53 protein-coding genes and 9 pseudogenes (2 of these 62 running past the window's edge) are annotated in these 56,544 nt (G+C 61.1%); 31 read left to right on the top strand and 31 right to left on the bottom strand.

Going from position 1 to position 56,544, the window contains the following annotated elements:
* The 3 genes from FJ979_RS14420 to FJ979_RS14415 all read left to right on the top strand — a co-directional run.
* Positions 1-500, top strand: the 3' portion of a protein-coding gene (locus tag FJ979_RS14420; RefSeq protein WP_140581749.1) for an autotransporter outer membrane beta-barrel domain-containing protein. The gene continues 145 nt to the left of window position 1, outside the view; the window shows 500 of its 645 coding nt (coding positions 146-645); its start codon lies off the left edge, out of view; its stop codon occupies positions 498-500.
* On the top strand, positions 497-640 hold the full coding sequence (locus tag FJ979_RS32540; RefSeq protein ID WP_181171884.1) for a hypothetical protein: 144 nt from the start codon (positions 497-499) through the stop codon (positions 638-640). The genes FJ979_RS14420 and FJ979_RS32540 overlap by 4 nt, the downstream gene beginning before the upstream one ends.
* A gap of 414 nt (positions 641-1,054) precedes the next feature.
* Positions 1,055-1,270 (top strand): hypothetical protein, encoded by a 216-nt coding sequence (locus FJ979_RS14415; RefSeq protein ID WP_140581746.1) that lies wholly within the window; start codon positions 1,055-1,057, stop codon positions 1,268-1,270.
* 891 nt (positions 1,271-2,161) lie between these two features.
* Here the strand turns inward: FJ979_RS14415 and FJ979_RS14410 are convergent.
* Genes FJ979_RS14410 through FJ979_RS14400 form a run of 3 tightly spaced genes read right to left on the bottom strand, consistent with a single transcriptional unit; the run spans position 2,162 to position 3,542 of the window.
* On the bottom strand, positions 2,162-2,605 hold the full coding sequence (locus FJ979_RS14410; RefSeq protein WP_140581744.1) for a VOC family protein: 444 nt from the start codon (positions 2,603-2,605) through the stop codon (positions 2,162-2,164).
* A 52-nt stretch (positions 2,606-2,657) separates the two neighbouring features.
* Positions 2,658-3,083 (bottom strand): BA14K family protein, encoded by a 426-nt coding sequence (locus tag FJ979_RS14405; RefSeq protein ID WP_140581741.1) that lies wholly within the window; start codon positions 3,081-3,083, stop codon positions 2,658-2,660.
* Positions 3,084-3,119: 36 nt separating this feature from the next.
* The gene (locus tag FJ979_RS14400) at positions 3,120-3,542 is read right to left on the bottom strand and encodes an EF-hand domain-containing protein (RefSeq protein ID WP_140581738.1); all 423 of its coding nucleotides are present in this window, start codon (positions 3,540-3,542) and stop codon (positions 3,120-3,122) included.
* Between the two features lie 252 nt (positions 3,543-3,794).
* Between FJ979_RS14400 and FJ979_RS14395 the strand changes: the two genes are divergently transcribed.
* From FJ979_RS14395 to FJ979_RS14365, 7 genes are all read left to right on the top strand, one after another.
* Complete coding sequence (locus tag FJ979_RS14395) at positions 3,795-4,229, top strand: EF-hand domain-containing protein (protein ID WP_140581735.1); 435 nt, start codon at positions 3,795-3,797, stop codon at positions 4,227-4,229.
* A gap of 46 nt (positions 4,230-4,275) precedes the next feature.
* Positions 4,276-4,656 carry a hypothetical protein gene (locus tag FJ979_RS14390; protein WP_224704888.1) on the top strand — a complete coding sequence of 127 codons (381 nt, stop codon included), beginning with the start codon at positions 4,276-4,278 and terminating at the stop codon, positions 4,654-4,656.
* A 96-nt stretch (positions 4,657-4,752) separates the two neighbouring features.
* Positions 4,753-5,349, top strand: coding sequence for a sigma-70 family RNA polymerase sigma factor (locus FJ979_RS14385; RefSeq protein WP_140560074.1), 597 nt, complete (start codon positions 4,753-4,755; stop codon positions 5,347-5,349).
* Positions 5,346-5,780, top strand: coding sequence for a hypothetical protein (locus FJ979_RS14380; protein ID WP_140560075.1), 435 nt, complete (start codon positions 5,346-5,348; stop codon positions 5,778-5,780). Before FJ979_RS14385 ends, FJ979_RS14380 begins: the two co-directional genes overlap by 4 nt.
* Positions 5,777-6,178: a periplasmic heavy metal sensor gene (locus FJ979_RS14375; protein WP_140581733.1), complete on the top strand. Its 402-nt coding sequence runs from the start codon at positions 5,777-5,779 to the stop codon at positions 6,176-6,178. Before FJ979_RS14380 ends, FJ979_RS14375 begins: the two co-directional genes overlap by 4 nt.
* A gap of 81 nt (positions 6,179-6,259) precedes the next feature.
* Positions 6,260-7,420, top strand: coding sequence for a hypothetical protein (locus FJ979_RS14370; RefSeq protein WP_140581730.1), 1,161 nt, complete (start codon positions 6,260-6,262; stop codon positions 7,418-7,420).
* Positions 7,413-8,177 carry an ABC transporter ATP-binding protein gene (locus FJ979_RS14365; RefSeq protein ID WP_140581727.1) on the top strand — a complete coding sequence of 255 codons (765 nt, stop codon included), beginning with the start codon at positions 7,413-7,415 and terminating at the stop codon, positions 8,175-8,177. Before FJ979_RS14370 ends, FJ979_RS14365 begins: the two co-directional genes overlap by 8 nt.
* Positions 8,178-9,094: 917 nt before the next feature.
* On the opposite strand, the pseudogene FJ979_RS33470 reads toward FJ979_RS14365, so the two are convergent.
* Both FJ979_RS33470 and FJ979_RS14360 read right to left on the bottom strand, forming a co-directional pair.
* Positions 9,095-9,219 (bottom strand): annotated as a pseudogene (locus FJ979_RS33470) (type IV secretory system conjugative DNA transfer family protein); the annotation flags it as partial.
* Between the two features lie 110 nt (positions 9,220-9,329).
* Positions 9,330-9,813, bottom strand: a pseudogene (locus FJ979_RS14360) (transposase); the annotation flags it as partial.
* A gap of 3 nt (positions 9,814-9,816) precedes the next feature.
* Between FJ979_RS14360 and FJ979_RS33050 the strand changes: the two are divergent.
* Positions 9,817-10,314, top strand: a pseudogene (locus FJ979_RS33050) (Tn3 family transposase); the annotation flags it as partial.
* Between the two features lie 150 nt (positions 10,315-10,464).
* On the opposite strand, the gene FJ979_RS14345 reads toward FJ979_RS33050, so the two are convergent.
* From FJ979_RS14345 to FJ979_RS14300, 10 genes are all read right to left on the bottom strand, one after another.
* Positions 10,465-11,559: an IS1595 family transposase gene (locus FJ979_RS14345; protein ID WP_140581722.1), complete on the bottom strand. Its 1,095-nt coding sequence runs from the start codon at positions 11,557-11,559 to the stop codon at positions 10,465-10,467.
* 448 nt (positions 11,560-12,007) lie between these two features.
* On the bottom strand, positions 12,008-13,093 hold the full coding sequence (locus FJ979_RS14340) for a tartrate dehydrogenase (protein ID WP_140581719.1): 1,086 nt from the start codon (positions 13,091-13,093) through the stop codon (positions 12,008-12,010).
* Positions 13,080-14,171: an isocitrate/isopropylmalate family dehydrogenase gene (locus FJ979_RS14335; RefSeq protein WP_140560081.1), complete on the bottom strand. Its 1,092-nt coding sequence runs from the start codon at positions 14,169-14,171 to the stop codon at positions 13,080-13,082. Before FJ979_RS14335 ends, FJ979_RS14340 begins: the two co-directional genes overlap by 14 nt.
* A 59-nt stretch (positions 14,172-14,230) precedes the next feature.
* On the bottom strand, positions 14,231-15,640 hold the full coding sequence (locus FJ979_RS14330) for an MmgE/PrpD family protein (protein WP_140581716.1): 1,410 nt from the start codon (positions 15,638-15,640) through the stop codon (positions 14,231-14,233).
* Between the two features lie 248 nt (positions 15,641-15,888).
* Positions 15,889-16,596 carry an FCD domain-containing protein gene (locus FJ979_RS14325; protein WP_181171885.1) on the bottom strand — a complete coding sequence of 236 codons (708 nt, stop codon included), beginning with the start codon at positions 16,594-16,596 and terminating at the stop codon, positions 15,889-15,891.
* A 208-nt stretch (positions 16,597-16,804) separates the two neighbouring features.
* Entirely contained in the window at positions 16,805-18,535 is a 1,731-nt protein-coding gene (locus FJ979_RS14320) for an iron ABC transporter permease (RefSeq protein WP_224704889.1), read from the bottom strand.
* 135 nt (positions 18,536-18,670) lie between these two features.
* Positions 18,671-19,717: an extracellular solute-binding protein gene (locus FJ979_RS14315; protein WP_140560084.1), complete on the bottom strand. Its 1,047-nt coding sequence runs from the start codon at positions 19,715-19,717 to the stop codon at positions 18,671-18,673.
* A gap of 11 nt (positions 19,718-19,728) precedes the next feature.
* A complete protein-coding gene (locus FJ979_RS14310; RefSeq protein ID WP_224704928.1) occupies positions 19,729-20,787 on the bottom strand; it encodes an ABC transporter ATP-binding protein in 1,059 nt (352 codons plus the stop codon).
* A gap of 165 nt (positions 20,788-20,952) precedes the next feature.
* Positions 20,953-21,492: a chromate transporter gene (locus FJ979_RS14305; protein ID WP_140560086.1), complete on the bottom strand. Its 540-nt coding sequence runs from the start codon at positions 21,490-21,492 to the stop codon at positions 20,953-20,955.
* The gene (locus FJ979_RS14300; RefSeq protein WP_140581708.1) at positions 21,479-22,063 is read right to left on the bottom strand and encodes a chromate transporter; all 585 of its coding nucleotides are present in this window, start codon (positions 22,061-22,063) and stop codon (positions 21,479-21,481) included. Before FJ979_RS14300 ends, FJ979_RS14305 begins: the two co-directional genes overlap by 14 nt.
* A 104-nt stretch (positions 22,064-22,167) precedes the next feature.
* On the opposite strand from FJ979_RS14300, the gene FJ979_RS14295 reads away from it, so the two are divergent.
* The 3 genes from FJ979_RS14295 (at position 22,168) to FJ979_RS14285 (ending at position 25,034) form a co-directional block, all read left to right on the top strand.
* Positions 22,168-22,878 (top strand): FCD domain-containing protein, encoded by a 711-nt coding sequence (locus tag FJ979_RS14295; protein WP_140560088.1) that lies wholly within the window; start codon positions 22,168-22,170, stop codon positions 22,876-22,878.
* Positions 22,875-23,624: a 3-oxoacyl-ACP reductase FabG gene (fabG, locus tag FJ979_RS14290; RefSeq protein WP_140581705.1), complete on the top strand. Its 750-nt coding sequence runs from the start codon at positions 22,875-22,877 to the stop codon at positions 23,622-23,624. The genes FJ979_RS14295 and fabG overlap by 4 nt, the downstream gene beginning before the upstream one ends.
* 66 nt (positions 23,625-23,690) lie before the next feature.
* Positions 23,691-25,034 (top strand): MmgE/PrpD family protein, encoded by a 1,344-nt coding sequence (locus FJ979_RS14285; RefSeq protein ID WP_140581703.1) that lies wholly within the window; start codon positions 23,691-23,693, stop codon positions 25,032-25,034.
* Positions 25,035-25,113: 79 nt separating this feature from the next.
* Here the strand turns inward: FJ979_RS14285 and FJ979_RS14280 are convergent, their stop codons facing one another.
* Positions 25,114-26,187, bottom strand: coding sequence for a tartrate dehydrogenase (locus FJ979_RS14280; protein ID WP_140560091.1), 1,074 nt, complete (start codon positions 26,185-26,187; stop codon positions 25,114-25,116).
* 31 nt (positions 26,188-26,218) lie between these two features.
* Positions 26,219-27,277 (bottom strand): 4-hydroxythreonine-4-phosphate dehydrogenase PdxA, encoded by a 1,059-nt coding sequence (locus tag FJ979_RS14275; protein WP_140581700.1) that lies wholly within the window; start codon positions 27,275-27,277, stop codon positions 26,219-26,221.
* Positions 27,278-27,450: 173 nt separating this feature from the next.
* Between FJ979_RS14275 and FJ979_RS14270 the strand changes: the two genes are divergently transcribed.
* Positions 27,451-28,413 (top strand): alpha/beta hydrolase, encoded by a 963-nt coding sequence (locus tag FJ979_RS14270; RefSeq protein ID WP_224704890.1) that lies wholly within the window; start codon positions 27,451-27,453, stop codon positions 28,411-28,413.
* A gap of 119 nt (positions 28,414-28,532) precedes the next feature.
* Here the strand turns inward: FJ979_RS14270 and FJ979_RS33045 are convergent.
* Both FJ979_RS33045 and FJ979_RS33040 read right to left on the bottom strand, forming a co-directional pair.
* Positions 28,533-28,711 (bottom strand): annotated as a pseudogene (locus FJ979_RS33045) (sigma factor); the annotation flags it as partial.
* Between the two features lie 223 nt (positions 28,712-28,934).
* Entirely contained in the window at positions 28,935-29,216 is a 282-nt protein-coding gene (locus FJ979_RS33040) for a hypothetical protein (protein ID WP_224704891.1), read from the bottom strand.
* 262 nt (positions 29,217-29,478) lie between these two features.
* Between FJ979_RS33040 and FJ979_RS14255 the strand changes: the two genes are divergently transcribed.
* The gene (locus FJ979_RS14255; RefSeq protein ID WP_140581697.1) at positions 29,479-29,718 is read left to right on the top strand and encodes a hypothetical protein; all 240 of its coding nucleotides are present in this window, start codon (positions 29,479-29,481) and stop codon (positions 29,716-29,718) included.
* On the opposite strand, the gene FJ979_RS14250 is transcribed toward FJ979_RS14255, so the two are convergent.
* From FJ979_RS14250 to FJ979_RS14235, 4 genes are all read right to left on the bottom strand, one after another.
* Positions 29,685-30,839, bottom strand: a complete 1,155-nt coding sequence (locus FJ979_RS14250; protein WP_140581695.1) for a hypothetical protein — start codon at positions 30,837-30,839, stop codon at positions 29,685-29,687. The genes FJ979_RS14255 and FJ979_RS14250 overlap by 34 nt on opposite strands.
* Positions 30,840-30,990: 151 nt before the next feature.
* Positions 30,991-31,470: a hypothetical protein gene (locus FJ979_RS14245; protein ID WP_140581692.1), complete on the bottom strand. Its 480-nt coding sequence runs from the start codon at positions 31,468-31,470 to the stop codon at positions 30,991-30,993.
* 764 nt (positions 31,471-32,234) lie between these two features.
* Positions 32,235-32,996, bottom strand: coding sequence for an SDR family oxidoreductase (locus tag FJ979_RS14240; protein ID WP_140581690.1), 762 nt, complete (start codon positions 32,994-32,996; stop codon positions 32,235-32,237).
* Positions 32,997-33,005: 9 nt separating this feature from the next.
* Positions 33,006-34,205, bottom strand: coding sequence for a mandelate racemase/muconate lactonizing enzyme family protein (locus FJ979_RS14235; RefSeq protein WP_140581687.1), 1,200 nt, complete (start codon positions 34,203-34,205; stop codon positions 33,006-33,008).
* A 167-nt stretch (positions 34,206-34,372) separates the two neighbouring features.
* Between FJ979_RS14235 and FJ979_RS14230 the strand changes: the two genes are divergently transcribed.
* From FJ979_RS14230 to FJ979_RS14200, 6 genes are all read left to right on the top strand, one after another.
* Positions 34,373-35,131 carry a GntR family transcriptional regulator gene (locus FJ979_RS14230; protein WP_140581901.1) on the top strand — a complete coding sequence of 253 codons (759 nt, stop codon included), beginning with the start codon at positions 34,373-34,375 and terminating at the stop codon, positions 35,129-35,131.
* A 79-nt stretch (positions 35,132-35,210) separates the two neighbouring features.
* Positions 35,211-36,194, top strand: a complete 984-nt coding sequence (locus FJ979_RS14225) for a TRAP transporter substrate-binding protein (RefSeq protein WP_140581684.1) — start codon at positions 35,211-35,213, stop codon at positions 36,192-36,194.
* Positions 36,195-36,259: 65 nt separating this feature from the next.
* Complete coding sequence (locus FJ979_RS14220) at positions 36,260-38,125, top strand: TRAP transporter large permease subunit (RefSeq protein ID WP_140581682.1); 1,866 nt, start codon at positions 36,260-36,262, stop codon at positions 38,123-38,125.
* A 284-nt stretch (positions 38,126-38,409) separates the two neighbouring features.
* Complete coding sequence (locus FJ979_RS14215; RefSeq protein WP_140581679.1) at positions 38,410-39,318, top strand: tyrosine-type recombinase/integrase; 909 nt, start codon at positions 38,410-38,412, stop codon at positions 39,316-39,318.
* A 2-nt stretch (positions 39,319-39,320) separates the two neighbouring features.
* Entirely contained in the window at positions 39,321-40,514 is a 1,194-nt protein-coding gene (locus tag FJ979_RS14210; protein ID WP_140581677.1) for an IS91 family transposase, read from the top strand.
* 505 nt (positions 40,515-41,019) lie between these two features.
* Positions 41,020-41,856: a hypothetical protein gene (locus FJ979_RS14200; RefSeq protein ID WP_140581674.1), complete on the top strand. Its 837-nt coding sequence runs from the start codon at positions 41,020-41,022 to the stop codon at positions 41,854-41,856.
* 132 nt (positions 41,857-41,988) lie between these two features.
* Here the strand turns inward: FJ979_RS14200 and FJ979_RS14195 are convergent, their stop codons facing one another.
* The 5 genes and pseudogenes from FJ979_RS14195 to FJ979_RS14180 form a co-directional block, all read right to left on the bottom strand.
* Positions 41,989-42,456, bottom strand: a complete 468-nt coding sequence (locus FJ979_RS14195; RefSeq protein ID WP_140581672.1) for a PIN domain-containing protein — start codon at positions 42,454-42,456, stop codon at positions 41,989-41,991.
* On the bottom strand, positions 42,456-43,595 hold the full coding sequence (locus FJ979_RS14190) for an XRE family transcriptional regulator (RefSeq protein WP_140581669.1): 1,140 nt from the start codon (positions 43,593-43,595) through the stop codon (positions 42,456-42,458). Before FJ979_RS14190 ends, FJ979_RS14195 begins: the two co-directional genes overlap by 1 nt.
* A 112-nt stretch (positions 43,596-43,707) precedes the next feature.
* A pseudogene (locus FJ979_RS33035) lies at positions 43,708-43,851 on the bottom strand (integrase); the annotation flags it as partial.
* Positions 43,852-44,045: 194 nt separating this feature from the next.
* Complete coding sequence (locus tag FJ979_RS14185) at positions 44,046-47,516, bottom strand: AAA family ATPase (protein WP_140581666.1); 3,471 nt, start codon at positions 47,514-47,516, stop codon at positions 44,046-44,048.
* Positions 47,513-48,772, bottom strand: coding sequence for a DNA repair exonuclease (locus tag FJ979_RS14180; protein WP_140581664.1), 1,260 nt, complete (start codon positions 48,770-48,772; stop codon positions 47,513-47,515). The genes FJ979_RS14185 and FJ979_RS14180 overlap by 4 nt, the downstream gene beginning before the upstream one ends.
* Before the next feature lie 407 nt (positions 48,773-49,179).
* Between FJ979_RS14180 and FJ979_RS14175 the strand changes: the two genes are divergently transcribed.
* On the top strand, positions 49,180-50,103 hold the full coding sequence (locus FJ979_RS14175) for a nucleotidyltransferase and HEPN domain-containing protein (protein WP_140581899.1): 924 nt from the start codon (positions 49,180-49,182) through the stop codon (positions 50,101-50,103).
* On the opposite strand, the gene FJ979_RS14170 is transcribed toward FJ979_RS14175, so the two are convergent.
* Positions 50,100-50,675, bottom strand: coding sequence for a hypothetical protein (locus FJ979_RS14170; RefSeq protein ID WP_224704892.1), 576 nt, complete (start codon positions 50,673-50,675; stop codon positions 50,100-50,102). The two genes, FJ979_RS14175 and FJ979_RS14170, sit on opposite strands and share 4 nt — an antisense overlap.
* A 142-nt stretch (positions 50,676-50,817) precedes the next feature.
* The gene (locus tag FJ979_RS14165; protein WP_140581661.1) at positions 50,818-51,519 is read right to left on the bottom strand and encodes a hypothetical protein; all 702 of its coding nucleotides are present in this window, start codon (positions 51,517-51,519) and stop codon (positions 50,818-50,820) included.
* Between the two features lie 435 nt (positions 51,520-51,954).
* Here FJ979_RS14165 and FJ979_RS33030 point away from each other — a divergent pair.
* The 3 genes and pseudogenes from FJ979_RS33030 to FJ979_RS14155 all read left to right on the top strand — a co-directional run.
* A pseudogene (locus FJ979_RS33030) lies at positions 51,955-52,135 on the top strand (IS3 family transposase); the annotation flags it as partial.
* A gap of 1 nt (position 52,136) precedes the next feature.
* Positions 52,137-52,289 (top strand): annotated as a pseudogene (locus FJ979_RS14160) (IS3 family transposase); the annotation flags it as partial.
* A gap of 151 nt (positions 52,290-52,440) precedes the next feature.
* Positions 52,441-53,274 carry a hypothetical protein gene (locus FJ979_RS14155; RefSeq protein ID WP_140581659.1) on the top strand — a complete coding sequence of 278 codons (834 nt, stop codon included), beginning with the start codon at positions 52,441-52,443 and terminating at the stop codon, positions 53,272-53,274.
* Between the two features lie 310 nt (positions 53,275-53,584).
* On the opposite strand, the pseudogene FJ979_RS32535 reads toward FJ979_RS14155, so the two are convergent.
* Positions 53,585-53,917, bottom strand: a pseudogene (locus FJ979_RS32535) (hypothetical protein); the annotation flags it as partial.
* 26 nt (positions 53,918-53,943) lie between these two features.
* Here FJ979_RS32535 and FJ979_RS14145 point away from each other — a divergent pair.
* The 5 genes and pseudogenes from FJ979_RS14145 to FJ979_RS14125 all read left to right on the top strand — a co-directional run.
* Positions 53,944-54,291: pseudogene (locus tag FJ979_RS14145) on the top strand (FAD-dependent oxidoreductase); the annotation flags it as partial.
* A 303-nt stretch (positions 54,292-54,594) separates the two neighbouring features.
* Positions 54,595-55,164, top strand: coding sequence for a hypothetical protein (locus tag FJ979_RS14140; protein WP_318012530.1), 570 nt, complete (start codon positions 54,595-54,597; stop codon positions 55,162-55,164).
* Positions 55,165-55,187: 23 nt separating this feature from the next.
* The gene (locus FJ979_RS14135; RefSeq protein ID WP_318012531.1) at positions 55,188-55,862 is read left to right on the top strand and encodes a hypothetical protein; all 675 of its coding nucleotides are present in this window, start codon (positions 55,188-55,190) and stop codon (positions 55,860-55,862) included.
* Position 55,863: 1 nt separating this feature from the next.
* Positions 55,864-56,136, top strand: coding sequence for a hypothetical protein (locus FJ979_RS14130; RefSeq protein WP_140581654.1), 273 nt, complete (start codon positions 55,864-55,866; stop codon positions 56,134-56,136).
* 58 nt (positions 56,137-56,194) lie between these two features.
* Positions 56,195-56,544, top strand: partial view of an IS481 family transposase gene (locus FJ979_RS14125; protein WP_140581651.1) — the beginning only. Its footprint extends 652 nt past the window's final position; only the first 350 of its 1,002 coding nucleotides appear in the window; it begins with the start codon at positions 56,195-56,197; its stop codon lies beyond the right edge, outside the window.

The raw sequence follows: 56,544 nt of genomic DNA, 5'->3' as shown, positions 1-56,544 counted from the left end.
GCGTCAGCCTGAACTTCGGGACCTATTCGGCGGACGTCAGCTCGCCGTCGGCCGACGGTTCGGTGGAGGGCAAGGGCTATGGCGTGGGCGGCACGCTGACTTGGTATGCAACCAACGGGTTCTATGTCGACCGACAGGCGCAGGTCACCTGGTTTGACAGCGATCTCGACTCCAATCTGGCCGGAAGAATGGCTGACAATAACAAGGGCGTGGGTTACGCGCTGAGCATCGAGGCCGGCAAGCGCATCGCCTTGACCCAGGAATGGCTCACCACGCCGCAGGCGCAGTTGATCTGCTCGGCGGTCAACTTTGACGACTTCACCGACGTGCTCGGCGCACCGGTGTCGCTAGGCTCGGTCGACAACCTGACGCCCGGCTCGGCATCACGCTCGATTGGCAGACCGAGTGGGACAACGGCGCCGGCAAGACGAACCGGTCCCATATCTACGGCATCGCCAGCCTCTATTACGGCGGCTCGAACGTGGGTGTCGGCGGCGTGAATTTCGAGAGCAAGAGCGACAATCTGTGGGACGGCATCGGTATCGGCGGCTCGATCAACTTCGACAACGACAAATACTCGATCTATGCGAAGCGCTGGCGAAAACCGCCCTTGAGAACTTCGGCGACAGCCGCTCCGTGACGGCACCGTGGGCTCCCGCATGCAGTGCTAGTCCAAGCGCTACTGGAGCATCGCCCCGTCAGACTGGCTGGCGGGTTTTTGCGTGCAGACCGGCTAGTGGTGGACGGCCTGGGCAGGCTGGCGCCCTGCCCGCGACCCGACCATGATCTTCCTTCCGCTGATTCGTAACTTTGAGGCGCAGAGCGCGGGTCGACGTCGTCCAGATCCGATCTTCGAAAATGTGCACTTGAAGGGTTGCCGATCGGGGATGCTGAGGCATATTGAAACGCGGGTTTGCGGCACAAGCCTCGCCGGGCGCGAGCCATTGAATGCGAATGCAGGATAGAACATTGCTTGACTTCGAACAGCGCCCGATCAACTCCCCTAGCAGCAGCGGTCTCCGAGACTTTTCTTAGAGCATTCGGAGCACCGAGAATGCGCGGTCGAAGCTGGATTCGGCAACTGCGGCTTGCTGATGCTCAACAGCTCAGGCAGGAAATCGCCCAGTTGGAAGGTGAGCTGGTTTCCGAGAGAGCGGCCTTGAGGCCACGAAGGCTCACCGAGCTCGGCTATCACATCCATTCCCGCAAGTGGCGACTGCACCGGCTGGAACACTGCATCTCCGCCCTGCAAGCGCCCGATCAGCAGTAGGAGAGATCGTCGGCAGCAGCAAGGGCGGAAGCCATTGCGCCAGCCTCGCGTGCAGGATCGGATTGGCGCCGCATCGCCCAGTCCCGCTGGTCCCTGAACACGTGCCTGCCCCAACGGTTGATGTCCGGAATACGACCGCTTTCCGGACATCGCCCTAAGTTGCGCCCGGATAGCGATCCGAAGAATGGTTTGTGTGCGGAAACCATGTGCGGAATTCTATTGTGCGGATAACGCTCCACCAGCCAAACCGAAAGCGCATGTAATTCGGGTTGGGACGCGACCCAGTAAGTTCGAAAAGCTTCCAGGAAGCCCAGGCAAACTGGACGCCGCGGCGGATCATGAGGTTCACGGATATCCCGGCGAACATCCGCATTGGAGCGGTCAATATCGTCGGCAGAAGAGCATCCGAGAAGGGCTGTCGGCGGCTCCGTCGTGGGAACGAAAAAAGAAGAGAAGCAGAACTTTCGTGTGCGAATTTTGCACACAAAAGCTCGTAACTAGCTGATTTTATTTACGTATCTGCCCCATCCATCATCGCCACGGGTCGCGATTTTCGACCGCACGGCATCGAACGCAACTTGCTCACGCTGCATGCCGGCGATAGCAAAAGAACGCGCCCTCAATAGTGGGTCTTGCGATGTAGCGGTCTACCGACTCGAACCCCAGATGAGCATCGCGATCAAGTTTGCACCGCGGCTAGTTCAGCCGCCCCAACGTCCTTCATAAGCCCGCGAAATTCGGGCCGATACGCAACCCAGAAAGTTCGAAAAGCTTCCACGAATCCCAGTCGATGGCCAATTGTAGACCGTCTGACGTCCGCAATGGGGCCGAAAGCAGACCGGCAGCGCAACGGCTTCGCAATCCAAACGGTGTCGCTGCAGCAGGTTGGTTTCAGCTCTCCACATCAGGACCCTTTGAGCTTTGCACCGCAATGCCACTCCAGTCCTCGGGCACTACATCAGCTATCGACTGCGAAAAGGTCCAATTGTGGCCGGCGAGGTCACGGCAGGAATATTGACGCTCGCCATAGGGATGGCTCGTTGGGCCGCTGAGAATAACTGCGCCATGCCGCGCGGCTCGGCTGTGGTGCGCGTCGACATCCTCGACGCGTACCATCACTGCGAATGGCCCACCTGTCCGCGTCAGTCCGCCAGACTTCAATTCTGTGACAACGATGGCGCCGTCTCCGAAGCCGAGCTGGGCACGGTGATTGCCGATCATCAGCCGTATTTCGAACCCGTAGGCCCCGCAAAGCCAATGGCTGGCCGTCTCGACATCGGGATACGAAAGCACCGGTATGACCGTGCTCGTGGGCATCGAGCGGTTGTCGATCATGGTCATCTCCTATGCTGCCTTGAAAGGGTTGAAGGCTCTCAGCGAAGAGCCTTCAACTATAGGGCGACCAACATTGTTGGCGAGGCCCGTTATAGGGCTGGTAGCTGTTGTCCCAGGCGCGGTAGGAGACGTAGCGCTCGTAACACCAGCGTATATGCGCTGCTTCCAGACGGACGGCGGGACGCGGCGGCAAGGGTGCGACGGACGCGGCCGCGACACCGGCGGCAAAGGCGGCGGCGGGGAACCAGTAGCCGTTGTAATAGCGATAGCCTGGTCGCACGCGCACATAGCCGCGATAGCCATTGTAGTAGTATCCGCCGCCGACGACGTAGAAGCCGCGCCGAAACCAGACCGGCGTCGGCGCTGTGGTGACCGATGCCGGGGCAGAGGTCGGCACGACCGGCAGGGCCTGGGCCGGCGAGGCCAGCACCGTAGCTCCGATCATCAAACCGCAAAACGCTGTGATTGTCCGTTTCATCTTTTCACTCCTGTGGATGGGGTCGAAGGGTTGGGATTACTGACGTCGGAGCGCCCGCAGTTCGGAGATCGAAAGCGAGCCATCGCCGTTCGTGTCCGCCTGCAGCAATCGGTCGGGAATGAAGGCGGCAAACTCGGCGCGCGAAATCTTGCCGTCGCCATTGCGGTCGATGCGGTCGGCCTGCGCCTGGAAGCCGCCGAATTGGGCGGCCTGGAAGTCACGCTTCGACTTCACCTGTTCCACCGCCGCGCGCACTTCGCCCGCGTCGAGCAAACCATTGTGGTTGGCATCCATCCGGTCGAATATGTGCGCCCGCGCGGCCTGGATTTCTCTGAATTCGAGCTTGCGGTCGCCGTTGGTGTCTATGCGCCGGAAGAGTTCCTTGGCACTGCCGTCCGCCGCACAGGCGCTTCCCGCGCCAAGCAGCAGGCCGGCAAAGGCCATGACGATCTTATTCATGCTGGTCTCCGCATTGGATCGGATGGTCCGCCGCGGACCGTCCTTGCAGAGCCTTCTACGCGGCGCCTTCCGTGCCCCTACGCGGCGCGAGGTGATTTTTTTCAAGAATGGTGCCGGCGTAACGGCCTATCCCGCCGCGACAGAGATTGGCAGGTCGGCAAAGAATCCTCCGCGTCGAGCGTAGGAGCCAGGCCGGCGCTGCGTATCGGTCAGCAGTCGCTCCCCGCGACTGGACACGAAAGGACCACCATCATGAAACGCTCTGCACTCATTGCGGGTCTGCTCATCGGGCTTACACCGCTCTTTGCGGCGCAGGCACAGGACATGCCCGGCCAGCGCATTCTGCAACGGATCGACACCAATGGCGACGGCGCCATTTCCAAGGATGAGATGACGGCCGCCCGCGAGCGCTTGTTCAGGAAGCTCGACCGCAATGGCGATGGCGTAATCGACGAGAAGGAGATGGAGAGCGCCCGCCAGGCGATCAAGGATCGCGCCGAGGTGGCACAGGCGCGGCTCGGCAGCCGCTGGCGGCGCATGGACGCCAATGGCGACGGCAAGGTCTCCGAGCAGGAATTCGTCAGCAGCATGCCTTTGTTCGACCTTGCGGACCGAGATGGTGACGGCAAGCTCTCCGCCGATGAGATCGCCTCCGTCCGCAAGCTGGTTGCCGAGCACGCCAACTGATGATCGGCAGCTATCATTCCCTTTACAAAACAAGGAGTACTACATTTTGTCTTCGGTAAAGATTCCGATGTTCTGTCTCGGTGCGATGCTTGTCTGGTCAGCAGCTTCGCCGGCTTCGGCCGAGGAGTGGCAGCGCCCGACCGCGCATGGCGGCGAGATCAGTCGCAGCGTTGGCAAGGACGGCAACGTCTACACCGGCTCGACCACCCGCACCGGTCCGAATGGCGGCACCTACACGTCGAGTTCCAAATGCGTGGGAGGCGTTGTTGACCGCTGCGCCAGAAGCTATTCTGGCACCGGGCCGAACGGGCAGACCTTTTCGGGAAAACGAGTGTCGGCGCGCGGGCCGTTCCGGGGCCGCTCGGCCGGCAGTTTCACCGGCCCGAACGGCAACACGGTCCACGGCTTCCGCCGCTGGCGGCGCTGACATCTGGTGTGATGGATTTGAATCCGAAATTCGTTTCTGTGCTCCGCCTGATCGATGCGAATTTCGGATTCGCCGAACCAGCAGTCTCGTCCGTGGATGCCCGCCGCCGTGCGACATGATGAGCCCCGTGGCGACGATGAGCTTCTGGCGCGCATCGCCGCGGGCAGCCAAAGCGCGCTGTCCGAGCTTATCGCCCGCCATGGCCGTGGGCTGCGGATATTTGCCGCGCGCTATCTCGGCAGTGCTGGCGACGCCGAGGATGTGGTGCAGGAGGTGTTCGTGACCGTCTGGAAACAGGCCGCGCGGTTCGATCCGGTCAGAGGGCGGGCTTCGACTTGGCTCTACCGGATCACTGCCAACCGGTGCATCGACCAGCGTCGACGCAGGGCGCTACGCAGTTTCATCGGGCTGGACGACATAAGGGACGAGTTAGCGTCGCCGGAGGCGGATGCCGAAGCGACGACCGCGGCGCGGCAGGAATTGACGATCGTGCGTGACCGGCTCTCGCGCCTGCCGGAACGGCAGCGCATGGCGGTGCTCCTGAGGGCCGTCGGCGACCTCGACATCGCGGCGATCGCCGAGGTGATGGGCAGCAGCGTCGGCTCGGCCGAGCAATTGCTTGTCCGCGGACGGCGCGCGCTCAGGGATCATTTGGCAATGGCGGCCGTGGGCCGCGAAAGGAAGTCCTCATGACACGGGACGAATTTGAACGATGCAGGCGCCGCTTCGGCGATACCGTCGAAGCATGGCCGGCGCCTTTCCGCCAGCAGGCGCTGGCCTTGATGGCAGCGGAGCGGAATGACGATCCCGATGCCGCGCTCGACCGACTCGTGCTCGAGGCGGCGCTGACCGGTGGCGACGACCAGGAACTGGCACGCAATGTGCTGGCTCGCATCGAAGCCGGCTCGGCTGGCCCGTCCTTCCTGCCGCGCCTGCTCTTGAGTCCGACCGGGCTCGCGGCCTGCGCCGCTGCTGTGGTCGTGGCGGTGACGCTGGCCGGCTACCAGGTGGCGCGGCTGCAGGACGATCCGTCGGATACGGAGCTTCTGGCGTTGGCGTCGGGTTCGTCATTGGCCGATGGCGGTGTTGTCGCGGATGATCCGGCAGAGGAGGGCTCGCTTTGAAGCGTTCCTGGACACGGACGGCGACGCTGGTGCTGCTTGCGCTGTCGCTCGCCGTCAACTTCTTCCTGGTCGGTTATGCCATGCGCGGCCAGCGCCAGGGCGCGGCGGCGCGCGTTCTGTTGTCGGAGATTGCCAGCAGCTATCCGCCCGAGGTGAGAAAGGAGTTCCGTGGCGTGCTGCGCGACAACCGCGCGCGCACCTTCCAGGCACTGCGCGAACTGCGTGCCGCGCGCGCCAATCTGGCAGCGGCACAATCAGCCAAACCCTTTGACGAAGCGGCGGTGAAGGACGCGATGGCGGCGGTGCGCAGCGCAACGACCAACCTGCAGGCGACCATGCAGGACTATCTCCTGGCCGCGATAAAGAATGTCAACGCCAAGCCCGCCGTGGGAGGTTGAGGCGCGACGGCCCTACTGGCGGCACAATCGTCGCCGACCTATGTCGATATCCAACCGGTCTGCGATCGCGATGATGGAACAATGCGGCACGACAGGCTTGTCCTGACCTTGCTCCGGCGCGAGCTCTTGGCTGGCCTGCGCTCGATGCGCCGCCGCGACCTTGCCTGGATTGGGCTCGGCGGCGGGGTTCTGCTTGCCTATGCCATCACTGATATCGCTGTCGCTTTGCAGACGGCGGCAGCCACGCTGCGGCAGCCGCAGTCGCTGTGGACTTTTGGCTTGCCGGCGGCACTTCTCGGCCTTGGTGGTTTCGCTGGCAACGCGATCGCGAGACTTTGCCTGTCGCACGCCTTCGCGCCCTTCCTGAAGGCATTGCCGCTCTCGCTCGTGCAGCGCCGGCGCATGGCGGCGGTGGCGGCGTGTGTGCTGGGCGTTCCCATTGCCTCCGTCGTCGGGGCGACGGTGGGCCTTGGCTGTTTCGTAATTGCAAAACCACTCGCACCGGTCTGGGGGCTCGGCGCCGCGATGCTGTTTGGCGCTGGCTTCGGCGTCTCAGCCGTGCTGCGCCTGCGGAGCGCTCGCGACCTGGTCCACACCGACACCGCCGATCTGGCGGGCGATCCGGGCGGGCGTCGGCCTTGGCTCGGCGCGTTCGATCGTTTGGCGCCGGCCTGGCTCTCCAGCTGGGCCTGGGGCCAGCCGGCTAGCCATGTGCGCCCGTCCTGGCGACTGGTGGGCGCTGCCGTCTTCTTTGGTGTCGTCGCGGCCCTTTCCGCAGCCATCAGCCTCGTTCATCACGATGCCGTGCCGGCGGCCATGACCGGCCTGACCGGCGGCCTTCTCGTCTTCATGCTGAGCGCGCGCTTCCATCCGCTCGGCTCGCCGGTGCTGCGCACGGCTCCGCTCGGCTTTACCAGGGCCTGGCTGCGCCTGGCGCGGCTGCCCCTGCAATTGTCGGTAGCCTTCTTTCTCCTGCCGGCAGGCGCTGCCGTGGCGGCGGAGCCATCGGCCTGGGCGATGCCGCTCGCCAGCGGCTTCTGGCTGCTGGCGCTGAACGGCGCCTATGCGGTGTTCAGCGCCTATTTCATGACGGCGCCGTTCGTCGCCGCGCTGAGCTTCCTCAGCGCCATCGCCTACACCAGCTACGAATCGCTCGAATATGGGCGCACGGTGCTGATCGGCTTTGCCGCCCTTGTCCTGTTCCTGTGGCATCGGGCGCAACGGAGATATCGCCATGGATAGTAGCATCGATCCTGCCGAGATCCTCGCGGTTCGCGGGCTCAGCGCCGGCTATGGTGGCCGCGTAGTCGTGAGCGGGATTGATCTATCGCTCGGCCGGGGTGACATCCTTGGCCTGCTCGGCGCCAATGGTTCGGGCAAGTCCACTTTGCTCAGGGCGATCACCGGCCAGATCCGGCCGCTCGCGGGAAGCGTGGCGATCGACGGCGTCGATCTTGCCGCTGCGCCGGAGCGCGCCAAGTCCGGCTTCGGCCTCGCCATCGAGCCGCCCGACCTGCCGGGGGCGCTGACCGGCCGGCAATATCTCCAGCTCGTCGCCTCGATCCGCGGCTGTGCCGAAGATGACTGGCCCGGCGTCAATGTCGCCGAACGGCTCGGGCTCAAGCGCTGGATCGACCGGCCAATCGCCGAATATTCACTCGGTACGCGGGCCAAGATCGCCATTGCCGCGGCTCTGCTCGGTGCGCCGCCGCTGCTGATCCTCGACGAGTCCCTGAACGGCCTTGATCCGCTTGCCGCCTTCGAGGTCAAACGCATCATCCTTGCATTGGCGGCGAGCCGCCGCCGAGCCGTCATCATCTCCACCCACGTGGTCGAAGCGGTTCCCGGCCTGTGCAGCCGCGCCGTGCTTCTGGCCGAGGGCGGCATTGCCCGAGAGTGGGACGCCCGGCAGTTGGCCGAGGCCAGCCACGCGCCCGGCGCCTTTGAGCTCCACGTTATGCAGGCGCTGTCGGAACCCATGAGCTGGCAAAGGAGGTAACACGGCATATTTTGCCGAGGGGGGATGGCTTTCGGGTGACGTCTGCTTTTGGGTAATGGCAAAGACATCCCGAACCACCGGAATAAGGCGCATTGCCGACCGGCAGCCTTGGGCCAACTTGACGATCCGTAGACAGGCACACAAAGCGGATGATGTTCAGTTTATGTGACGCGGCTTAGGCGATCGACATACCGCCCGAACCTGTTGCTCGCGATAGGCTCACCCAGCGTATCGAGCCGCGGGATCACGCCGAGGCCAAGGGGGGGCGGGGCGGTAACTCAGCCATTCTGGACGTTGAACAGCCCTTAAACGCAAAAACCGCCCCGGTCAGACCGGGACGGTTATTGATTTATGATGAAAGTGGTTGCGGGGACACGATTTGAGGCTGCAAACTGCCCTGTAACTCACAAAGAAGTCGAGTTAGCAAACGAACTCCGTGGCTGCACTGTATTGACGGTATCCCTCTCCCGCTACCAAATTTCTCCAAAAAAAATCAGTGACTTACGGAGAGATATGGCGCTTGGCTGTCATAGCTTCAAAAGCACCGTATGATCCACACCACTCCTACACCATTTCCCGATCCGTTCAGCTATAGCTGCGTCGGTCAACAAAGTTGGCAGTTCGGCGTGAGCGAAACCCGCCAACGACCGTTCCGTTTGAGGTCTTTGCGCAGCCGAAAAATGCCGACGGCCACGGGACTCTAAGGCTTGCGGAAACCGCCAGGTACGCTGAGCGGCTATAAGCCTTGATCCGATTCAGGGCCGAGGTCCTGCAACATTCAACGCCACCGTCCGCACACGACAAAAGGGAGGCCCGAAGGCCTTCCTGCGTATAGCATAAGCGGTCCCGCAGCGGTGCTTACTCTAGCAGTTGCGCCATATTTGATCAGCACTGAATGTTCCCGGGGTCGGATTCGAACCGGCTATGAAGGCGAGCGCGGTCTCGAAGAAGTCGACGCGACCTAGCCTAGCGCAGGGAATTCGTCCAGCATCATCAGCGGTTGATGCTTGCGGCTCTTCTTTGGATCGCCCTCCAGGCGCTCTGGTTCCGTCGCTCCAGCGCTCCTTCGGGATCGACGCGTTGGATCGTGTCCCGCGGCGTGGTGTAGCTGGCGGCATTGGTCGCCGTGCTCTCCGGCATGGGCCGGGTTGATCAGCGCGCCACGCCTGGCAGGCTGATCATGGGATCATCGCTCATCTGGCTGATCGTTTCCAGAGTCATATATCTGGGCCCGCTGCACTGCCCATTCATCGTTCTATTCGAGCAGGATTGCGCCGTTGAGACGCTCGATCGGATTCGCCGAGTGGAGCTTGGCGCGATGTTCCTTCGGGAAGGTCATGTAGGCCAGCACGTCGAGCTCGGCGTCGTCCATGATTGTCGCCAGCTTCGGCACCTTCGGCCGGATCTGGTCGGCGACGGCGCGCCATTGTACGGACGCGGCCTCGAGCGTCTCCTGGGCGAAAGCGGTGGCGATGAAGGCTGAGACGACCCTGCGGCCACTCTTGCCGGCATGGGCCAGCACGTTCCTCATGAAGTAGACGCGGCACCTTTGCCATGTCGCGCACAGCACCTTGGTGCCGGCCGCCTTGCGCCACGGCTACGCAACCTCAAGGATCGGAAGTTCCACACCTTCGAGAAAGGCGATGCTTATCCGGCGTTGTCGAACCATATCGGGGCACCGATCAACGCAGCTCTGATTCTCGATCATTGGGATGATCTGCTCCATTTGGCGGCGTCGATCACGACGCGATCAGTGGTGCCGTCTACAATCCTGAAGAAGCTGTCAGCATCACCGAAGGAAAGCCAGCTCGCAAGGGCGCTACGGGAACTTGGCCGGATCGAGCGATCGCTGTTCATGATCGAATGGTACTCAAGTCCAGTGCTACGACGGCGTTGCCAGGCCGGCCTCAACAAGGGGTGAGGCGGCGCATAAGCTGAAGCGCGCCGTCTTCTTCCACGAGCGCGGCGAAATCCGTGACCGATCGTTCGAAAGCCAAGCCTTCCGCGCCTCCCGCCTCAACCTCGTCGTCAGCGCCATCGTCCATTGGAACACGGTCTATATTGAACGTGCCGTCACCCACTTGCGCAAAATGCGTCGCGAGATTTCCGGATCACCTGCTCAAGCACATCTCGCCGCTGAGCTGGATCATATCAATCTGACCGGCATCTACAGATGGGATAGCGATCAGCATCTGCCGGAAGGGTTCCGGTCGCTGAGACTCCCGGTTGGGCTACGGCGTGCCGCATAAGTTCTCACTCCGTTCGCTCTTAGCGCAAGAAGCCTTTATCAACCAAAGACAGCTACGGCAGATTTGATGGTGATGCCGCCATCGGGGCTTCGGCGCATCTGACGACCCGTGGCGGTGCGGAAGACATTCATCAATTGCAGCGCAGGCGGCACGCGCGACCACAAGGTTCGCACGCTCTCCCGGCCAGGCCTGGTTTTACGAATGGCGTTTCCTGTGACGACGCGTTGCGACCATCGGAAGCCTATCTCGTGGAAATACAGGTCGGCATGCTGCGGGCTGATATGATGAAAGACGCCGGCGATGGTACGGCGGACGCGGGAGTTGAAGCCCTCCACCGAATTGACGTGGACGGCGTCGCGAACATACTCGCCGCGGGAATGCTTCACGGTCTCGTGCTTGGCAAAGCTCTCACCAATGGCCATGAATGCTTTCCACTCGTCGCTCATCAAATGAACTCCGGACTCAATCTGCGCTTCAATGACGCGTTCGCTTGCCCGCACCGAGAGACCGGTCACGACCGCGGCACGCGCGTCACCGGCTGGAGTGCCAGGCATGACATCGGTCGGTCGCCGCACCATTGCCATGACTGGCGTTTTGTCCGTGTTCGCCTGGCCTTTCCGGCCGCGACCCGGAGGCGGGTCGTCAGGATTCTTTCTGGACCTTCCGCCGAGATGGAAATGGTCGATCTCTACTGTGCCGTCGAGCATGTTATCCCGCGCCACCATGAGCCGCAGTGCATGTCCCATCCGCCAGGCCGTTGGCTGGCTCACCCCGAGCGCCTCGGCCAGACGCACCGACGACAAGCCCTTGTCCGATTGCAGTAACAGCCACATCGCCTTCAGCCAAACACGCAAGGAAAGCTTCGTGGAGTGCAGAGGCGTGTGTGTCGTCACAGTGAATTGGAACCGGCAATCGCCGCTGGAACATTGATAAAGACCCGGTCGGGCGCGCCGCCTGCCCATGTCGCGGCCGGCTATCGCGATCGAGCGTTTGAAACCACAGGCTGGGCAGATCCGGCCATCCGGCCACACCATGCTTTCCAGTAACCGACGGCAATGCTGCTCATCCCGGAAGGCCACGATCATTTCTTCAACAGTCCGAATGCTGGAAAGCGCTGCAGGCATTTCAGGCATTCTCACCTCCTTCAGATCCGCCTGAAGAATCGCATGAAAAGCCATACATCACAAGGATATTGCTGTCTTTGGTTGATAAAGGCCGCGCAAGATTTTGAACTGCTTTTGTCCTGAATCCTTTGATCATCCACGAGCTTGCAACCAATTCTCTCAAATACGGCCCGCTGTCGGCCGAAACTGGGACGCTGGATGTGTCGTCCTCGGCGCAACCTGAAGGGCACCCTTTCGAGATTGGACGAAAGCTATCGAACCATCGCCGCTCGGCAATGCGTCGTCGGCAACGAAGCAGTCTCTCTTGTCCCCATCCATCCTTCATTGGTAAAGCAGATGGTGAACTTAAGTTTGGTATGCTTCGACGAGCCTGTCGTCCCAATCTGCGGAAACCAAAATGCACTCGGCCGGAATTGGCCAAAGGCGCGTGTAATGAGAACTTCTGTCTGGGCGAGCGTCAGGAGCTTGGACTGTTCACACCCGAAACTGCGGCGATCACCGCAGAGGTTACCTCGGCGGTGCTGGCGGCGCCACCAAGATCGGGGCTTAGATATTCTCCTCGACCGGTGACGGTTTCGATCGCAACCATGAGACGTCGCGACGCGGCCTGCTCACCGAGATGATCAAGCATCAGGCTTGCCGTCCAGAACGATCCAAGCGGATTAGCGACTCCCTTGCCGGTGATGTCGAAGGCCGAACCATGGATGGGTTCAAACATGGACGGATGACTGCGCGACGGATCGATGTTCGATGTCGAGCCGATGCCGAGCGACCCGCCAAGCGCTGCGGCCAGGTCAGAAAGAATGTCCGCATGGAGGTTGGTCGCTAGAACCGTGTCGATGCTGCCTGGCTTGTTGACCATGCGCTGCGTCATGGCGTCGACCAGCATCCAGTCGACCGTCAGACCGGGGTGGTCGCGAACCACTTCGCGCACGACTTCGTCCCAAAGCACCATGCCGTGGCGCTGTGCGTTCGACTTTGTCACCACCGTCAGCAGCTTGCGGGGGCGCGACATGGCAAGGTCGCAGGCAAAGCGGGCGATCCGTTCGATGCCGGTGCGTGTGAAGACGGCGACATCCATGCCGACCTCGATCGGCAGGCCGCGATGGGCGCGGCCGCCGACGCCGGCATATTCGCCTTCGCTGTTTTCACGGACGATCACCCAGTCTATCTGCTTGCCGAGTTCGGGCCGCAGCGGACCGGTCAGTCCAGGCAGCAGACGCGTCGGCCGCACATTGGCGTATTGGTCAAATCCCTGGCAGATGGCCAGACGCAAGCCCCAGAGCGTGATGTCGTCGGGGAGATTGGGATCGCCGACCGAGCCGAAATAGATCGCATCGAAGCCCTTGATCTGTTCGAGGCCATCCCGCGGCATCATGCGGCCGTTGCGGCGATAGTAGTCCGAACCCCAATCGAAGCGCTTGAAATCGAAGGCAAGGCCTGGCTCGACGGCGGCCAGGGCTTCCAGCACCTCGACGCCGGCCTCAACGACCTCCGGGCCGATACCATCGCCGCCGATGACCGCGATCTTATGCAAGGACATTTTGAGATTCCTTTTCGATGGCAGCGATGATGGCGCTGGTCATTCCTTCGGTGTTGGTGGTCCCGCGTATGTCGCCGGTGCGCGTTTCAGGCCGCGAGAGCGCGGCAATGGTGGCTTCCGCGATGATGGACGCCGCGCCGAGCGCCTCGGCAATGCCGCGGTTGTGGCCAAGCCACTCCAGCAGCATGCGGGTGGATTCGATCATCGCATAGGGATTGACGATGCCCTTGCCGGCGATATCGGGAGCAGAGCCATGCGCTGCCTGCGCCATGGCTATGTTGCCTTCACCGATGCAAAGGCCGGGCGCCATGCCGAGGCCGCCGACAAGGCCGGCGGCCTCGTCGCTCAGTATGTCGCCAAACATGTTGGTGGTGACGACGACATCGAATGTCTGGGGATCGCGCAGCAGCCGCATGGCGAAGGTGTCGACGATAACCTCATCGACCGCGACATCGGGGAACTGCTCGGCGGCCCGATAGCATTCCTCCACGAACATACCGCAGCCGAGCTTGAACACGGTGTCCTTGTGAACGATCGTCAGCTTCTTGCGCCGGGTCCTGGCAAGTTCGAGCGCGGCCCTAGCGACGCGATAGCTGCCGGCACGGGTGATGACGCGAACCGAAATGGTCGTATCGTGCGTGGGGCGAAATTCTCCGGAACCGGCAACCACATTGCGATCCGGCTGGAAACCCTCGTTGTTTTCCCGAACGATGACGAGATCGACGTCGTCGAACAGTGCGCCGAGACCGGGGAAGGAACGCGTCGGCCGTACATTGGCGAAAAGGCCAAAGTGCTTGCGCAGGATCGGATGCGGATTGATCGCGCCAGGCACTTTTGGATAGGCACGATGTCCGATCGGCCCGAGTATGAAACCATCGAGTGTCGAAAGTGTCTCGAGCGTGCCGTCGGGCATTGTCGAGCCGTGCGTGTCGAGCGCCGAGCGGCCGATCGGCATCGGTCGCCAGTCGATTTCCAGACCGCTCCGCGCGGCGGCGCTCCGTGCGATCCGCACGGCAGCAGGCACGATCTCGTGTCCGATATCGTCGCCATTGAGGATGCCGATCGTGAGATGGGCCATCGGGCCAACCTTTCTGAATGCCGGCCACGGCGCTGATGCCGCGGCGCCGTGAAGATCGGTCAGCCGGCCTTGGCGACCAGACTCATCAGCCGCTCGATGGAGGGCTGTTCTTCCAGGTCGCGCACCAGCGAGACGACCTCGTCCGCCGCCGAACGGGCAAGACGGGCGTGGGCGGCGTTGTCCCTGAACTTGTCGGCAACTTCTTCGTAGCTCATCGGATTGGCGGGACTGCCCTTGCCGAAGTCGGCCTCGCCGTGGATGACGCGGCCATCGTTGAGCGTGATGTCGATGATCGTCGTCATCTTGTGATAGCCGGCCTTTTCGGCCCTTTCGTCAACGACGAAATCGACCTTGTCGATCATCGCCTTGACATCCGCCCGCTCCGTTGTCGCATCGGTGAACTCGCCAAGCCCGGCCTTGCCGTCGAGCAAGAGGATGGCCATGCAGAACTCCATGGAGAACTTGGCCTGCAACTCGTCATGCGGATGGTGATGGATCAGAGCATTCGGCATGTTGGAATTGGTGCCGACCCGTACGTGCTTCACATCCCCGGCCTTGATGCCATTCTCGCGGATGAGACGCGCCATTTCCGTCATGCCGGGATGGGTCAACGACCCCGACGGATGAGGCTTGATCGAGATGCCCGGATTGGCGAACGTCCAGGGATCGCCGAGGCGGCCGCGGATCGCGTTCTCATCGTAACCGCCGCCGGCCGCCTGGAAGAACCCGCGGGGGGCCTCCAGTATCTTGTCGGTGGCAGTCCATCCGTGAGCGGCGAATTGTGCGGCAGCGACGCCGCTTTCCGATGCGCGCCCCGCGTGGAACGGCTTGGTCATTGTGCCGAAATTCTCGCGCAGGCCAGCAGACTGGCTGCCTGCGATCGAAAGCGCGCGAGCCGTGGTCTTGGCGTCGAACCATAGAAGCCAAGACGCGGCGGCAGCGGCGGCAAAGGTCCCGCAAGTGGCCGTCGCGTGAAATCCGGTCTGATAGTGGCGCGGCGCGATGGCCTCGGCGATCTTGCACTCGACCTCGACGCCAAGATGGTACGCCAACATCACCTGTTTGCCCGTAGCGCCCACCTGCTCACCGATAGCCAGGGCCGCCGGTAGTGCCGGCGCCGTAGGATGGGTCAGCAAGCCGTAGACACGATCCGTGGCCACGGCCAACTGGGTGTCGTCGTAATCGTCGGCGTGAATGCCGACACCATTGGCGAAGGCCGCAAAGCGGGGTGCGACCTTGCGCCCAGCGCCGATGACCGTGGCGGTACCCGGCATCAGCCCAAGCTCATCGAGATGGCGTAGGACAAGGTCGCCGCTCTGCGCGACCGAGCCGGAAAGAGCCAACCCGATGCCGTCCAATATCGACTTCTTGCCGAGGGCGACGACGTCGGCCGGCAGATCTTCCGGAGTGGCTGCTGCGACAAATTCCGCCACATAATTTGTGAGCCCTGCATGTGCGGTGTCGGGCATTGATAATCCTCTCCATCGAACGGTGTGCCGGTCCAAACCAAGTGCCGAGTTCAAGCTCGGCTCCGTTTATGGCACCGTGGTGCAGAGGAGTAGGAAGGTAGTTTTGGTAAACTGTCAACAATTTTTTGTTGACAGGCAAGCAGGTTTTTCGACGTTCGTCGGACGGCCATACCGCTGGCATGCAAATGCTACCAGCGTATATTTCCTCGACGTCGACAACAGAAATGGATGAGAGTCGCGCTGGTGGGTCAGTCGGAGCCGTGGCGCAAAGCCACACTGGCCCTGCGCGTACGCGACGTGCCGTTGACGATATGCTCCCGCCCGGCCGTGAAGGCCCGTTGCGGATCGCGGGCGGCAACAGCCTCCACTATGGCCCGATGCTCGCGGTTGGATATGTCGAGCACGTCGCCACTCGCCAACGCACGATAACGCTGGATATGGAGCTCACGGGCGAGACCGAGGTAGATTTGCGCCAGCCGTGCGTTGCCACACATCCTCGCCAGTTCGGAATGGAATTCCAGATTGACCGGATAGTACTGGCTCACCTCGCCGGTCTTGGCCAGCACGTCCATGCGATCAACGAGCGCACTCAACTCGGCAACCTCGGGGGCGGTGATCCTCTCCGCAACGCTCATGGTCATGCAGGCGAAGATGTAGGCGCGAGCCTCCGAGACATCACGGGCTTCGGCCTCGCTGAGTTCGCGCACGAAGAAGCCGCGATTGGGGATCACCTGGATGAGGCCGAGAGCGGCAAGCGCGCTGCAGGCTTCCCGGATGGGTCCCCGGCTGACCTTGAGCTGCTGGGCCAGGGCATTTTCGTTGATCCTCTCGTTGGGGGTGAATTCCCCCTCGACAATCATTCGCTCTATTTCGTGCTGCACAACATTGGCGAGGGAACGCGTGCGCAAAAAGTCGATGGGCGAAACCCCCTGCATGCTCTCGTTTTCGTTAGCCATGAGCTCGACTTCCGTTCGATGCGCCACAAGAGATGTCGCTTGCCCCCGGCCCCGATGGCCGCGAATGCTTTGCCAGCGCATTATCCACGGTTTGATCTCCTTCGTCGAATTGGATGCAAACAGCATCGACCCAAGACCATGACTGAGACATGCTTCGCGTTGTCAAGTGAAACGCCGATAATTGCTGTGGAACCAGACCGGCATCCCATCAACTGCCACTTCTCGGGGCTGTGCCGCCCAGAACCGGAACCTTGTTGGCTATGAAGACGACGGTGAACGAGACCACCAGCAGCAGAATGCCAAGCACCGAAATAGCTCCGTAGTCGCCGCTTTCGTTCAGGTCATAGATGATGACGGAGACCAGTTTGGTCTGCGCCGTCGTCAGCAGGACCGTCGCCGACAACTCCCGGATGGTGCCGATGAAGACGAAACACCAGGCCGCGATCAGGCTCGTGCGCAGCAGCGGCGCGGTGATCCGCCAGAGGGTCTTCAAGCGGGTGGCGCCGAGAATGCGGCTGGCTTCCTCCAGCTCCGGATGCACGCCATGGAAGGCCGATGACAGTTGCTGGTAGCCGGCTGGAAGCTCGATCGTCAGGAACGCGATGAGCAGTATCCAGAGCGTGCCGTAGAGGCCGAATGTCGGATTGGCATAGGCGAGGAAAAGCCCGACGCCGAGCACAATGCCCGGGATCGCAATCGGCGCGGTTGCCAGCATGCCGAGCAGCGAGGCGCCCGGCACGGCATGGCGCGCAACCAGATAGGATACGATAAGCGCTATGCCCGTCGCGATCGTTGCCGTCGCCAAGCCCAGGATCAAGGTGTTCCAGATGGCGAGCTGCGTGCTGGAGAATTCGAAAAGCACGAAATGGAAGTTGTGGAGGGTCAAGGAATTCCAGCTGAGCGGTTCGGAGATGTTGTGGGTCAGAGCCACCTTGAGCAAGGCCAGATAGGGAAACAGGATCGTCACGCAGAGGATGAACAGCACGTATGCACCCGCCAGCCATTTCCAGTTGCCCAGCTTCACACGCCGGGGGGTGCCGCTCTTGCCACCGAGCACGGTATAGCCACGCCGTCCGAGCAGCCATCTCTGCCCCCAGAGCAAGAGCATCGTCACCACAAGCAGAGGCACGGCACTCGCTGCCGCAAGGTCAAGCCGGGGAGGAAACTGGAAGAAGCTCCAGATCTTCGTAGTGAGAACGTGGAATCCCGCCGGCAGCGCCAGGATCGCCGGCGAACCGAACATGGTGAAGGCCTGGACGATGGCGACCAGAGTTCCGGCGAGCATCGCCGGCAGCACCATGGGCAACGTCACCCGCCGCAATGTGGTGCCTGGCTTGCCGCCGAGGATCGCAGATGCTTCCTCGAGATCGGAAGGCACCTTGTCGAAGGCGTTGGCAACGAGCGTGAAGACGAAGGGGAACGAATAACAGGTGATCGCGAACACCAGTCCGGTGAAGGTGTAGATGTTGAACAGAGCCTGCGATTGATCGAGGCCAAATGCCCAGCGGTAGATATTGTTGAGAATGCCGCTGTTGGGTGCGGCCAGCATCGCCCAGGCAATAGCGCCCAGGAATGGCGGCGTCACAAAGGATGCCGTCACCAGGCTGCGGACCAGGCGCTGTCCCGGCATATCAGTGCGTGCGACAAGCCAGGCCAACGGCGTGGCCACCAGGCAAGAAAACAGGCCGACACAACCGGCCATACCCAGCGATATGAGGAAGGCCCGGCGAATTGTGGCATCGGTAAAGAGGCGAGCCAGGTTCGCCAGGGTTGGTGAACCGGCCTTGTTGGTCAGGGCGTAGTATCCCAGCCAGAACAATGGCAGCAGGACCAGCACGCACAGGACGAGCGCAAGAAAAACGAAAAGCGGTGTCGACAAATCGAACCTGCCGAGGTGTCGCCTGTTGGCGGAATCGGGGGACAATGCAGCGATGGTCACCTGGTCACCTCTGGGTTGATCCGATGTCGGCGAAACATCCGCCGGACTGGCTCGGGATCTCGCGATGTCGCCGGCGGCGACATCGCCTGATCTTCCACTCCGCCGCCTAATCCGTGGGCGGCGCCGAGCCGCTTCTTAGGTGCCGAAATACTCTTCGTACTTCTGCTTGATCTCTTCCACGGCATCCCGAACGCTGGACGGATCGGAATCGAGAAGCTTGATCTGCGAGAGCGGCGTGCGGTTGGATTTCTCCTTCACATCAGGGCGAACCGAACGCAGACCACCGAAATCGTCATTCAACTGCTGTGCTTCCTGCGAGAACATGAAGGAGTAGAACAGCTTGGCTGCGCTCGGATGAGGAGCGTAAGCCAGGATCGCGGCGTTGCCATAAGCAATCGAGGTTCCCTCCGCCGGGTAGACTGCTTTGATCGGCACGCCTTTGTCCTGGAGGATGAACACGTTGTACTCGTTGCCGTCCGCTTGGATCGGACGCTCGCCCTGGGCGAGAACCTTCGGCGGCTCCGTCGAGGACTGAACCTGCATCACCCCCTGCTTGCCCAATTTCTCGAAATAGTCCCAACCGAGAAGCTGGCTAAGAGCATAGGTGGCAGTCATCACGTTGCCGCTGTAGCCGGGGTGCGACTTCACCAGCTTGTCCTTGTATTTGGGATCGAGCAGATCGGTCCAGGTCTTTGGCGCGTCCCCTTCCTTGACCATGTCGGTCCGGTAGGCGATCACCGTCAGCGTGGCGCGGAAAGCGGCGTACAGGCCATCGGGATCACGATCCCTTTCCGGCCACATCTTGGCGACATCCTCCGGAACAGCCGGCGTCAGCCAATTCTGATCCTTGAACGTCAGGAAGTGGGATGCGTCGGAGGTCTCGATGACGTCGGCATTGTGGATGCCGCTCGAATACTCCTGACCTATGCGCTGGAAGACGCGCTCCGAACCGGCCCTTTCCACGTGGACCTTGATGCCCGGATAGTGCGCCTCGAATGCGGCGCCCAGTTTCTCGGCGACCTGGACGTCGGTGGAGGTGTAGTAGACGACCGACGCTTCCTTGATCGCGGCGGCAACGAGCTCGTCGGTGACCTTGTAGGGCTCGGGCGGGGCTGCCCATGCCATCTGCCCCCATGTCAACGCCGCGAAGAGCGCGCCTGCTGCGACTTTCCTGTTGGACATTCTCTCTCTCCCTAGTGTGCGAGCGCCCGGCAACGATCAGGTGGGCAATGAAGCCAAATTTGCTGGTTTTCCGGGACCGCGACATCGACAGGCGCGATCGCCCGCACGGTTTCGCCACCTGATAGATTGACAAGATAATCGCGATGCGACCCGAGATAGACTTGGCGCACGACCTTTCCGGTGGCCCAGTTGCTCGGATCGCCCGTCGGTTTCTCGTTGGTGAGATGCAGATCGTGATGGCGCACGGATATGGCGGTCTGGCCACTGGCGGCATAGTCGCCGCTGCCACAGCGCAGCACCAGACCGTTGCCGCAATCGACGGCGTCCGTTCCGACCCGATTGCCCTTGAAGATGTTGGTGCCGCCGATGAATTGCGCGACAAATTCCGATCGAGGCCGCTCGTAAATATCCTCTGGCGAACCCGCCTGTTCGACATTGCCCTGGTTCATCACCACGATGACATCGGCGGCGGTCATGGCCTCCGTCTGGTCATGCGTGACATAGACGGTCGTGTAGCGGAACTCGTCGTGAAGGCGGCGGATTTCAAATCGCATCTCCTCGCGAAGATTGGCGTCGAGGTTGGAAAGCGGCTCGTCGAGGAGCAGCGTCTCCGGCTCGATGACGAGGGCTCTCGCCAGGGAGACACGCTGTTGCTGACCGCCTGACAACTCGCCCGGATAGCGCTCAGCCAGACTTTCGAGCTTGGTCGCCTGGAGGATGCGACCTGTCTTAGTCTGTATGTCGGCCTTGCCCATGCGACGAAGCCGCAAACCGTAGGCGATGTTCTCGAACACAGTCATATGCGGCCAGAGCGCATAGCTCTGGAAGATCATCGACATGTTGCGTGCTTCCGGCGGTTCGCTGGCGTGCGGCGACGACACGACACGGCCACCGACGCGGATTTGACCATCCGACGGCTGAACGAAACCGGCCACCAAACGCAGGGTCGTGGTCTTGCCGCAGCCCGATGGCCCGAGCAGGCACACCAGCTTTCCCTTTTCGATGGCGAGATCGACGCGGTTGACCACCGTCAACTTGCCGTAGCGCTTGGTCAGCTTGTCGAGTTCCACAAAGGCCAAAGGGTCCTCCCGAACATTTCCTCACAAACGCGATGCGCTTGTGCCTCCTGCTAAAGTTCCGTCTAATTTTGTCAATTGTCAACAATTAACTGACGACTATCTGCACGATGTAGAAATGCTGTGATGCCTTTCGGCCCGGAAATAGGGCTGAAATGCCTATCCGACAGCCGTCATCAACCCGCAGAAAACGACCGATCCGACGATCATCAGCGTCAAAGGCCCGAGGCGAACCATCCGCGCCGCAACAGCGACCATGATGGCCACGCACCAGGCAATCCATCCGCCTTTCGCATTGCTCAGGAGAGTGAACACGCTTGACAGGACCAGGCCGGCGGCAGGCGGTGCCAGGCCATAAATCAGAGCCCCTTGCCATGCCGCGTTGGGGCGGCTGTGCCAGAAATGCGCGACCACGATCACCAGCAGCGACGACGGCGCAAAAATCGCAATCGTCGAAACGATCGCGCCCGCCCATCCAGCAAGATGCCAACCCATCAGGGTGACGATCAGCGTGCCCGGTCCGGGCGCAACGCGGGAGATGGCAAACATGTCGAGGAAGCTCTTGTTAGTCAACCAATGCCGGTTGTCGACAACGCTGTGTTGCAGTTCGCCCAGAATGGAGGCCCCGCCGCCGATGGCCATCAAAGACATGGGCGCGAAGACCAGAAACAGACTGACGAGAAGATTATCGTCTTTCATGCCGGTTTCTTACAAAGCCGACGCCGATGCCGATGGGTGCGAGCACCGCCACCACGGCAAGAGCCGAGAAATGAAAGGCCGTCGCGCCGATCAGCGTGCATGCGAAGAGGGCTATTGAAACAACGTCGACGCAGGCATAGCGCATGGCAAGGTAGCCGACCGACAGCGAGAACCCGGACGCCGCAACCGCGAGACCCACGAGCATCGCGCCGATCACAGGATCGGGGCTGAGCCTCAGCACGATGTTTCCTATCAGGACAATCGCGACAGCAGGTGGCAGCACCACCGCTGCCAGCGCAACCACGGCTCCAACAACACCGCGACATTGAAACCCGAGCCAGAGCGCCAGGTTTGCAACATTGACGCCAGGTAGGGACTGGCTGAGCGCAAGGCCGGACAAAAACTGCTTGTCGGTGAACCAGCGCCGATTCACCACGAACTCGGTGTGCATCATACCGTTCACACCACCGCCGATGCTGGTGATGCCGAGCTTGGTGAATGCCAGGAAGAGATCGAGGAGGCTTGGCGGCGGCAACGCATCTGTCGTCGGCGGGACGTCCATTTGGTCCATGAAACCTCCGATTGTCGTGCTTTCACCCGAGAACGCCCGTGATCGCGATCAGCGACGCACTGTATTCTGTTGACAGTTTGCAGTAAATAGTAGATCATGATGTCATGAGGGCCGAGCTTGAATTTCTTCAGAACCATTCCCTGACGAGCGTCCTGCGGCGCGAGTTAGAGACCCTCATCCTGTCGGGGGAATTCGCCCCGGGCGAGCGATTGAACGAGAACTCGCTGGCGATCCGTTTCTCGGTAAGCCGCGGCCCGATCCGTGAAGTTTGCCGCGCACTTGCCGAAAAAGGCTTGCTCGAACTCGTGCCCAATCGAGGCGTGTTCATGCGCAGGATTGGCGAGGAACAGGCCGCGGAACTCTACGATGTGCGCGCCGGTCTGTTTGCATCAGCGGCGCGACTTCTGGCCACGAAAGTCACGGCGGAGCAGATTTCGGAACTCGAGAGCTTGCTGGATCGCATGGAAGAGGCGGCCATCGCCCATTCGCTCGATGATTATTACCCGATCAATCTGGCGTTCCACGATTCCATCCTGCGCTTTGCAGGAAACAGCCGGTTGCACAAAGCCTATTCCGAACTCGTCAAGGAACTGCACCTGTTTCGGGAGCGCGCCTTGCTGCAGGGTGGCGGCCTGATCGTATCCAATGTCGAGCATCGCCGCATCGTTGCAGCATTGCGTGAAGGCGACGCCGCCGCAGCCGTGGAAACAGCCTTCCTTCATGTGCTCAGCGGCAAGGGCCGCATGACCTTGCCCGCGTCGGCCGATCCGACGCATGCGATCGGCAAAGCTGGCAAAACCAGGGATATCGCATGAACGACGCTCGGGAACTTGAGGGCCGCGTCGCCATCGTGACCGGAGCGGGACGCAATATCGGCCGCGTGATGGCGCTGGAACTGGCTCGTGCCGGAGCTGCGGTGGTCGTCAACGCACGTACGTCGCACGCTGAAGCCGAATCCGTCGTCAATGAGATCATCGCTGCCGGAGGCAGGGCCGCGGCCGTCCTCGCCGACGTCGTCGACCCGAATGCCGTTGACGCGCTGATCGGCGCGACGGTCCGGCAGTTCGGCGGCATAGACATTCTCGTCAACAGTGCTGCCGTGCGACGCGAGACGGCCTTTGCAGATCTGAGTTTTGTCGAGTGGCGCGAGGTGCTTTCGATCATTCTCGATGGCGCGTTCCTGACCGCCCATGCGGCGCTCCCGTACCTTAAGAAATCGGGACAAGGCGTGGTGATCAACATCGGCGGCCTGTCGGCTCATACCGGCGCGAGCGGCCGCGCGCATGTCATTGCGGCGAAGGCGGGTCTGGCCGGGTTAACGCGGGCGCTCGCCCATGACCTTGCCGGTGAAAGCATCACCGTGAACTGCGTTTCGCCAGGCATGATCGACACCCAGCGTGCCGGCGAGGAACCCTCTCATCATGCCGGGAAACTGCCGCCTGCCAGGCGGCGCGGAACGCCGGAGGAAGTTGCATCGCTCGTGCGCTATCTCTGCGGACCGGCGGCTCGTTACATCACCGGCCAGACCGTCCACGTCAATGGCGGTGCCTTCATGGCGTAATCCACGCCAGACCGCTAAGCATGCCGGTGCGCCGCGCGATGCTCAGCAACGATCCAGGGAGATCAAATGATGGACGTTACAGCCATACTGGCGCGCTATGTCGTGTCGGCATCCGCGGACAGCGTACCCACGAACGTCAGGCGCGAGGCAGTGCGCTCGTTCCTCAACTGGACCGGCTGCGCGGTTGGCGGCTCGCAGCACCCAAGCGTCGACATTGCCCTAGGCGCAGTGTCGCCTTTCGCCGGCAAGGATCAAGCAGCGATCCTCGGCCGCCGCGAACGGCTGGACGCCTTGAATGCCGCTCTCATCAACGGCATCGCCAGCCACGTTTTCGATTTCGACGATACCCATCTGAGGACCATCATCCACCCGGCAGGGCCGGTCGCTTCGGCGATTCTCAGCCTCGCGCAACTGCAGCCGACGAGCGGCCGTGATCTCCTGCATGCCTTCATCCTTGGCGTCGAGGTCGAATGCCGCATCGGCAATGCCGTCTATCCGGCGCACTATGACATCGGCTGGCATATCACGGGAACGGCCGGCGTTTTTGGCGCGGCGGCCGCCGCCGGGCGCCTGCTTGGCCTCAATGAGCAGCAGATGATCTGGGCGCTCGGCATCGCCGGCACGCAGTCTTCCGGTTTTCGCGAGATGTTCGGGACCATGTGCAAGAGCTTCCACCCCGGCCGGGCGGCGCAAAATGGCCTGTTCTCCGCTCTACTGGCGCAACGCGACTTCACCTCGTCAAACCGCGTGCTCGAGGCGCCGCGCGGTTTCGCCCATGTCATGTCCACAGAGCGGAATTTCGATGAGATCACCAAAGGTCTGGGCGACGGTTTCGAGATCGGGCTGAACACCTACAAGCCGTTCGCTTGCGGCATCGTCATCCATCCGATCATCGACGGCTGCGTGCAGTTGCGCAACGAATACGGGCTGAAGGCCGGCGAGATCGAAAGCATTGAGTTGGAAGTCGATCCGCTGGTGCTTGAATTGACCGGCAAGAAAACCCCGCAGGTCGGCCTTGAAGGCAAATTCAGTGTCTACCACTCGGCGGCGGTCGCCATCATCGAAGGCCGCGCCGGCGAGGCAGAGTACAGCGATGCGAGCGTGTGCGATCCCCAGGTCATCGCGCTGCGTGATCGCGTCAGCGCGGTGGCATCACAAGGCGTTGCCGAAGACGAATGTCACGTCACGATCAAGCTCAGGGATGGCCGTGTTCTCAAGCGACATGTCGAGCATGCGATCGGCAGCCTGGCGCGGCCGATGACCGACGATGACCTGAACGCAAAGTTCGGTGGGCTTGCCGAACCGGTTCTGGGCGCAAGGGCGGCGGCGCGCTTGCGCGATCTGTGCTGGGATATCGAGAGCCTCGACGATACCGCCGTCATCGCCAAGGCCGCGACGCCGGCAGCCTAGGCGCAAGCGACGGCACGGGCAGGTTGCCGACGAGGCAGCCTGCCGTCCTGGCTCTAAGCCAGCGTGATTGATCTAAAAATCAGAGCGCGGCGACGATTGCCTTGCCGCACTCGACAGTGTTCGCTGTGCCGCCGAGGTCCCGTGTGCGCAGCGATGGCTCGGCCAGAACGGTCTCGATGGCCGAAACAATTCCGGCAGCCGCCTCAGGCTGTCCGAGGTGATCAAGCATCATCGCAGCCGACCAGATCTGTCCAACCGGATTTGCGATCCCCTGCCCGGCAATGTCCGGTGCCGAGCCATGAACCGGCTCGAACAGAGACGGAAAATTGCGGTCCGGATTTATGTTGGCGCTCGGCGCGATGCCGATCGTTCCCGTGCAGGCGGGGCCGAGATCGGAAAGGATGTCGCCAAAGAGGTTCGATGCGACGACCACGTCGAACCAGTCGGGGTGAAGGACGAATTGAGCCGTCAGGATATCGATGTGATATTTGTCCCAGCGCACGTCGGGGAAAGCCTTGGCCATCTCCTCCACGCGTTCGTCCCAATAGGGCATGCTGATCGAGATGCCGTTAGACTTGGTCGCCGAGGTCAGGTGTTTGCGCTTGCCCTTGGCGGCAAGCTCGAATGCGAACTTCAGCACGCGATCGACGCCGATACGCGTCATCACCGTTTCCTGCACCACCACTTCGCGCTCGGTACCCGGGAAGATACGGCCGCCGATCGATGAATACTCACCTTCGGTGTTTTCGCGCACGACCCAGAAATCGATATCGCCAGGGCCGCGACCGACGAGCGGGCTCCGCACGCCGGGCATCAGGCGCACAGGCCGAAGATTGACATATTGATCGAATTCGCGCCTGAACTGGAGAAGCGACCCCCACAGCGACACATGATCAGGCACGCCGGCTGGCCAGCCGACGGCGCCGAAGAAGATCGCGTCGTGCGATCCGATCTTGTCCTTCCAGTCTTCCGGCAGCATGCGGCCGTGGCGGGCATAATAATCGTAAGAAGCGAAATCGAACCAGTCGAACGACAGCCCGATGCCGAACCGCGACGCGACCTTTTCCAAAGCGCGCACGCCCTCGGGTACGACTTCCTTGCCGATCCCGTCGCCAGGGATGACCGCGATGCGGAAACTGTTGGATTGTGTCATTTTGCTTTCCAGGATGATCGGCGAAAACTGCTCAGGCTGCGGCCTCTACGTGCTGCATGCCCTTTCGGCGCGCAAGCTGGGCCGCGAGTTGAATGGCGCTCTCCAGCGCGCCTGTCGACGCGGTACCTTTGCCAACGATGTCGAAGGCGGTGCCGTGCGCCGGCGTGGTGAATACGGTCTCCAGACCCGCCGTGACGGTCACACCACGGTTGAAGCCGCGCAGCTTGGTCGCGATCTGCCCCTGGTCGTGGTACATGGCGACCACGCTGTCATATTCGCCAGCGAAGGCCTTGATGTAGATGGTGTCGGCGGGGAAAGGCCCCTTGCAATCGATGCCTGAGGCCGCGGCGGCGTTGACCGCCGGTCCGATCAGGTCGATCTCCTCACGGCCGAACAGCCCGTTCTCACCGGCATGAGGATTGAGCGCCGCAACGGCGATGCGCGGCTTCTCCACACCAGCGCGCTGCATGGTGCGATTGACCAGTTCGATCGCCTCGATGATGCTGTCATGCGTGATCTGATCGAGCGCCGTGCGCAGCGACACGTGCGAGGTGACGCGCGACATCCATTGGCCGTCGAGCACGTTCATCTCGGAGAAATAGCCTTTGTGGCCCAATAGATCGGCAAACATCTTGTGCTCGTCGGGAAACTTCCAGCCGCCGGCATGAAGCGCTGCCTTGTTCAGCGGCGCAAAGGTGATGCCATCGACGTCACCTTTCATCGCCAGCCGCACCGCCTCGGCCAAGGTGTCGCCAGTCAGCTTGCCGGACTCCGGTGAAACAATGCCGCGCGGCAAGGCCTCGGGATCGATGTTGCCGAGATCGATGAGAGGCGTTCCGGCTGCATCCCAGTCGACGGATGCGACATCCGGCACGGTCTTGATGGCAAGGGATACGCCGGCGTCGCGAGCCCCCATCTCCAGGACTCGCCGGTCCCCCAGAACGACAAGGCGCGCCACATCGGAGAGCCTGCCATCCGACAGCACGCGGGCGACGAGTTCGGGGCCGATGCCTGTCATGTCACCGGGCAGCAAGGCGAGACGAGGCAGGGATGAGGCACTCTTGCGCGCGGATCTATCTTGATTTGCCATGGATATGCCCTTCGGCTCGACGGTGGTGAGGCCACCCAATATCGGCCGCGCAAGCTTGGCTTCGTGACCCTTATGAGGTGATGTTGCGCCGCATCCAAAAAAAGTCAACTGAAAATTGTTGACAATCTTCAATTTGAGAGGAAGACTTAGGACGACCTTTTTGGAGAAGCACCATGGACACCCAGCACACCTCGGACACTGCATCCTCTATGCCGCCACTGGAAGAGAAGCATGGCAGCTTGATGGAGGGGTTCTCCTACAGGACGGTGAAGACCAGGGGGGCGGAGATCAATGTCGCCGTTGCGGGATCAGGCCCGCCTTTGCTGCTGGTGCACGGCAACCCGTTGACGCATGTCAGTTGGCATCGGATCGCGCCTTCCCTGGCAAAATCCTTCACGGTGGTGGCCATCGACCTGCGCGGCTATGGCGACAGTTCGAAACCCGATGGCGGCGAGGACCATGCCGCCTACAGTTTCCGCGCCATGGGCGAAGACGCCTTCGATGTGATGAGCGAACTCGGATTTGAGAAGTTCGCGCTTGCCGGCCACGACCGCGGCGCACGTGTCGGCTTTCGCATGGTGCTCGACCAGCCCAACAGGATCACGCGCTTCTGCGCGCTCGACATCATCCCCACCTACCATCTTCTCACCAACGTCACCCTCGGCTGGGGGCTGGAGAGCTACCATTGGTTCTTCATGGCGCAAAAGGCGCCCTTCCCCGAGAAGCTGATCTGTGCCGATCTCGACTATTACATCAACTACAAGCTCAACAAGAAAGGCGTGGGCCTGGAGATATTCTCGCCCGAAGCGTTCAAGGAATATGCCCGCTGCACGACGCCCGAACAGATCCACGCGGTGTGCGAGGACTATCGCGCGACGGTGACGCTCGACCTCGCCATGGACACGGCCGATTTCGGCAAGAAGAAGATCAAGTGCCCGGCGATGGTGATCTGGGGTAGCAACAGCCATGTCGGCCGTCATCTGACGCCGATTGAAGCCTGGGAACCCTGGGCACCTGACTTGAGGGGCTGGGCTATCCCGACCGGTCACTATCCGGCCGAGCACCGCCCAGACCTGGTCTATGAAAGCTTCTGGACCTTCTTCAACGGCGGTGAACCGATCCCCTATCGTTCCTGATACGGCCTCCTGACTTCTTGCGTCAGGGTTTGTGCTCTGACGCCCTTCTCCCGATAGTCTGACAAGTCGGCGATCCAGTCCGTAGCCCCAGGGGCTTCTGGTGCGTAAACTCTCACTTTCGTGTAAAACGTATTTCGCGTAATCGTGAACATCCACGACTTCAATCGGGTGCCCTGCTCGCAGCTGTCAAAGGCGTTAAGTGCCTTGACTAAGGTTTCCTGAACGAGGTCGTCGGCATCGTTCGGGGCTCGGTAGAATGTGTGCGCAAAGCCCGCAATGCGGGGATGAGTTGCACAATGGAATCATCGTCTCGTTCACCAGAACCCGTGCTAAGGTCGTCTTTCTGCGTTTGAATGGGGCTAATACCCGGAAGGTAGAAGGTATAAGGGCTCTTGCAGGCAAAACTCTGATCTCGTCATATGTCGATGTGACGGGCCCGTAACCCAGCGCCCAACCGTGATTTCGAGGCCCTTCACTGCTGTGCTGGTGTGCAGTCCGGAATTATCTGTCGCTGTCCGGAATTAAGCCGATCTTCGGAGGTCGTCGCCGCGCTCGTGCAAAAGCTTGAGCGCATCGCTGCCGCACGACACGACACGAAGCGTGGTCTCGATCCGAGAAAGACGAATGCTGCCAACGCCATTGGTAACGGCAGCGCAATTCTGGAGGAGGTGGCAAAGCGCGCGAAGCGAGGTGTTCTCACCGTAGATAACAATCGCTTCGTAGGCGTCGGCTCCCTCAACGTTGTTTTCGGCGCCGATCCTTATGCAGTCCTCCCGCGTCGGCTGCCCGATCTCGAAACGCATGCCGATACGGCTTTCGATCTAATCCATAGCATGGGTATCACGCCTCGTGCCCGCTAACCGATGAGTGTTGCCGGCGAGCAGTAAAGCGAAGCCGCATCGCTCCTGAAGATGCAGCAGCTCCCGCAAAACAGTGGGTGTGAAGTTCTGATATTCGTCCACGAGCAACGGACGCGTCGGGCCGCATCGGGCGCCCAAAAAATTTCATGCAATCCTTGGCAAGGTCATATGTGTGCTTGCTGCCCCTTTGGACGCCGTACGCGTCATGCAGCATCAGGAACATCGGCCTGATAGCCTTGGTATGCTGCGCAACTTCACAATAGGCAGCTCCGCTTTGGCCGGCTATCCAGTTGAGCGCTACAGTCTTTCCGAGTCCGGCTTTGCCGACCGCAAGCACCGGATATCGGATCTTGACCGCCGTATCGAACGCAGCCCGCACGGTGAGCGCAGCCCGGGTTTCAACGAATATCGTCATCCGACGATCCTCTTCACCAAGTCCATCTGAGCGGCCATGCGCTCGTCCTGTTCGCGCCGGCGCTCTTCAGGAATCAACGGCTTCTTCGGCATCAGAATCCGCGCCGGCCGCTGAGACGGGTCGAATGATACTTTGCCCGCCGGCTCGTTGGGGATGACTTCAGGTTGATCCTGACCAAGCGCCATCAGCCGAGCTGCAACATCGATTTTCGGGACCGAGCGGCCCATCTGCACTATCGCATCGCGGTGCGCCTTTGCTCGTGCTGCCGTGCTTTGGGCGCCACGATGATCAAGTGGATGAAGTGGGACATCGGGGGTTGCGATCCCGAGCCTTTTACCCTTCATGTCCAGCACAAGCAGCTCTGCCGGCGCATGATAGACCGGGTCGCAGACCAGCACCTTGTCGTGCGTGTACTGCCACAACTCTTCGCAGGACCACCGACGCCCACGGAGTTGGATCGCGCCTTGAATGACGGTGCGCTCGACCCGGCGCGCGACTGCAGCACGGACCTCGTCCCGGCTCATGGTGATTGCTGACCAGCCCGCAACCACGTGCTGTTGAAAAGTGGTGTTGGGCGAATGCCCCTTGAGGCCACTCTGCTTTCCCGTAGGCATGCTGTGATAGGCCTTCAGGAGACCGAAGAACGCGGGAATGAAATCTTCGAAGGTGCCATAGGGCGCAACCGTCCGGCCGATCGCTTCCTGGCGCTTGTTCATACGGTTGCCGGAAATCCAGCCCGGTAGCGTGCTCAGATAGCGTGACTCGAAGTCGCCGAACCAGCGTTCGATGGGCTTTGCCGAGGCGTTGTAGGGCAAGGCATTGACAACTCGCATCGAGCGACCCGGCCCATGGAACCCGGGCACCATCAGTGTCATGGCGTCGTCGAGGTACGTCGCGAACCCGTATTCCTTGCCGTTGTCGATATAGAGAGCTTCAGGCAGGCCGAAGGCTGGATGATCCACCATGGCCGCAAATACTTCGATCACATCACGGTTGTTGACGCTGCCGCGCGTGTCGAATGCGATCAAATCACACCAAACGCGGCCAGTCGCCCAGTCGAGGAACCCGATCAGCTTTGCAGTACAAATCGAGCCGTCCGCCCGCGTCAGGTGGATGTCGATCGGATGCACATCTCCGACGACCAATTCCATCGGGCGCATGCCTTCTATGGAGCGCCGCCCGCGCGGTCGGCTGTCCTCGTAACCTTTGCGGTTCGTGCGAAACTGATGGACCTTCCGATAATGCATCTCTTCCGAAACGAGCGTCCACGGGATCGAACAAGCTTGCTCAAAACTGGCTGGATCATTGGGGGCGGAATCCCCATGACCTAGTGGTCTCTGCCAGAAGGTTGCGAGCCAAGATTTTGACATGTCCCCAGGCTGCGCCGGCCGCCAAAAGGCCTCGAGTTTCCTGTTTTAGATCCTCTGCAATCTGGGCCTTGGTGACAGCGTCGAACGGTACCAAAGCATCCCATTGCCGACTGATGACGACGCGTTTCTTGCCTTGATCCGCTCTGCCGCGCCGCCCCCGGCTTGCAATCGGCTTCGGACGGTTTTGAGCCTGCGTTTCAATGGGCTTTAACCGGAGTTGCAACTCCGGTGGGAGGGAAGCCAAACTAACGAGATACTGCTTGCCCGCGTTGCCACCCTTGCCCTGAACGACGCGCACCTCCAGGGCGTGCCCCCGCCAGTTGCCGCGCTGGCAGGCCTTCCAAACCGCTTGTCGAGAGATTCCCGCCAAGCTGGCGAGCAGGTTGAGTGGAACGAACTCTTTCCTCGACATCGTGCGCTAGTCCCCAGCTGCAGAACGGAAACCACCGAGTAGCAGCTCGAGTTATATGTGTCGTGACACCCACGCCTTGCCGCCCTCGCCCGCTCAAGGGCGCCATTCGCTACCGAGAGCCCTTGCTGGGGACAGTGAAGGCGTAGAGCTGAATCTTAGTCGATAGGGCTGCTGCTTCGGTTACCAATCCTGGGTTTTTGGGGTTGACCTATCCGTTGCCGACCGCAAGCAGGTTGACCAATAGAGGCGCTTAACTTCCACGCTGATTCAACCACTTAACGCCAATCCAGAATTAGCTGTGATTGTGGCCATTGGTAAACCCGGTCTTTGGATCGGAAACCCCTATCCTCGACCTGAAAATCCTCTTGTTTTCAATCGTATAGGCTGAACGCCTGCGGCCCATAATTCCGGACTGGTAAACCCCATGAAATGCCAAATAATTCCGGACATCACAGCGGTCATGGGCCGGCTGCGTTCCTCACTGCCATTTATGCGACTTTCGAAGCACAAATGGCGAACATGTAGTGGCGGCCTTTGTGTTTTTGACGTCAACAGCACTGGCTCCTTCGGCTATCGGCGGGCGCGTGAATGACCGGAAGGGGACCGGAAGGGCGCCGAAAGCGGACTGGCAGCTTTCGGCGCCTGAACAATGACGGCGGACATGCGTACCGGATACGTAGCGACCCAGTTGGCGCCACGCGACAACGAGTTGATCGATGTCCGACAAGATTTAGAGCCTACTCAAAGGAGCATGCAGGCACTGCTCACAAAACGGAAATCATTCCGCCATCGACGTAGATGATCTGGCCGTTGACGTAATCCGAGGCGCGCGACGCAAGGAAGACGGCGGTGCCTATCAGCTCCTCCGGCTTGCCCCAGCGGCCGGCTGGGGTCCTTGCCTTCACCCAGGCGTCGAACTTCTCGTCGTTGACGAGGGCCTCGTTCATATCGGTCAGCATGTAGCCGGGGCCGATCGCATTGGCCTGGATGCCGGATTTCGCCCATTCGGCCGCCATGCCGCGCGTGAGCATCTTTATACCGCCCTTTGCAACGGTGTACGGGATGACGGTGGCGCGCGCGAGTTCGCTGGTGAGTGAGCCAATGTTGATGATCTTGCCGTGCCCGCGCGGGATCATGCGGCGTGCCGCTTCGCGCCCGACGAGAAAGGCGCTGGTCAGGTTGGTGTCGATCACGCGCTGCCAGTCGGCAAGCGACAGATCGACCATCGGCTGCCGGTGCTGGATGCCGGCATTGTTGACAAGGATATCGACCGCGAGCCCCTCAGCGTCGAAGCGGTCGAAGGCCTTTTTGACCGCTGCCTCGTCGGTCACGTCGAAAACGGCTTCGTGCACCTCGTTGCCGCCGGCGCGCATTTCGTGCGCGGCCTTCGAGAGGCCGGCGCCGGCACGGCCGTTGAGGACAAGCCGGGCACCGGCGGCGCCCAGCCCCTCCGCAATCGCGCGGCCAAGGCCCCGGGAAGAACCGGTGACGAGAGCGGTGGAACCGGAGAGATCGAACAGAGTCATATCAGTGCCTCACAGTTCGGATTTGCGGCAGATGAGGTCAGAGCGCTCGTATACCGCAGGAAGCAGGTCGACGCCGAGGCCAGGACCTTCCATCGGCAGCACATAGCCGTCCTTGATGGTTGGAACCACAGTGACCAGTTCCTTGTACCAGCCGTCGTAGAACGCCCGAACCGATTCCTGGATCAGCGTGTTGGGCTGGCTGAAGGACGCATGCACGGCGGCCGCGAAGCCGACCGGCCCGGTGCAGTCATGCGGGGCGAAGGGGCGGTGATAGGTGTCGGCGAGGGACGCGATCTTTCGCCCCTCCGTCAGGCCGCCGGTCCAGCACAGGTCGACCATCACGACATGAGTGGCGTCGCGATCGAGCATGTCCTTGTAGGGGAACCGCGTGCCGAGCGTTTCGCTGGCGCATACCCAGACATCGGTTGAGGCCGCATATTCCGCCAACGCCTGCGGAGAATTCATGCGGATGGGATCTTCATACCAGGTCGGCTGATAGGGCTCGAGCGCGCGAGCGATTGTCTTTGCTGTCGGCAGGTTCCATAAGGAGTGGAACTCGACCATGATCTCCATCTTGTCGCCGACCCGCTTGCGTATTTTCTCGAAGGGTTCGATCGCCTTTTTCATCTGCTCGGCGTTGATGAACATGCCGCGGTTTTCCTGCGCGGCCGGGTCGAACGGCCAGATCTTCATGGCTGTAATGCCACTTTCGAGCAGGTTCTCGGCCAGCGCTCCCGCATCGGTCATGAACGCTGCGAGATCTTCATAAGGACCCTCCTTGTTGCCGAGGTTCCAGGTGTCGACCGGGCGGATATTCTTGTTGCGCACGTAACCATACCCCGCACAGGTGTTATACACCCGCAGTCTGTCGGTGCAGGGGCCGCCAAGCATCTGATGCACCGGTTGATGGCAGACTTTGCCGAACAGGTCCCATAACGCGATGTCGATGGCAGAAGCGGCGCGATATTCGACGCCCGTCGATGCCTGCGCCATCGGCAGGTCGGTCATGATCCGATTGAGTGCTTCGATGCGCAGTGGGTCCTGTCCAAGAAGACGGCCCGCCAGCGTGTCGTGGATCTGAGCTTCCACCGCGCCGGCGCCATAGAAGGTTTCTCCCAACCCGATCGTGCCTTGGTCGGTGTGCACGCGCACCCACAGGACGTTGGAGAATTCCTCGGTGCGCAGGGTTTCAAGCGCAGTGATTTTCATGGTCGAAATCCTCCTCCAGATATTGCTTCCAGAGAACGGCGCACGGTCAAGTCATGAGTGACCATGTTCCCCGGTAACGTACGGCAGCGTAATCCCTGTTGTGAAATATCACAATATGTCATAAGAGTTTTTACGGTGAGTTGGAACGCCGTCTCGGGAGGATTGGCATGGCTAACAAACGAACAGTGCCGAAACTGGCGGATTCGCTGGTGGCGGAGGATGCGCCCCGGCGACAAAATTCTAGAAATCTCTTCGAGCTCGCTTACGAGAGGATCGAGGGGCTGATCATCAACTGTGAGCTCAGGCCGGGCAGCCGGCTTTCGATCCAGGAGCTTCAGAACCTCTCGGGATTCAGTCGTACGCCGGTCCATCAGGCCGTCGGCAGGCTCGCTGACGACACCCTGATCGTCGTCCATCCGCGCCACGGGCTCCAAATCGCGCCGATCGATCTTGCCCGTGACCGGACGCTGCTCCGGCTTCGCGGTGATCTGGAGCGGTTCGTTATCCAGCTTGCGACCGAACGCTCGCAGTCGACCCACCGCAACCAGTTGCTGCATATGTCCCGTCTACTGGGAGAGCGGCGAGATACATTGACGGTCGATGCCTTCAACGTTCTGGACCGCCGCATCGACAAGCTTATTCTCTCCGCCGCCGCCGAGCCGTTTCTCGAGCATACGTTACGTCCGCTCCACACGATCTTCCGGCGGATCGGCTGGATTCATCACACACAATTGTCGGCCACGGACGGCCTGGCCGCGGCCATCGATTGCCATCTGGCGATCCTCGATGCCGTGGCAAACCGCCATGAAGATCGGGCGGTGAGGGCCACGAACGATCTCATCGCTTTCGTAGAAAGTATGTTCGAAGCGATCGAGAGAGAGGTGGATCCCTCGCTTCTCGATGCCAGCCTGGCGCCGCTGATCTGATCTGTAAACGTCGCCGGCGATGGGCCAATAACCCTACGCCCAATTTTCTGCATTCCAAACTTCAGAGAGGAGAACCCACGTGAAATCTATCCTTGCCTTGATCTTTTCCGCCGCGATAGCAGCGACCGCCCTGTCTGCCACAGACGCTTTAGCTGCCAAGTTCACCGCCAAGCTTTCGCTCGACGTCCAGAAGGGCAATCCCAAGGAGGTCGCTGCCGAGAATTTCGCTGAAGCGGTGCGCCAGCGCACCAAGGGCGACGTCGATATCAAGATCTATCCCAACAGCCTGCTTGGCGGCGAAGCCGACGCGGCGCAGGGAATCCGGCTGGGTTCCGTGCAGATGGGCGTTCTCACCAGTTCAGTCCTGTCGTCCTGGGTGCCGCAGGTCCAGGTGCTCGATCTTCCCTTCCTGGTGACGTCGGATGCCCAGGCCGTTGCGATCAACGGGCCGCTGACGGAGCAGCTTGCTCCGAAATTCGAGGAGCAGGGGTTCCATCTGCTCGGGTTTTCCGTCAACGGCGCCCGCAACCTGATGAGCACCTTTCCGATCGATAAGCCGGACGATGTGAAGGGCAAGAAGATGCGCGTCATCCAGAGCCCGCTCTTCGTTGCGACCTGGAAGGCGGTCGGCGCCAATCCCGTGCCGATCCCGGCTCCCGAAATCTACAATGCGCTGCAGACCGGCGTGGCGGACTATTTCGACAACACGGCCTCAAACTACCTGACGTTCAAATTCTATGAAGTCGCGCCCTACTACACGAAGATCGACTACATCTACGCCTTCGGCACCTGGGTGGTGGCCGACAACTGGTGGAACAAGCTGCCCGACGACTACAAGGCGATCGTTACCGAAGAGGCCGTCAAGGCCCAGAAAGAACTGCCGGCGCTACAGGAAAAGGCGGACAGCGCAGCGCTCGCCGAAACCGAAAGCAAGGGCGCCAAGATCAAGACGATCGAGGCCAAGGCGCCCTGGATTGCGCTGATGGAACCTGTGCAAAAAGAGTTCGCCGCGAAGATCCCCGACGCCGACGCGCTCATCAAGATCATCCAGAACACCAAATAGCGTCTCATGCGTCGGCCCCATGACCGGAGCCGACGCTCTCTACCGTTACTGCCGGGAGGAAGGTCATGGAAGCTCCAGATAGCGTGCAGGCCACGGCGCTTGGCCGCGGCTCCTCTATTGAGGCGCGGTTCGAGCCCGTGATTTCTCTCATTGAGAAAGCCATGGGCGCCGTCAATTTTGTCGTGCTCGTTCTCATGTCGCTTTCCGTTCTGGCAGGCGTGGTCTCACGCTACGTCTTCAACGATTCCTTTTCCTGGACGGAGGAGTTCTCTGTCTGGGCCTTCACCTGGATGATCTTCATCGGCGCGGCGATGGGCATCCGGCAGAAACGGCATGTCGCGGTCGATTTCGTCCTGGGGTACCGCGTCACGCGATTCCTTCGGGACGTCATTGTGGCGCTGACCCTCATCATGCTGGCGTTCGCGGGCTATCGGCTCGCCACCCTCGTCGGCGGCCTCAGCATCACCCTGCAATGGCCGAACGCCTACCGCTTCGGCGTGATCCCCACGACCGCCGCTATCGGGCTCCTGTTCGCGCTGTTCCAGGACGGAGACGGCCGCACCTTCTTGCGCAATGCGGCTGCCATCGTCACCGCGGCAATCGCCTATCTTGTGATGGACAATTCGTCCTTCCTGCCATTCATCGACATCTCGCCCAGCCTTCTGATGACGGTGACCTTCTTCGTCTGCCTGTTTCTCGGCGTTCCGGTAGCGTTTTCGCTGCTTTTCGGCGCATTCTTGACGACCTGGGGCGCCGACATCATTCCCGGCCCGGCCGTGGTCCAGACAATGGCGAGCGGCGCGACGAACTTCCTGCTGCTCGCCATCCCCTTCTTCCTGACGACGGGCTATCTGCTCGATCTCGGCGGCCTGTCGTCCAGGCTCATCGATCTGGCCGCAGCCCTTGTCGGCCATCTCCGCGGCGGGCTGGCCCACGTCAATATCCTGAATAGCCTGCTGATCGGCGGTATCTCCGGCTCGTCCGGAGCGGATGCGGCCAGCACTACCAAGATCATCGTTCCGCAGATGGTCAAGCGCGGCTATTCACCGGCCTTTTCCTGTGCCGTGACCGCTGCAGGATCGATCCTTCCGAATGTTGTACCGCCGGCCATCGCCATGCTGGTCTACGCCTCGGTCGCCGACGTCTCGATCGCCAAGCTCTTCATTGCGGGTTACGTGCCCGGTGTGCTCATCGCGATCGCCATGATGACGACGGCTTATTTGGTCGCGCGAAAGCGCGGCTATGAAACGGCGTCGGCAAGGGCACCGTTGAGCACGGTCGGCACGACGTTCCTGCGCGCATTGCCAGCCCTGTTCATCGCCGCGATCATCATCGGCTGCATACGCTTCGGCATCACCACGGCGACGGAAGCGGGGGCGATCGCGCTGTTCTGGACCTTCATCCTTGGCAAGTTCGCCTACCGGGAATACACGTGGAAGGCCTTCTATCGCTCGCTCGTCGAATGCGCGACGGATTCGGCCCTGATCGGCTTCCTGATCGCGGCATCGATCCCGTTCGCCTGGGTTTTGATCGCCGAGCAGATTCCCCAGCAATTGATCGAGTGGATCGGCGTCGGCGGCGAAAGCAAGCTGCTGCTCCTTTTGATGATGAACGCAATCCTGTTCGTGGCCGGCATGTTCCTCGACCTGACCCCGGCGATGCTGATCCTGGCGCCTTTGTTCCTGCCGCTGATGAAATCGGTCGGCATGGACCCGGTCCAGCTCGGGATGATCATGATCATCAACCTGCAGATGGGCGGGCTGACGCCGCCGGTCGGGATTCTCGTGTTCATCTCGGCCCAGATCGCCAAGGTCTCACCGGTCAAGGTCTTCCGGGAGGTCATGCCGTTCTTCCTTGCCGGCGTCATCGTCCTAGCCCTCGTCTGCGCTTTCCCGGTTCTGACGCTCGGCTTGTGGAATCTGATGGAGTGATTTCCCCAAACGGATTCGGCATCGAAGGTAACGGCGTACGTACCACAAGCATTGACGAGTGCGTGCCGACATAATCGGCTGGCACTCGGATGTATTAGAGGCAGTTCCCGCTTTTGAAAGTCTACGAACGCAGCTTGACGACCGATGGGGCCGATGAACGAACCCGCTGCGCGGGATGGGCGCCTGCGGTTGAGGTAGAGATCAAGAACCGGACGTTGCGCCTGCGTTGAGCGGGGTTCGGCAGGGGCAGAGCATCACGGGCTTCTTCAACAAGGAGCCCGACCATGCCCTATCCTATTCTTGATGCACCTATCAGTCCGCTGCGGCAGCGGCTGATCGACGACATGAACATGCGGCGTTTCTCACGGGAGACGCAGCGCAACTATCTCCGCGACATCGGACGCCTGGCGACGTTCCTCGGGCGCTCACCAGACACAGCGACCACCGACGACCTGCGCCGCTTCCAGATCGAGCAGCAGGACGACGGCGTTCCCGTGCCGACGATGAACAGCATCGTGTCGGCGCTGCGCTTCTTCTTCACGCATACGGTCGATCGTCCGGATCTGGCGCGCAAGCTCGTTCGGCTGGCGCATCCGCGCACGCTGCCCGTGGTCCTGAGCCGCGACGAGGTTGCCCGGCTGCTCAACGCCACCACCTGCCTCAAGCACCAGGCCGCGCTGTCGGTCGCTTATGGCGCGGGCCTGCGCGTGGCGGAGGTCTCGACGCTGAAGGTCGCTGACATCGATAGCGAGCGGATGCTGCTACGTGTCGAGCGTGGCAAGGGCGGGCGATACCGGAACGCCATGCTGTCGCAAGATCTGCTCTTGTTGCTGCGCCAGTGGTGGCAGGTCGGACGCCAGCAGGGGGTGATGCATCGCGACGGCTGGCTGTTTCCGGGGCAGCATGCGATGAAGCCGATCAGCACCCGCCAGCTTTATCGCGTGGTCGTCGAGGCAGCGCAGGCCGCCGACATCGCCAAGCGGGTCGGGCCGCACACGCTGCGTCACAGCTTCGCCACCCACCTGCTGGAGGACGGCACCGACATCCGGATCATCCAGGTCCTGCTCGGGCACGCCAAGCTAAATAGCACCGCCTTCTACACCAAGGTTGCAACCCGCACGGTGCGCACGGTCACGAGCCCGCTCGACAAGCTTGGCCTCTTCAAGCCGGAAGAGATCTCACCCGACGGCTGAGCGTGCGCGCCTCGATCGAGGTTGCCGACATCTTCCGCACTGCCGGGCCCGCCTACCGGGCCGCCCATGCAGGACATCTGACCCTGCAGCAGCTCAAGGTCATGTCGGCGATCGAGCACTGCCGCACCGTGGCCCTCGGCGGGCATGTCGAAGCCTGCGAGAACTGCGGCCAGTGGCGCATCGCCTACAACTCCTGTCGCAACCGGCACTGCCCGAAGTGCCAGGGCGCGGCCGCGCGGACATGGCTTGCCGAGCGCGAGGCCGACCTGCTGCCGGTCGGCTACTTCCACGTTGTCTTCACGCTGCCCGCCGAGGTCGCCGACATCGCCTTCCACAACAAGGCGGCGGTCTACGACCTGCTGTTCAAGGCAGCGTCGGAGACGATGCTGACCATCGCGGCAGATCGGAAGCATCTCGGCGCGCGCATCGGCATCACTGCCGTGCTCCACACCTGGGGTTCGGCGATGACGCACCATCCGCACGTGCACATGATCGTGCCGGGCGGCGGCATCGCGCCAGACGGAAGCCGGTGGATATCGTCGCGCCCGGCCTTCCTGCTGCCGGTGCGCGTGCTCGGCAAGCTGTTCCGCCGCCTGTTCCTCACGCGGCTGGTCGCGCTGCACGATGCCGGCCGGCTCACCTTCTTTGGATCGATGGCGCACTTCACCGACCGGCAAGCATTCCTGCGGCACCTGGCGCCGGTCCGGAAGAAGCGCTGGGTGGTTTATGCCAAGGCGCCCTTCGCCGGGCCTCAAGCCGTACTTGCCTATCTGTCCCGCTACACCCACCGGGTTGCGATCTCGAACCGCCGCCTCATCCGATTCGATGAGGCCGAGGTCACGTTCCGCTACAAGGACTATCGTCGCGACGGCACAGACCGGCAGCAGATCATGACGCTCGCCACCGACGAGTTCATCCGCCGATTCCTGCTCCACATCCTGCCGCGTGGCTTCCACCGCATCCGGCACTACGGCCTGCTCGCCGGCTCTGCTCGCAAGGCCAGCCTCGCACTCGCGCGCAAACTGTTGAGCGTCGCGCCGCCGCCCGAAGACGACACTCCGGAAGAACCGACTGACTTCCGCCCGCCATGCCCGTGCTGCGGCGGACGGATGATCATCATCGACGTGTTCGAACGGTGGAGGCAGCCGCGCGGGCCGCCGGACGCATCGGCGACGAACCGGGAGAGCGTCCCATGACGCGGCATGGCGAAGTCCAGCCTTCAGCCACAGGCGCTCAGCCTCCGGCAACGAACCCACGCGCGTCCATGGTGATCATCGGCCTCGACAGGGCTGCGTCCGACCGCACCCCGAGCCGAGCATGCCGAAGGCCGGAAGACAAGGCGGTCCGTGTGCATCAATCCCGCCGCTTCTCGGCGGTGGTCGCGCCATCCCCGACACCAGCCAAAAATCGAAATCCCCATAGCCATCGCCTGTGGCCCGCGGGTTCCTTCCTCGGGGACTTTCGTACGCCTGCCGGCGCCCGAAACTCTTCACGACAGCAGTCCGTCAGCTTTCGGCTGTATTTATCTCTATAGCTGCCATTCCGCAGCCGACCTCATCTCTGTCGTTCCGAAGCCACTGACTGCTTCCCGAAGTCTGCCATTGCGGGCACGCCCAACTTTAGGCTTGATCGGAGGCGCGTAAGACACCGTCATTGCGTGGCTAAAGGCTGCAAGCTGGCAAGCACTCTGGGAGATGCTAGATGGGACAAGCGAAGCAGAAGAAGAGCCGCTATCAACAGCTGCTAGAGGATCATCCCCTGTGCTGCCTCTGCGGCGGCGCGACAAAGTCGTCCACGATCGATCACATCCCGCCTCAGGCGTGTTTTCCGAAAGGCTACTTCCCCGAGGATTTTGAGTTTCCGGCGTGCGAAGCCTGCAACCGGTCGAGCAAGAAGGAAGACCAGATATTCGGCTACTACATGCAGATGGGGAACCCCGATCTGTTCACCAAAGACCTGTGGTCGATGTGGAAGCTACGGGACGGCATCAAGAACAACTACAAATCGGCACTCTTAAACACAAAGCTTAGCAATAAGGCCAAGGCGGAAGCGCTCACTAAGATGGGTATCCAGGTGCCGCCGGATGCTGACCTGACCAACTTGCCGCTTGCGGGAGCGTCCGAGGAGTTTTTCGAGGCCGCAAAGGTCATCGGTCGGAAGCTAGCTTGCGCGATCTACTACAGGGAGACGGGCGGCAAGTTCCTTACGAGGAAGCACTACATCTGGGCGGGCATAGTGCATGGCCGCCATCCGCGGGCTTCGATGCTGACGGACTACCTGAATCGGATGCTGCCCGAGACAGAGGAGGGGACCCGACGCAACATCAAGGAGTACGGGCGCAGATTCGGCTACCGCTACGGCTACAAGGAGAAGGAGGACTTTATGATCTCCGCGTGCCAATTCGGAATCGGCTTTATATGCCTTACCTCCAGCGGCTTGCTTGAAAAAGGTTCAAAAAACATTCCTCCTGAGGAGCTTCTAACTATCTTCCCGACGCCCGATGAACGGGCAGCCGCTGCGGCAGAGGCGGAGAATTAGATAGCGGCGGAGACCCCCGAGTGCCTATGGGGACCGACTGGCGATTGGCGGGCGGTGACTGGCAAAAAGCTGCCATCGCGGCGCCCGCAGCTACTCTCAATAAGCGGGTCGCAGGTTTAAGCCCAAGTGCCTCTAGAACTCCCAGCCTTCGCGCTCCATGAACTCTTCGAGCGACAGGCACTCCACCTCGAAATGGCGGCAAATGTTCGGGATTTTCGCGCCGTTCGGCTTGAACTCCTCCATGGTGACCACGCCTCGTCCCTCCGACGCCGCCTTCGCAATCACGAACGGGTCAGCGTTGCGCCCGCCCCTGAGCAGCTTCCGCTGCTCGATGTTTTGCTGGAAGTGCACGACCCCGTATATCTGGCCCACGAACGCGCCCTCAGCTGCGCCGGGTATGTGGAAGAATTCTTCCCGCGTCCCAGCCCAGTCCCTCAAGGTCTCCACAGGACCGTCCACGCACTCGCGGCGGACCTCGCGGGTTGAGATGATCTGGCCATCCGCTACCAGCCCGTCAAAGCGGTCCCAAAGCGTCGGGAAGCGGCGTCGGTAGTAGTTCTTGAACAGGGTTGAGAGGGGCGAGGTGTCGAACACGTACATTAAGAAGCCCCCCGGCTGAAATACTCCTCCAGAGCCCCAACGTGACGCGGCTTCGTATCGAGGAAGTCTGCCAGCTGTCCCTCGTCGATCCTGTTCTGGTGGTACTGCGACAGTGCCAGGGCCACGTACTCACGGCCCAGGTACGCGAGCTTGGTCCAATACGGATTTCCGCCCGGTGCGCGCTCGATCTGGCGCTGCGCGTTCCACCTTTCGACCGCTTGGTCGTACCGGTCCTCTGCCACTCTGCCTTGGTCCAACAGGCGACGAAAAATCACCTCCCTGCTGACGTGGAACTGGGCCGCGAGAGTCTCTGCAGTCACTTCGGTGGCTTGCCTTCCGACCATCGCGCGTTGGAAGGCGTCTTCTGGCAGCAGTACCTGGGCAGCGAAGCTGTTGCAGATAACCTCAATCTGCCGGGCATCGCCAACGAGCCGATCCACGTATCGGTCGCGAACCATATCGATTCCGCTGGTATGGAAGATGAGGTGCGCGAGTTCGTGGAAGTAGGTGAATATCTGCCGGGTCCTGGTCGAGCTGTTGTTCACATAGATTACTGGGAACTCATCGTCGTAGAGGCAGAACCCCGAGAAGTCGTCCGCTCGGAACGCGTCCTTGAAGACGAAGACGCCCACGTTCAGCAGAGCCGTCCGCCACTCCTTAAGAGCCGCATCATCACCGTGCCATGTCTGCTGCTGCTGGACGGTCACCCCAATGTACTGACGCACGGCGGCGGCCATCTGGGCTATATCTACGTTCGGAGCGAACTGTAGATCCCGCGTGATAAGACGCTCTGCCGGGTTCCGTCCTTGGGTGAGTTCCGCCAAATTGATCTGCATTGCCTTTGCCTTGCGCATCAACATGCGAACCCGGCTCGGCAGGCGATCCAACTCGGCCTCAGGCAGCGTGCGAAACGTCTCGTTGATCGGCGGCACATCCGGCGGGTCGGGGAAGAAAAACACCGCGATCGGGACCTTGAGCATGTCGGAGAGTTGCTCAAGCTGCGGGTAGGTCGGCGCGGATGCACCTGCCTCCCAGTCGGCGATCCGCTTGAACTTCTGTGCGACCTCGTCACGGCTCAGGCCCGCTCGCTGGCGGGCCCAAACCAAGAGGGCGGGGTTGATGGGAATCTGCTCTGCCATTTCGCCCCAGGGTATAACGGGTAAGCAGTTCTTCCTATGCCAAAGATTGCGCCACTAACTCGACATTTAGCCAGCCGGCATAGGAGAGCGCCTCCTTAAGGCCACTCCACCGTCAGACCTCGGTTCGCGCTGCGAGGGTCAGAGCGTCCTCTATTTCGAGGCCGAGATACCGAGCGGTGTTCTCGATCTTCGTGTGACCCAGCAGGATTTGAACCGCGCGAAGGTCGCCGGTGATATTGTAGATCATCGATAACCTGTCGGTCCTTCACGTCACCAGCCGTAGCGGGCTGACGGACGGCAGCTTCAGGGTTTATGCATCGGAAAGCTGAACGGCCGAAATGAGGCGCAAAGCTGACGCCAAAGGCGGCGCTTGGAAATGTCGATTAGACTACCTAAGGGGAAAATCGAACAGCACGGTAGTTACCGCAGCGCATCAAATAAAGTCCAATCTCATCCGAGCTCATGGACCGCTACGCCCGGCACTACTGTCTTGGCGATCTCGCACAGGTGCTGGTGATGTGTCAGGTAGATTACCTGTCCTGCACTTGCCATCTCCCCAAACAACCTGAAAACCTCCTCGGACCGGACATGGTCGAAGGTCTCCATGATGTCGTCGGCGATGAATGGCACTGAGGGTCGAAACTGTGCGAACTCGTAATACCCGGCAAGCCTGAGCGCCAGGTAGAGCTGAAAACGCGCGCCCTTTGACAGCGCGTCGGCGACCTTGGATTGCCCATCGCGCTGCAACGCGATGAGCACTTCCCCACCCTTAACAGGTTGCGTTGTGAGGCCAGAGTACTGGCCGCGCGTCATGAGGACGAATGCGTTAGATGCGCGCTGCATCATCCCGGAGCGGTGGCGCTCGCGGTAGACGCGCAGAGCATTTCCAGCCGCCATTATTCCCAATTTCAGCTCGATATAGCGGACGGCCTTTTCCTCGATTTCCAGAAGGACGGTGCGCCGTTCGGCATCTATGCGGGCAACAGCGCTGTCGCCGCCAATGGCGTCCAGCTTGTCGGTCGCGCGCATCTGCCGAATGAGCTGGTGCTGTATTGCCTCGTCGGAAGCGCGAAGCCGTTGCTCGGCCTCAGCCTTCTCGATTGCGAGACTGTCGAGATCGACAGCATCCAATATCGAACGCGCCTGCTCGAAGCCTTCCGTCGCGAGCTCGGATGACACCTGCTCCTCAAGCTCGGCCACGGTTGTGCGCAGGCGATCCCTGTCGCGCAGCAGTTCGTCGCGTTGCACGACCTCCGCCAGCGTGGCCACGCCAAAGACGCTCAGGACCTCGTTCTTGCGGCGCTCATGTGCCGAAATCTCGCCATCGAGGATCTCACGCGCATCGTGCAGGCGCCGCAGGTCATTGACGAGGCTTGCCTTGGCCTCGCGTGTGCGCTCCGCGCGCTCCAGGCGCTCGGCAAGCCCAATCGCCAGCTGTTCCGGTCCGTCGTCATCGGCCGCCTCCCCCGCTTCGGCTGCAACGGCGGCAACCTCGACCAGGAAACTGTCCCTGTCGGCCTCCATCTTGTCGATACGCAGTTGCATGGCGTTCCGGTCCTGAAGACATCTGGACAGCTCAGCCAATTGATCCAGCACCCCGCCGAGGCCGGGCGCCGAGATGCCACTCTCGAGCCAGGTACCCTTGAGCGCTTCGGCAATGCCGGCCTGCCATTCATCCTCACGCCGCTCAGCGACTTCAATGGCGCGGCGCCTGGCGGCCAGATCCTCTTGCCTTGCGGCAACGGTCTTGAGCGCCTCGGCGCGCTCGGCGTCCACCTTGAATTGCCTGTCAAGAAACAGCTCTGCCACGGCCATGACCGTTTCCAGGCTGTCACCAGGATCCGAACCGACGCCGACGCTCGCCAGGGCGCCGCTCAGCGCCAGGCGTGTTCGGCCTTCCTCATCAACCGCGCGCTCGGACTTCTTGCGGGAAAGCTCGATCTCCTCCCATCCCGCGAGCGCATCGTTCCGAGCAGCAATGCGATCCTCTATCATCTCGACCAGCTGTTCGGGGGAAGCTTCCTGGCACGGCCCGAGCAAGTCTCTTGCGGCCGCGCGCATTTCCAAGTGCACTGCCTGCAGATCTGAGCCGATGCGTGCAAGTTGGTCGCGCGTATGCGCGATGTTGGCCGCGGTCTCAGCGAGGTTGCGGTTGGCGCTGCGAATCTCAACGAGCTCCCGGGCGTTGGCCAGACGGCCTGCTCCGACACTGTCGTCTCGGGCCAGTGCCGCCGCGAAATCATCCGCGGTTTCGCCAGTCAGGTCACCGCGATGCCGCGCCCAAGCCTCGTCGCGGGCGCGCCGTATGGCGCCGGCCGCATCATCGTCGCTGACATGGACCGAGGCACGAAGGGCATTGAGCCGCGCGGCAAACAGATTGTGATTGCCCTGGTGCTCGGCAAGACGTTCGGCAAGGACGCCCCTGCTCTTCCCCAACTCCGCAGCCAGCGCCTTCCAGGCGCCAAGCTGTCCAGCATTCGGAACGGCGATCCTGGCCAAGCCTTGCGCATCTCCCGACCAGGGATGCAAGCGCGCGATCGCGGCCTGCCATCGAATTGCTGCCGCATCCGTGGCCTCACGCGCCGCCTTGGTCTCCCTCAGGTATCCGCCGGCCCTTGCCGTCGACAAAGCCGAAACCAGCCTTGCCCGGGCAGGCTCGGGCACGGCCCGTTCTTCGCCGACCCGGTCGCGCGCATCCTGGAGCGCATCGGCTGCTGCCGCGGCCTCCTCGTGCGCAACACGCACGCCGGTAACGATCCCCGATCGCTGCTCGAGCATGGTGCGCACAGCGCCAATGGTTGCGGCAGGCAGGAGCAGCTTGGCAGGGTCCGGCTCGGCGGGCCTTCCAAGAGCGGCAAGGCAGGTCGCCACGGCATTGTCGAGGATTTGTAGCTCGGTCCTGCGACTTGGCAGGTCCAGCCCGGCCGAGACGTGACGCACCTTGCGGTCGGCCAGGCCGCGAACCCGTTCGGAAATCGCAAGGACCGCTTCGTCGACATGGACCGAGGCGATTTTCGTCGTCACCCGCTCGAGCTCGTCTTCGCTCGCGGCTAGCCGCGTTCTCAGAGTGGCGTCGGCCTCGATCATGTCGGCGACGCTGCCGGTCCAGCTCCGTGGCGGTGACGCGATCTCAGGCAGCTCGGCCAGCTGGGCTTGCTTGCGCCTGATATCGGCAAGGATCGGGATCGCGCGAAGATACTTCGCGATCGTATCGAGCCTGGCCGACAGCACCGACCGTTCAGCGATGCTGCGGTCGTATTTTTCTGTCGCGTCCAGGCGCTCTGTCTGGAGGGTTTCGAAGGTCGACGCCAAGGTGTCGATCGCCTCCCTCCTGGACTTCAGTTCCGCAAGCCGCTTCTTGAGCAGAGCAAGCTCGGTTCCGTGTGCCTGCTTGCGATAGAGCCTGTCCGCCTCGGCCTCGAGCAGGCTCAATGTATCGCTTGCATGCCCGAGGCCGGCGCTGGCCGTGAACAGCAGCTTGCCGAGGTCACCGCGCGATTCCAGGATTGATTTTCCACCGGCTTCCAGCGTTTCGTCGTCCAGCGAGAACATGGTCTCGTATGCGTCGCGAGACAGGCCGGCGAGATGGGATGATATCGCCATTTCGCTGACTGGTTGGCCAGTCGCGTTCAGCAACGAGTTGGTGCGCTGTTTGGTGCGCGTGAAAATCTGCTCCGCGCCGCCGAGCTCGAGCACACCGCCGATGCGCATGGCGCTGTATTCGTGCACGAAATTGTAGCGGCTGCGTTCCTCGATGCCGAACAGCAGATCGAGATAGCCGGAAAGCGCGGTCGACTTGCCGGCCTCGTTGAGGCCGAAGACGATATGCAGGTCGGGACCGGCTTCCGGTCTCGGCCCGAAGTCGATCGTCCTGTCGGTGAACTTGCCATAACGGATGAGATCAAGTCGCCGGAGCCTCATTGCGACCCGCCGGTCTTGAGGCGCGCGGTGACCAGGTCGGCGCCGCTGGCAAGCACCCTGTCGAGGAACTTTTCCAGCCCCGCCTCGTCCTTGCCGGCGAAATCGCGCCCCTCAGGCGGAAGATCCGCGATCATCTTTTGGACCAAAGCCCTCGCCTCGGCACGGAAGGCTTCCGAGCCGGCATCGGCGCGCATGGACTCTGCGAGCTCGAAAATCGGATCGGCGACGCCCTCGGATGATTCGGCTGCGGGTGGCGAGACGTTCAGCTCGAGCTTCTCCACCCAGGTTTCGCCTACCTGTTCCGCGACCTGCTCGGCTTCTGCGAGCAGCAGATCCCGGTCGCGGATCAGTGCCCACGATAGAGGTGACGCCCCGGTCAGGCCGAGGCGAACCACAGCATGACGGGATCTAACGGAGGCGCGTACATGTTCGAGCGCGGATCGGACACGCTCGACGATCTCGGACCATTCCACCGTTTCGGTCACGTCGACGCTCACCCGCTCGAATTGGGCGATACTGGTAAGCCTTTCCTCGATCTCGATGGTGCGGTCGTCTCGTATCGTCACCAGGGTGACGGATTTCTCGCCGGCCTCGTTGATGTCCCTGCCCTGTGGAATTCCTGGCATCACCACGGTGCTTGCCCCGGGATGGACTTGGCGGACATGGATGTGCCCAAGCGCCCAGTAGTCGAAACCGTGGCCGTGCAGGTCAGCGACATTGCAGGGGGCATAGACGTCGTGGCCCGGCGATCCGGCCAGGCTGGTATGCATGATGCCGACATTGACCGCGCCCTCGCGCGGCGCTGAGTACTTCGGGAGTAGACTGTGCGGCGCCTTGGGGCTGGCAAAGCTCAGGCCATGGAACATAACGTCGAGCCCCCCGGCTGTCTGCAGCACGGTCTGGGGACGGCCGCCGAACATCGTGACCGTGTCCGGGAACACCAGCTGTTTCGATATCCGCGACAGGGCGTCATGATTGCCACGGATCTTGAAAACCCTGATGCCGGCCTGATGAAGCCGTGTCATCTGTGACGCCAGGAAGCGGGCCGTTTTCATCGAAGTCTGATCGCCATCATAGAGATCGCCGCCAATGACCAGGGCATCGACACGTTCCGCAAGGCAGAGGTCAATGATCGAGACAAACGCCTGACGGCTGGCGTCTCCGACGAGTTCGGCAAGGTCGGGGTTTCGCATCGCCAGCGAACGCAGCGGCGAGTCGAGGTGGATGTCGGCGGTGTGGACGAATCGAAATGGCATTGGAAATCTCCGGTTTGAACATACCGGTGTTCGACCGCGGCTCGACAGGGAAAATCTCAAGAAAATCCGGCGGTCGACACCGCCGCCCCCCTTCCGCATGAGTTCGCCGACATCTTTCCGAGGTAAAAGTCTGTTCGCTTATGCGTCGACGGAGAGTGACGCTGCGGGACGGACCCTCCGCAGATAAAAGCGCTGGGAAATAGTGGGGCATGTATTGAGGAAATCCCCAACATTGCAGTGATGCGTGATGAGCTTAAATCCCTCTGCAATGTTTAGCATGCTGACTTAACAACTCTTCCATTTGATGCCGCACTGTGTGCGTTGCTCAATTCGGCCGAACGAGGCAGTGTGTGGATTCGGGGCCTCGTCTCGGCTATGCACACAAGATGGACGACAGATCCTTGTTTATGAAATCCAGCATCGACCACCTCCCGCCACCAAAGCAGCGCGAGTTGAGAAAGACGGTTGAGCTGCTCCTCGAGGAGTTTGAGGATGCCCTCAAGGGAGGGACGACCGACTTCAAAAAGCGCGGGCGCATTCTCAAGATCATACTTTTCGGGTCTTATGCACGTGGTGGCTGGGTCGACGAGCCGCATACCAGAAAGGGCTACCGTTCGGATTTCGACCTGCTTGTGGTGGTGAACAATCGCAAACTGACCGATTTCGCCGGCTATTGGCAGACGGCCGCAGACCGCCTGATGCGCGAAATCAACACGCCAGTCAGCTTCATTGTGCATTCTCGCCGGGAGGTGAACACTGCCCTCAGGGAGGGTCAGTACTTCTTCGTCGACATCCGTCGTGAGGGAATTGTCCTTTACGAGCTCGACGAGGAACCGCTGGCGCATCCGGCACCTACAAAGCCGGCCGATGCATTCCGATTAGCGGCCGAACACCTCGAAGACAGGCTGCCGCACGCCCGAGTATTTGCAAAGACAGCTGGATTTCTTCTCAGCGAATCCAACTTCAAGGAAGCGGCCTTTCTCCTTCACCAATCAATCGAGCAGGCCTACGCGGTGTTGTTATTGGTTTTAACGAACTACAGCCCTGCCTCTCACAACGTTAAATTCCTCCGCAGCCTCGCTGAAGATCAAGCACAGGAACTTGCCGAAGTTTGGCCCCGCGACCAGCAGCGTTTCGTAGCTTGGTTCAACGTCATTAACGAGGCTTATGTGAAAGCGCGCTATTCGAGGCACTTCGAGATCACTCGCGAAGCGCTCCAGTGGCTTGCCGAGCGGGTCTCCGAGTTGATCGATCGTATCGAAATGATCTGCCGATCACGGCTTGAAAAGTTGAGGAGCGAGGCAAATACGGCTGATCAGCGAGCGGGCTAACTTCGCCATCGCACCAATTCCAGTGTGATGTCCGGAATTTTCTGTCGTCGTCCGAATTTAGTGTCGCTGCCGCACGACCTGCCGCGAAGCATGGTCTCGATTCGGGGAAGACGAATGTTGCCGTCGCCGCTGGTGGCGGGGGCGCAGTTCTGGACAGGTGGCAAAGCGCGCGAAGGGAGGTGTTTCGCCCGTAGGTGGCGTTTGCCTCGTAGGCGTCGGCTCCCCTCAACGTTGTGTTCGGCGCCGATCCTCACGCAATCCTCCCGCGTCGGCTGCCCGATCTCGAAACGAATGCCGATACGGCTTTCGATCTGATTCATAGCGTGGATATCACGGCTCGTGCCGCTAACCGTTGAGTGTTGCTGGCGAGCAGTAAAGCGAAGCCGCATCGCTCCTGAAGATGCAGCAGCTCCCGCAAAACAGTGGGTGTGAAGTTCTGATATTCGTCCACGAGCAACGGACGCGTCGGGCCGCATCGGGCGCCCAAAAAATTTCATGCAATCCTTGGCAAGGTCATATGTGTGCTTGCTGTTCTTTTGGACGCCGTAGGCGTCGTGCAGCATCAGGAACATCGGCCTGATAGCCTTGGTATGCTGCGCAACTTCTCAATAGGCAGCTCCGCTTTGGGCGGCTATCCAGTTAAGCGCTACAGCCTTTCCGAGTCCGCCCTTGCCGACCGCAAGCACCTCGCCTTCCCGTTGGCACGGAAGGATTCTAGCATCCGTTGAGTGCCATTCCCGACTCGTCGCCTAAGCCCTGCGCGGTCAGGCAGTTCCAGTGTCTTTGATCTTCACGCATCTCTTCCTCTGTCTTGCGGTTTTCCTCGATTGCCGCATTGGAATCGTCGGCGCCGGGGCCAGGCGACTGCTGCGCCTTCCTCAATGCAGCCGCTCCCAGTATTGTAAGAATGCCTTTCATCACCTCAACGGTCGGATCAGACACCGAACCGGAACCATCCGCGGCATCGGGAGTACGGGTTACGACCGTTTTCCGCTCGGCGAGGACCTCTGTTGCCCGGCCCCTTGCCCAACTCCCCTCAAGTTTTCCATTCGGTCTCACCTGGTAGATAACGGGCGCGTCGCTTCCCCAGTCGACGGTAAGGATATCACCCTTCAGCAAGCCTTCGCCCTTGTAGCTATTGCCAACTGACCATTCGAACCGAAAGCGGTTCTCGCCGACCTTCGTGACCTTGCAGGCACCCGCATATCGCGAGCCGTCGGGATTGGTCCCCTGGACTGAATAGGTCCCTTCGAGCTGCGATGTCGCGGCAGTCTGTCCCGCTGTCCGGGCGGATGCTTCAGCATCTGCCGCTGCCGCAGGCGCGAGGTTGAGGAAACTCGCCAACACGATCCCTGCACACCATAGGATGTTACGGCCTATCGAAGCCGTTCCATGGATCAATGTGTGGTCAGTCATATGGACCCCCTTGCTTGCTTTTGCGACGGCGCGGGGCTGGACCTGGAATTGGCGATCCGTACCGCGTCGGACCAGCTGTCTCCTTCGAAAAGAACCAGAATACAGCTCCAATCTCAGGAAGTCATTTTAGCCGAAGGGAGTAGTGTGTTCGGTTCAGGGGAATCCCTGACGATTGGAACTATCAAGCATGACCTCCCAACGACGAAGGTGCAGCGCACAACTTTGTACGGCTGATCTTTCACGGCGTCGACGACCTCAAGATGGCAGCGAAAGCACTCGGCGCGGCCACAACTGAAATGCATCAGAGTAAGAAAGAGCGATTCCATACGCATTCTGTAAATCGGCGTGCGAAATTGGACTCCACCAAAGGTCCTGAACCGCGCCGGGTTTGCCGGAGGCTCCGAACCTTGAGAAAGTGGAGCCATGACAAGCAAGATGACGAACAGGTTTTCTCCGGAGGTCCGCGCCCGAGCGGCGGATGGTTTTGGATCACGAGAGCGAGCATCGGTCGCGCTGGGCGGCGGTTTGTTCGATCGGGGCCAAGGTCGGCTGCACGGCGCAGTCGCTCAATGAGTGGGTCAAGAAGGCGGAGGTGGACGGTGGCGTGCGCGCCGGCTTGGCGATCCTTCGAGGCGGAGGAGTTCGCTACCCTGGAATGGGTCGACCGGTTCAACAATCGCCGGCTGCTGGAACCCGTCGGCAACATCCCGCCGGCCGAAGGCGAGGAACGCTACTATGCCGTCCCGGAAGAGCCGGCCATGGCAGCATGACTCAAACGAAATAGCCTCCGGCAAACCAGGCGCGGTTCACTGGCCGCGTGCCGGCGCCCTCTCAGCGGTGCGCTGCTACCTTCCTAAGTAGGTGTTCTAGCCCAGTTTCGGCTGTGCTACTGTTCCCGCGCAACATGTGCTGGGGCGTACAGTGCAAATCCTGTCCTCGTTGGGAACCATCAGCAGTCTAGCGGCTGCACTGCTCTTGATCGGCTGCGTGGAGAGCGAGCCACTCAATCAGATGCCCGCCAACTTCAAACCCGAAAAGCCGCTGGATGACATCTACTATACGGGAGAGAACGAGAAGGTGCAGGTCTTCACCGTCCATCATGATAAGCAAGGACTCTACCAGATTGCGTTTCCCGCTCCCGACAAAGACCCTGCAGAGGCGCATTTTGGAGCCCTTGGAATATTCGGCTGTTTGCAATGTGGTGTGAAGGGAGAGGAAATAAACGCTGTGGCTCTTATGCCCAAGGATGGGGATACCATATTCGGCTATCTCCAGTTCACAAAGGGGCACTGGGTTCTGAACGTCCCGACCATCTCGGAGGACAATTTGTCCGTTGTCCAGAGCCTCGCCAGGAAACACGATCTTGCAATAACGAAAGACGCTCTGGGGATATACAAGATTGCAGGGGATCTGACGTTCGAGAACCTGACGGGCTTCTTCAGAGACCCCGCGTACTGGGTCAGCACCAAGCCCTCGCAGACCATGGTTCTAAATCGGTTCGGGTGTGAAATGGCCAAAGCGGCGCTCAAGCGGGCCAAGACCGTTGCAGATGAAGAATGCACAGCGGAATTCCTGTGCTCTTATGATACCGAATCAATTCAGGATGCCGCCGAGAATTTGGCCAAAGCCTGCGATGGCATCGAGCGTAACGGTCTTTCCGGCGGACAGACAGTCAAAGAGATGGAGCGATTGCAGAACAGATTGGCGAGCGAGATCTACGATTTCGAGAACAATTCCGAACGAGAATTTTGGTAATTCGAAGTCTCGTTTCCAATCTCTATTTGTGTCAAGCGAATTAGAGACGCGACATCGACAGCAAGTTAGAAATGCGACAGTGACGCACCGGTGCGCGCCTGAGCGAAAAGCTCACGCACCCCTGCCTCGGCCACAGTACACGACGTCAAGGGCGAGGAAGGTTTGAAGTGATTGAATAGGGGATTCTTCGCCAAAAGGATCCTCCCATGTCAAGCAACGGTTCACGCCGCCTCGTCGAGACCCCAAAAAGTCATTTCGTGCTGCGCGATTCGCGACTGGAAACGCTGGCGGTTCTGATCCTGGCGCTGGTTCAGGGCCGCACGGTCAATCTGGGGAGCATGAAAAAGTTGGGGGTCATCAGGCGGCCGGCTTGAGTGCATTTTTTTTCAGATTTCTGCCGCGTCTCGCGCCAGCGCTTGAAGTTGTTGTGGAGATTGCCGTCGAAGACGCGGGTTCGCAGTTGCATCAGGAGATGGACGCCGCGCGGCGTCCATTGCATCTGCTGCTTCTTGGCGAAACGCTTGGCGATCACCTGGTTGAACGTTGACTCGACGAAAGCCGTCGAAACGACCTCGCCATAGCGGTGCCGTTCGGCATAGTTCGGAATGAGATCGGCCTTATTGTCAATGTAGCGGCTGAATTCCAACAGGTTTAGCGCAGCTTGCGCACCTCAACGCCGCCGGAGCCTGGGGCGCGCGCATCGCTGAACAATTCGGCGAAGAGGTTCCGCTCGATGCCCGCGGCCCGCAGATGGAGGTGACCGAACCGCTGCCGCATCGGATCCTGCCAGTGGTCGGCATCTGGACCCACGACAAGGATCACGGCGCCTATCTCCGTCAAGTCGAGCGGGGCAATATCGTGTTCGGCGGCGCGGCCAAAAGGGTGCAGGTGGACCTGGAGCCGGGCCATGCGACGGCCGATCCCACGCGCCTTCCGCTGCAACTGCGCGCGGTCGCGCGGCTGGTGCCGGCAATCGCGCGGGTCGCGGTCATCCGCACCTGGTCCGGATGCGAGGGTTAACCCGAAACAATGGAAGGCGGAATGCGAGCTTTCGAATTGTGGGGAAGGAAGTACGCCGTCGTGTGAGGCGACAGGACCGCCGTTCTTGGTAATCGGCGCAGTGTCGGAACGGAACATGAGCCGCTATCCTGGTGTGCTCCGCCAATCCCATGCTTGTCCGCTGTCCCGGGACTGAGGACAAAGCTTAAAGACCGGTTGCGCTGCTGTACCGCCCGCTCAACCCGCTTCACAGGCGGGATCGTTGACAGGGGGGCTGCGCAGTGCTTAGTGTCCTCTGTCCGAGGACAGAGGACGGCGCTGATGATGAAGAGCCAGGATGTTGTCGTCCTTTTCAAGCTAGCGAGCTTGGAGGACGACGCAAAGGATATCGGTCATGAATCTCCACCGGCCGGGCTAGCCGCGGGCGAGGACCCCTATTCCGTGCGCGCTCTCGAAGCAGCACTCGGAATCAGCAAGACCGAGATCAGCGCTTCGCTCAAGCGCAGCATCGTGTCGGGCCTCGCGATCAAGGACAGGAAGACAGGTCGGACCAAACCGAGCCGGCGCCATCTGCGCGAGTTCATCGTCCACGGTCTGAAATTCGTCTTTCCGGCGAAACCCGGCGCCATGCAGCGTGGGTTGCCGACGGCGTTCGCCGCCCCCGTGCTGCGTGAATCCCTGCACAGCGCCGGCAATCTCATCTGCGTCTGGCCGTACGCGCACGCAAAAGACATGGGTCAATCGGTCGATCCGCTCTTCAAAAGCGTGCCGGAGGCCTGCGAGAAAGATAAGCGGCTCTATGCCTATCTCGCCCTCATCGACGCGATCCGCATCGGTAATCAGCGCGAAAGCAAGCACGCCGCCGACCTGCTCGCACAGAGGCTGGAATGACAGTCCAGGGTCAGTTGAAAGCAATGCTGAAGACCGTCGCCGAGGCGCTCGGCGAGGAGTTGCGCGCGCGTCTGGTCTTCGTCGGCGGCTGCACGACCGCGCTCTACATCACCGACCCCATCGTTCTCGAAGGGGTGAGAGCGACCGACGATGTCGACCTGATCGTCGATCTCGCTGGCTTTGCAGAATGGGTCGAGCTGACGGAGCACTTGCGCGCACGCGGCTTCACCGAAGCGGTTGATGACACCGTCATCTGCCGCATGAAGCTTGGCGAGTTCAAGGTAGACTTCATGCCGGACGACAAGGCGATCCTGGGCTTCAGCAATCGCTGGTACGCAAAAGGGATCGAGACGGCCGTGCCAGAAGAGCTGGAGAAGGCGCTGAAGATCCGGCGCCTTACTCCGGAGCTGTTTGTCGCGACCAAGTTGGAGGCTTACCGCGGACGAGGCGAAGGCGACCTCATCGGCAGCCGAGACGCCGAGGACATTCTCCTTCTGGTCGACGGGCGGGAAGAGCTCGTCGAGGAGATCGCGAAAGCAGAGCCGGAGATCCGGGTCTACATCGCCAAACAGATTGCGGCGCTACTCAACGATCCGAACTTCGACCATTTCCTTGAGGGAAACATTCGCGGACCGGCGGGCCGTGTCGACATCGTTTACCAGCGGCTGGTCGCGATCAGCACCCTCAAAGCGCGCTGACATGACCTTGCAAATCCAGTGGCATTGCCGCCAAGGAACGCGGACGGCCGACAACCGAGACCATACAGGCATAGGCATCTGCGGCGACGCCGTCCTGGCCATCGTTCTCGATGGATCGATGTCGGGTTCGGCCAGCGGCGATTTTGCGCGCGAGATTGCACGTCGTATGGTCGACTGGTTCGTAGCCGGGACTGAAGAGGTGACCGCCAACACCGCGATCGCCCAGCTTCGCATGAGCCACGCGACGCTCGCGACAGACTTTCGCACCGATTAGAATGTTTGATCCCAGGTTTTGATGGTTCATCATTGTCGTCCGAATCAAAGGATGCGCTATGGGCCAGGTTCTGCATGGGAGCGCCACAACGACAGAGGCGATCCGTCGAGCGATACAGCATAGTCAAGCGAGCCTGAGGACGCTTTCGAAGCGCTACGGCATCAATCCTAAGACGGTCGCTAAGTGGAAGAAGCGGAGTTCGACCGCCGATCTACCCACCGGCCCCAGGGAGCCGAGATCGACGGTTCTGTCTGTCGAGGAAGAAGCCGTTATTGTCGCCTTTCGCCGGCACACGCTGCTGCCGCTCGATGATCGCCTCTACGCATTGCAGCCGACAATCCCGCATCTGACACGCTCTTCATTGCACCGCTGTCTGCAGCGCCACGGCATCGGCCGATTGCAGGATGT

It is taken from the genome of Mesorhizobium sp. B1-1-6, assembly GCF_006443035.1.
In the GTDB taxonomy this organism is placed as follows: domain Bacteria; phylum Pseudomonadota; class Alphaproteobacteria; order Rhizobiales; family Rhizobiaceae; genus Mesorhizobium.
This window is presented reverse-complemented; position numbering and strand designations above follow the sequence as displayed.

Coding starts and splice junctions, on each gene's coding strand:
- FJ979_RS14415 (WP_140581746.1), top strand. CDS start 1,055: ATGCGCGGTCGAAGCTGGATTCGGCAACTGCGGCTTGCTGATGCTCAA.
- FJ979_RS14410 (WP_140581744.1), bottom strand. CDS start 2,605: ATGATCGACAACCGCTCGATGCCCACGAGCACGGTCATACCGGTGCTT.
- FJ979_RS14405 (WP_140581741.1), bottom strand. CDS start 3,083: ATGAAACGGACAATCACAGCGTTTTGCGGTTTGATGATCGGAGCTACG.
- FJ979_RS14400 (WP_140581738.1), bottom strand. CDS start 3,542: ATGAATAAGATCGTCATGGCCTTTGCCGGCCTGCTGCTTGGCGCGGGA.
- FJ979_RS14395 (WP_140581735.1), top strand. CDS start 3,795: ATGAAACGCTCTGCACTCATTGCGGGTCTGCTCATCGGGCTTACACCG.
- FJ979_RS14385 (WP_140560074.1), top strand. CDS start 4,753: ATGCCCGCCGCCGTGCGACATGATGAGCCCCGTGGCGACGATGAGCTT.
- FJ979_RS14380 (WP_140560075.1), top strand. CDS start 5,346: ATGACACGGGACGAATTTGAACGATGCAGGCGCCGCTTCGGCGATACC.
- FJ979_RS14370 (WP_140581730.1), top strand. CDS start 6,260: ATGCGGCACGACAGGCTTGTCCTGACCTTGCTCCGGCGCGAGCTCTTG.
- FJ979_RS14365 (WP_140581727.1), top strand. CDS start 7,413: ATGGATAGTAGCATCGATCCTGCCGAGATCCTCGCGGTTCGCGGGCTC.
- FJ979_RS14345 (WP_140581722.1), bottom strand. CDS start 11,559: ATGCCTGAAATGCCTGCAGCGCTTTCCAGCATTCGGACTGTTGAAGAA.
- FJ979_RS14340 (WP_140581719.1), bottom strand. CDS start 13,093: ATGTCCTTGCATAAGATCGCGGTCATCGGCGGCGATGGTATCGGCCCG.
- FJ979_RS14335 (WP_140560081.1), bottom strand. CDS start 14,171: ATGGCCCATCTCACGATCGGCATCCTCAATGGCGACGATATCGGACAC.
- FJ979_RS14330 (WP_140581716.1), bottom strand. CDS start 15,640: ATGCCCGACACCGCACATGCAGGGCTCACAAATTATGTGGCGGAATTT.
- FJ979_RS14325 (WP_181171885.1), bottom strand. CDS start 16,596: ATGGCTAACGAAAACGAGAGCATGCAGGGGGTTTCGCCCATCGACTTT.
- FJ979_RS14315 (WP_140560084.1), bottom strand. CDS start 19,717: ATGTCCAACAGGAAAGTCGCAGCAGGCGCGCTCTTCGCGGCGTTGACA.
- FJ979_RS14305 (WP_140560086.1), bottom strand. CDS start 21,492: ATGAAAGACGATAATCTTCTCGTCAGTCTGTTTCTGGTCTTCGCGCCC.
- FJ979_RS14300 (WP_140581708.1), bottom strand. CDS start 22,063: ATGGACCAAATGGACGTCCCGCCGACGACAGATGCGTTGCCGCCGCCA.
- FJ979_RS14295 (WP_140560088.1), top strand. CDS start 22,168: ATGAGGGCCGAGCTTGAATTTCTTCAGAACCATTCCCTGACGAGCGTC.
- fabG (WP_140581705.1), top strand. CDS start 22,875: ATGAACGACGCTCGGGAACTTGAGGGCCGCGTCGCCATCGTGACCGGA.
- FJ979_RS14285 (WP_140581703.1), top strand. CDS start 23,691: ATGATGGACGTTACAGCCATACTGGCGCGCTATGTCGTGTCGGCATCC.
- FJ979_RS14280 (WP_140560091.1), bottom strand. CDS start 26,187: ATGACACAATCCAACAGTTTCCGCATCGCGGTCATCCCTGGCGACGGG.
- FJ979_RS14275 (WP_140581700.1), bottom strand. CDS start 27,277: ATGGCAAATCAAGATAGATCCGCGCGCAAGAGTGCCTCATCCCTGCCT.
- FJ979_RS14270 (WP_224704890.1), top strand. CDS start 27,451: ATGGACACCCAGCACACCTCGGACACTGCATCCTCTATGCCGCCACTG.
- FJ979_RS33040 (WP_224704891.1), bottom strand. CDS start 29,216: ATGCGTTTCGAGATCGGGCAGCCGACGCGGGAGGACTGCATAAGGATC.
- FJ979_RS14255 (WP_140581697.1), top strand. CDS start 29,479: ATGCAGCATCAGGAACATCGGCCTGATAGCCTTGGTATGCTGCGCAAC.
- FJ979_RS14250 (WP_140581695.1), bottom strand. CDS start 30,839: ATGGAATTGGTCGTCGGAGATGTGCATCCGATCGACATCCACCTGACG.
- FJ979_RS14245 (WP_140581692.1), bottom strand. CDS start 31,470: ATGTCGAGGAAAGAGTTCGTTCCACTCAACCTGCTCGCCAGCTTGGCG.
- FJ979_RS14240 (WP_140581690.1), bottom strand. CDS start 32,996: ATGACTCTGTTCGATCTCTCCGGTTCCACCGCTCTCGTCACCGGTTCT.
- FJ979_RS14235 (WP_140581687.1), bottom strand. CDS start 34,205: ATGAAAATCACTGCGCTTGAAACCCTGCGCACCGAGGAATTCTCCAAC.
- FJ979_RS14230 (WP_140581901.1), top strand. CDS start 34,373: ATGGCTAACAAACGAACAGTGCCGAAACTGGCGGATTCGCTGGTGGCG.
- FJ979_RS14220 (WP_140581682.1), top strand. CDS start 36,260: ATGGAAGCTCCAGATAGCGTGCAGGCCACGGCGCTTGGCCGCGGCTCC.
- FJ979_RS14215 (WP_140581679.1), top strand. CDS start 38,410: ATGCCCTATCCTATTCTTGATGCACCTATCAGTCCGCTGCGGCAGCGG.
- FJ979_RS14200 (WP_140581674.1), top strand. CDS start 41,020: ATGGGACAAGCGAAGCAGAAGAAGAGCCGCTATCAACAGCTGCTAGAG.
- FJ979_RS14195 (WP_140581672.1), bottom strand. CDS start 42,456: ATGTACGTGTTCGACACCTCGCCCCTCTCAACCCTGTTCAAGAACTAC.
- FJ979_RS14190 (WP_140581669.1), bottom strand. CDS start 43,595: ATGGCAGAGCAGATTCCCATCAACCCCGCCCTCTTGGTTTGGGCCCGC.
- FJ979_RS14185 (WP_140581666.1), bottom strand. CDS start 47,516: ATGAGGCTCCGGCGACTTGATCTCATCCGTTATGGCAAGTTCACCGAC.
- FJ979_RS14180 (WP_140581664.1), bottom strand. CDS start 48,772: ATGCCATTTCGATTCGTCCACACCGCCGACATCCACCTCGACTCGCCG.
- FJ979_RS14175 (WP_140581899.1), top strand. CDS start 49,180: ATGAAATCCAGCATCGACCACCTCCCGCCACCAAAGCAGCGCGAGTTG.
- FJ979_RS14170 (WP_224704892.1), bottom strand. CDS start 50,675: ATGTTCCTGATGCTGCACGACGCCTACGGCGTCCAAAAGAACAGCAAG.
- FJ979_RS14165 (WP_140581661.1), bottom strand. CDS start 51,519: ATGACTGACCACACATTGATCCATGGAACGGCTTCGATAGGCCGTAAC.
- FJ979_RS14140 (WP_318012530.1), top strand. CDS start 54,595: ATGATGAAGAGCCAGGATGTTGTCGTCCTTTTCAAGCTAGCGAGCTTG.
- FJ979_RS14135 (WP_318012531.1), top strand. CDS start 55,188: ATGCTGAAGACCGTCGCCGAGGCGCTCGGCGAGGAGTTGCGCGCGCGT.
- FJ979_RS14130 (WP_140581654.1), top strand. CDS start 55,864: ATGACCTTGCAAATCCAGTGGCATTGCCGCCAAGGAACGCGGACGGCC.